Below are 57671 nucleotides of genomic sequence, written 5' to 3' on the forward strand. Positions count from 1 at the left end.
GGCATGGCGTCTCGATTACAACCGCTCCCGGCCACATAGTGCGCTGGGATATTTAACGCCGGAAGAATTCCGGCAGAAGTACCACCAACAGAGGATCCAGGTTGCTAATTAAAGACTGGGATACCTAACGGGGAAAGGTCATTTGGATACGACGAGTAAGTCGACCAAATCTGCGAGCAATAATAAGCGATGGGTCGCGATCATAGGATTGAATGTTTGAACTCGCGGAATGCTTGGTAACCAGCGATCAATGTGTTCTAAAACAGAGTGGAAGTCGTCATCCGTCAACTCATATGCCGGTGTTTCCCCGACTACGCACAATCCTTGATTGCGTTCCACTCTGGTGAGTGGGCCGAGTTTCAAGAAGGATCGTTCCAAGGTGTGTGTCTCTTGGACAACAACAAGTAGAGATTTAACTAGGGAATTGTCTACGGCCAGCGCGCCTAGCTCAGCCAATGAGCCAGGAGACTCGGCGAACAGCACGGTTGCACGTGCGAGGTGACAGGCATCGCGTTCAAATTCAAGCAGGTCACTATAGCCAGAGAATGCCCACCATTCTGGATAGTCTTCCGGTCGAATAAGATCAGCTAACCACTCAAAGTGAGGGCAACTCGCATCTATCGATTTGTCCCAAAAGGATCTTCGCAAAGATGGATGCGGGTTGCCTTGATCATCAAGCATCCGGCCACCAAACACCCAAATTCGATTGGGTCGATTAATAACCAGACACTCCTGAGCATCTAATTTTTTTTGACAAAATCTATTAATTGCTCAGATGGCAAATTCAATTACCTTTAATTAGGCACGAAGCACTGGGGTGGCTCGCCGGCCCAGTGCTTCGTGCCGTTGATGCCATCCACTACAACTCAGTCCTGCGAAGCGCCGGACATTGATAGCAGAAGCTACCGATTCGCGTAATTGATGCCATAAGTATAGCCCACTATGAGGCATTAGTGGAATCATCGCGGCCACACATCGATGATGTGAGCGCCCATTCTGATTACTGCCAGTCTACTGGGAGCATGAGAAAGGCCCTGCTTCTGCAGGGCCTTTTCTTGGGTGCCATGCAAGATTTCATACTTTGGCTATCGGAAATTTCAAATTTTGACTACAAAATTTCAACCTTTCCGACTTCTGACAGCAAATGATCAATCCCAGCTCAGCGCCCCACCTGATTGGTACTCAATCACGCGGGTTTCGAAGAAGTTTTTCTCTTTTTTCAGGTCGATCATTTCGCTCATCCACGGGAAGGGGTTGGTGGCGCCGGGGAAGAGGGGGTCGAGGCCGATCTGTTGCATGCGGCGGTTGGCGATGAAGCGCAGGTAGTCTTTGAACATGGCGGAGTTCAGGCCCAGTACGCCACGGGGCATGGTGTCTTCGGCATAGGCGTATTCCAGATCCACCGCGCGTTTGAACAGGTCGATGATTTCGGCTTTGAAGCTGTCTGTCCACAGCTGGGGGTTTTCCAGCTTGATGGTGTTGATCAGGTCGATACCGAAGTTGCAATGCATGGATTCATCACGCAGGATGTATTGGTATTGCTCGGCAGCGCCGGTCATCTTGTTCTGCCGGCCCAGCGCCAGGATCTGGACGAAGCCGACGTAGAAGAACAGGCCTTCCATGATGCAGGCGAAGACGATGATGGATTTCAGTAGAGCCTGATCGGCTTCGAGCGTGCCGGTTTTGAAGTTCGGATCGGTGAGGGTGTCGATGAAGGGGATCAGGAATTCATCTTTGTCCCGAATCGATTTCACTTCATGGTAGGCGTTGAAGACTTCGCCTTCATCCAGCCCGAGGCTTTCCACGATGTATTGATAGGCGTGGGTGTGGATGGCCTCCTCAAAGGCTTGGCGCAGCAGGAACTGGCGGCATTCAGGGGCGGTGATCTGGCGATAGGTGCCCAGGACGATGTTGTTGGCTGCCAGGCTGTCGGCGGTGACGAAGAAGCCCAGGTTGCGCTTGACGATGCGGCGCTCGTCGTCGGTCAGGCCGTTGGGGTTCTTCCACAGCTCGATGTCGCGTTGCATATTGATTTCTTGCGGCATCCAGTGGTTGGCACAAGTGGCGAGGTATTTTTCCCACGCCCATTTATATTTGAACGGTACGAGTTGGTTGACGTCGGTGGTGCCGTTGATGATGCGTTTATCGACTGCTGCGACGCGGTTGTTGCTGTGCGCGACCATGCTGCCTGCATGGTGGGGCTGGCTGGGTGCTGCGGGACGCGGGGCGGCTTGATTGGTGGTATCGTCAAAGCTGAGCATGTATGCCACTCCTTAGGCTGATTATTGATTTTGATTCCCTGAGCGGGTGTTGGTTTCGTGTCAGGCTGGTATGGCCCGGCCTGATTCAGGCTCTGTTGATCAGGTGTCGGCGTGGGCGGCGAGACTTTGTCAACAGGGCCTAGGGGCAATGCTGCGCGGGCGGCATTGCGGGCGTTCGTTTCAGGCTGTGGAATGGGCTGCAGCCATCATGCGAGGTTTGTTCATGGTTACTCGTCGTCAATTCATACTTCACTATGTGCCGGCCATGGGGCTGGGTTGTTATTTGCAGCCTTCGGCGGCGTCTGAGGCCACGCCTTTGGATGTCAACGACCCCAAGGCAAAGGCGTTGGCTTACACCGAGGATGCCAACCAGGTTGATGCGGCCAAGCATCCGCGCTTCAAAGCAGGCCAGGATTGCGAGGCCTGTCAGCTGTATATGCCCACGGGGGACAGCTGGGGTACCTGTTCGCTGTTCGAGGGCAAGCTGGTGGCGGCCAAGGGGTGGTGCACGGCGTATCAGTGACGCGCTCAAGACCCAGCAAGGCCGGTGGCTGGATGTTGAGATGATTCGCCAATCCTTAAACAGGCTGTCAGCAGTCTGCTTAAGGATTGAGCCCCGCCGGGCGGCGGGGCGGTCTTGCTTATTGGCAGGCTTCACATTCCGGGTTGTCGATGGAGCAGAATTTCGCACCCTCTGCTGCGCCATCCCCGGCGGTGTAGTTGCCGGTTGCGGTGGTAGCCGATAGGCCGCCATCTACCGGTACTGCATTCAATTCACCGCCACGGCCCGTTGATTTTTCCGCACTGGTGGCGGCCAGGGTGCGTAGGTAATAGGTGGTCTTGAGGCCCTTGATCCAGGCGTGTTTATACAGCTCGTCCAGCTTTTTGCCGCTGGCGTTGGACATGTACAGGTTCAATGATTGGGCCTGGTCGATCCATTTCTGGCGGCGGGAGCCGCATTCCACCAGCCATTTCGGGTCGATCTCAAATGCGGTGGCGTAGAGGTCGCGCAGGTCTTGCGGGACACGGTCGATGCGGCCCAGGCTGCCATCGAAATACTTGAGGTCGGAGATCATGACTTCGTCCCATAGACCACGTTCTTTCAGGTCTTTCACCAGGTATTCGTTGACCACCGTGAATTCGCCCGACAGGTTCGACTTGACGAACAGGTTCTGATAGGTCGGCTCGATCGAGGCGGAGACCCCCACGATGTTGGCGATGGTGGCGGTCGGCGCAATCGCCAGGCAGTTTGAGTTACGCATACCGAATTGCTTGATGCGGGTACGCAGGGCGTCCCAATCCAGCGTGACGGAGCGATCCATGTCCAGATAGCCACCACGTTGCATGCCAAGCAGGTCGATGGAGTCGTGAGGCAACACGCCGCGATCCCACAGGCTGCCGGCATAGCTTGGGTACTTGCCACGCTCTTCGGCCAGCTCGGTGGAGGCCCAGTAGGCGTGGTAGGCGATCAGCTCCATTGAGCGATCTGCAAATTCCACGGCAGCGGCAGAGCCGTAAGGAATGCGCTGGATCTGCAGGCAGTCCTGAAAGCCCATCAGTCCCATGCCAACCGGGCGATGACGCAGGTTGGAGTTACGTGCTTTTTTGACCGGGTAGAAGTTGATGTCGATCACGTTGTCGAGCATGCGCATCGCGATCTGGATGGTGTGCTTGAGCTTTTCGCTGTCGAGCTGGCCATCTTTCATGTGGTTCACCAGGTTGATCGAGCCCAGGTTGCACACGGCGATTTCGCTGTCATTGGTATTGAGCGTGATCTCGGTGCAGAGGTTCGAGCTATGCACCACGCCCATATGCTGTTGTGGGCTGCGGATATTGCACGGATCTTTGAATGTGATCCATGGGTGACCGGTTTCAAACAGCATGGTCAGAATCTTGCGCCACAGTTGCAACGCGGGAACCCGCTTGTGGACGCGCATTTCGCCACGTGCGGCCTTCTCTTCATAACGCAGATAAGCGTCCTCAAAGGTTTGGCCGTACAGGTCATGTAGATCGGGCACCTCGGAAGGGGAGAACAGCGACCAGTCACCATTTTCCATCACGCGCTTCATGAACAGGTCGGGAATCCAGTTCGCGGTGTTCATGTCGTGGGTGCGGCGGCGGTCGTCACCGGTGTTCTTACGCAGCTCCAGGAATTCCTCGACGTCGGCATGCCAAGTTTCCAGGTAGGCGCACACAGCACCCTTGCGCTTGCCGCCTTGATTGACGGCCACGGCTGTGTCATTCACCACTTTCAGAAAGGGGACGATGCCTTGTGACTTGCCGTTGGTACCTTTGATGTGGCTGCCCAGTGCGCGGACGGGGGTCCAGTCGTTGCCCAGGCCGCCAGCGAATTTCGACAGCAGCGCGTTTTCCTTGAGTGCTTCGTAGATGCCGTCCAGATCATCTGCGACGGTGGTCAGGTAGCAGCTCGACAATTGGCTGCGCAACGAGCCTGAGTTGAACAGCGTGGGCGTGGACGACATGAAGTCGAAGGTGGACAGCACATTGTAGAACTCAATGGCGCGTGCTTCGCGGTCGATCTCATTGATGGCAAGGCCCATTGCCACACGCATGAAAAACGCCTGCGGCAGCTCGATGCGGGTGCCGTGGATGTGCAGGAAATAACGGTCGTACAGTGTCTGCAAGCCCAGATAGCCAAACTGATAGTCGCGATCATGCACCAGCGCGGCACTCAGGCGCACCAGGTCGAATTGCTGCAGGGTCGGGTCGAGCAGCTCGGCTTCGATCCCTTTGCGGATGAATTCCGGGAAATACTCGGCATAGCGGGTGGCCATGTCCTCATGGGCAATCTCTTCACCCAGCACTTCGCGGCGCAGACGGTTCAGCAGCAGGCGGGCGGTGACATAGCTATAGGCTGGGTCTTTTTCGATCAGCTGCCGGGCGGAAAGCTCGGCGGACTTGCGGACTTCTTCAGCAGGCACACCGTCGTACAGGTTTTTCTGGGTCTCGGACAGGATGTGGTCCGGGTCGGTGAATTGTTCCAAGCCCTTGCATGCAGAGCGGATCAGGGCCTTCAGCTTGTTGAGGTCAAGTGGCTGGGTGATACCGTTGTCGATCACATTGATGTCGGTGGCGACATCGGTTTCGCCGCGCTCGGCCCGTTCGCGCGAGCGCATTTCCCGATACAGTACATAGGCACGCGCCACATCATGCTCGCCAGAGCGCATCAGCGCCAGTTCGACCTGGTCCTGGATTTCTTCGATATGGATGGCACCGCCCTCAGGTTTGCGACGCATCAGCTGACGGATCACGATATCAGTCAGCTGCGCCACCAACTCGCGTACACGAGCTGAGGCCGCGCCCTGACCACCATGCACCGCCAGGAATGCCTTGGTCATCGCAACCGAAATCTTCATCGGTTCGAAAGGGACAACGCTGCCATTGCGGCGGATGCATTTGTAGGCGTTGTATTCCTGTTGCGAGGCGGATTCCTGTGGATACCCGCCAGCCGTTGGTGGAACGGCGGCGCTGTATGCCGTGTCGGTGGTGGAGTTGAGCATGCCAGATTCTCCGGTTATTAAGTTGTTGATAGGCTGTGGATAGGCTGTTAACAACACAATATGTAGTGGTTGTGTGTGTTATTTAGGACGAATTCTAGTGTGCTGGCGGAAAAATGCAACAAGAAAAAATAACGCTCGACGTATTGATCTTGAGCCATTTTTTTGCATCACCAGCCTGGTGAATGGGTGGTTGATCCACCTTGTTTCGTTGACGTTCCGGCCTGGGTTTCGCCGGGTGGGCTGGTCCGTCTTCAAGGTGGTTCTCCGGCGTTATGAGGGGCGGCTCATGCCTTGCTGGATGGCGCCGGTGGAGTCCATCCTGCCCGCATCCGACTCGTCGCGGGCTATGAATTCACATCAACAGAACCTAGAATCGAGATGATGCCAAAATCCCGAGACAGACAATGAAGAATACCGCGACGTTGTTGATATCCTGCCCCGATCAACGCGGATTGGTGGCTGCGATTGCCAATTTTCTCTATACCTATGATGCCAATATTATTCATGCGGATCAGCATCAGGATATTGATCAAGGGTTATTCCTGATGCGGGTGGAGTGGGATCTGTCCGATTTCAAACTACCTATCGACGCTTTTCCAGCGGCTTTCCAGCCGATTGCCGATCGATTCACCATGTATTGGCGGCTGAAGCTGTCACAGAACCGCTCCCGCATGGCGATTTTCGTATCCAAATATGATCATTGCCTGGAAGATCTGCTGTATCGCTTCAAAAGCGGCGAGTTGCAATGCGAGATTCCGCTGATCATCAGCAACCACGAAGATACCCGGCGCATGGTGGAGTTCCATGGCATTCCATTTCACCATATCGAAATGACGCGGGAGAACAAAGTGGATGCGGAGGCGCGGCAGTTGGCGTTGCTGACCGAGCACGGGGTGGACTTGATCGTGCTGGCCCGTTACATGCAGGTGCTGTCTGCGGATTTTGTCCGACGTTTTCCGCAGCAGATCATCAATATCCATCATTCTTTCCTGCCGGCCTTTGATGGTGCGAAGCCGTATCACCGTGCACATACCAGAGGGGTGAAGCTGATCGGCGCCACTGGTCATTATGTAACCGAGGTGCTTGACGATGGCCCGATCATCGAGCAAGGTGTGATCCGCATTTCGCACCGGGACTCGGTGGATGATTTGATCCAGAAAGGTCGTGATCTGGAGAAGGCTGTATTGGCGCGCTCCGTGCGTTGGCATTTGGAGCATCGTATTTTGGAGTACGGTAATAAAACCGTCATTTTTGATTGAGCGACTTCATTCGGATGATCTATCAACTCGTTCAGGACATGATCGACTTGGCCCGTTTCCGGGTCAGGCCCTTGACGGAATACCATTACCCCGGCTGGCAGATCATGTCTGTCGTCACCTTGATCGGCTTGTTTGCCGCAGCTTCCGCTAGTGACATTCAAGCCAGTGTGCCGGCCAGGATCGTCTTTTTTGTGATGTTGAAATGGCTGGAGTTATCTTTGATGAGCTGGTTTTTCAACTGGTGGATGCGCCAGGGGGAAAACTGGGATGGGGAAGGGGAGATCCTGCCATTGTTGGTGGCGTCCAGCGGAATCAACCTGCTGGCTCCTCTGCTGAGCTGGTTTCCTGACGGCGTCGCCCAGTTGCTGGCCATTGGCATGTCGGCCTATGGTGTGCTCGTTCTGGTGCAGGCGCTGAGCCTGGCGACTGGCGCCAGGCGGGGGCACGTCATCGGTGGAGTGCTGTTGTTCCTGCCGATGGCAGTGGCATGCTATCTGGTTGCGATTACTTTTGCAGTGCAGGTGGATTGGATCGCATTGGCGGATAAGTGAACGGGCGATGGCCTTGCCATCACGGAGCTTCTTCTGCGGGTTTGCCCAGGCACTTGCGCAGGGCATCATCAAATGCCGCAGCGGTCAGGCTGCAATGTAGTGCGGCGTGAAACTGCCCATGCTGGTAGATGAACAGGGCGGGCAGGTGGAACAACCCGAATTCCTGCCCAATGGCCGGGTCTTGCTGGACATCCACCTTGAACAGCTGATCGACGCTGCCTGCCGCCAAGGTGGGAATCAGCGCTTCCGCCCGCCGGCATGCGCCGCACCCAGGTTGGCCGAACAAGACCAGACTGATGCCGGGCTGCCGGGCAAGATGTTGATGAAATTGGCCTCCATGCAAGGATTGCCAGCCAAGTATTTGGCTGGAGTGGGGTGGCTTACTCATATAGGACTGGTGGATGGCTTTTACCTGGCCAATGTGGCCAACAAGGCCGGTTTTCAGGTGGCACGGGTCACCGCTTTTGTATCATGTGACGTAAGCCATACCATCCCATGCCGATCCACTCATGTAGCGCATAATAGCTGTCCATCAGGGCGGGGGCGCTTGGCACAAAGTCTGTTGCCAGGAGTTGCTTGGGGGGCTTGGTAAAGGCGGTCGGGGCAGGGTGGGCGATCAGCCCAGTGGGCTGAAAGCTGGCCATGGCGCGGGGCATATGCCATGCAGTCGTCACCAGCAGGATTTCGCGCACCTTGGCTTGGTGCAGCAAGGCAGCGCTTTGGCTGGCATTCTCGGCGGTGTTGTAGGCTTGATCCTCCACCCAGCGAACCGGCGTGGCGAATTCATGCTGTAAGACCTTGGCCATGACAGCCGCTTCGCTGATTTTCCCTGGGCGCCCCGGTGATCCACCGGTGACGAGGACGGGCAGGTGCGAGGCGCGATGCAGATAGGCTGCATAGCGGGCGCGTTCCAGCGAGAATCGATTGGTCGTGGTGCCGCCGTATTCTTCCCCGTACTCATTCACGCCGCCGCACAGGACGACAATGGCCTGGGCTGGCGGAAGCCGTTGGATGTCCAAGGCTGGGTAGGGTTGCAAGCAAATGATCAACCTGCTGGATACCATCGGCAGTGACAGCAGCGTGAGTGCAATCGGGCTGCCCACCAGCAGGCAGCGGGCCAGGCGGGGGGCGCGTGGCAGCATGCGCCAGCCAATCAGCATCAGGATCAGCAGACTGGCTGGCGGGAGCAGAAGGCTGCCAAGCAGCTTGAACAGCTGCTCGATCAATCATTCCCCCAGATAGGCTTGACGCACCTTGTCATTGTTCAGCAAGGACTGTGCGTTGTCGGTGAGGGTGATGCGACCGGACTCCATCACATAACCACGATCACTGATCTGCAATGCCAGCTTGGCGTTTTGCTCGACCAGTAGAATGGTCACCCCTTGCTTGGACACCTGCTTGATGACTTCGAAGATCTTTTGCACGATGATCGGTGCCAAACCCATGGATGGCTCGTCCAACAGCAACAGCTTCGGGCGCCCCATCAATGCACGGGCAATTGCGACCATCTGCTGCTCACCGCCTGATAGCGTGCCTGCCAATTGCTTATGGCGTTCTTTCAGGCGTGGGAAGATGGTGAACATCTTTTCCATATCAGTCGCGATGTCTGCATTGTCATTGCGATAGTAGGCCCCCATCTGCAGGTTTTCGGTGACGGTCAGTCGCCCGAAAATACCGCGACCTTCCGGAACCAGGGCCAGCCCACGCGACACCAGCGTGTGGTTGGACACGGTATTGATGTCCAGGCCACGATAGACCACTTTGCCGCCCGCCGGCTGCAGCATGCCAGACAGCGTCTTCAATGTAGTGGTCTTGCCAGCGCCATTGGCACCGATCAGCGAGACCAGCTCGCCCTCTTCGATGTTCAAATTGATGTTTCTGACTGCCTGGATGCCGCCATAGGCCACAGACAAGTTATTTACTTCGAGCAGGCTCATGTTGGCGAGGCTCCCAGATAAGCTTCAATCACGCGGGGGTCTTTTTGTACGACGGCGGGGATGCCCTCGGCAATCTTCTTGCCATAGTCGAGAACAGCGATCCGGTCGCATAGCCCCATCACCAATTTGACATCGTGCTCAATCAGCAGGATGGTCACGCCATCTCCACGGATCTTCTCCATCAGATCCCGCAGATCTTCAGTCTCCTTCGGGTTCATCCCGGCAGCGGGCTCGTCCAGCGCAATCAGCTGCGGGTCAGTCGCCAGCGCGCGAGCGATCTCCAGGCGGCGTTGGTCGCCATAGGACAGGTTGCGTGAAACGGCATTGGCGTGCCCGGCAATTCCTACGTAGTCGAGCAGCTCCATCGCGCGCTTACGGGTTTCTGCTTCTTCACGGCGTGTGCCCGGCAGTTTGAGCATGGCACCCCAGACGCCGGATCGGGTGCGGGCATGGCGCCCGACCATGACGTTTTCCAGCGCGGTCATGTTGGCAAACAGGCGGATGTTCTGGAATGTCCGCGCCAAGCCGTTTTCGACCATGGTGTAGGGCTTGTGGCCAATCAGTTGCTTGCCATTGAAAAACAGCGTGCCAGTGTCAGCGATGTACAGACCAGTCAGCACATTGAACAGTGTGGTCTTGCCGGCCCCGTTCGGGCCGATCAAGCCATAGATCTCTTTTTTGTTGATGGTCAACGAGACATCGGAGAGCGCTTGCAGGCCGCCGAATCGCTTATTGATGCCGTCGATTTTCAGCAGGACTTCACTCATGTTTTTTCTCCGCGTCTTGCAGGTTGGAATCTTCCTGTAGCTTGATCTTCTCGGTAGCCGGTTTCAGCTCGGCACGGCGACGCGAGCTGGGCCACAGGCCCGCCGGACGGAACAACATGATGACCACCATGGCCAGACCGAACAGCAGCATGCGCAGGTTTTCCGGGTCGATCAGTGGGCGGCCATCCTGGCTGTGCATCATATTGGCGACATCGCGCAGCAGCTCCGGAGTGACGGACAGCATCAATGCCCCCAGGATGACGCCAGGAATGTGGCCCATGCCCCCTAATACCACCATGGCCAGCACCATGATCGATTCCATCAGCGTGAAGCTCTCGGGGCTGACAAAGCCCTGGAAGCCGGCAAACAGGCCCCCGGCAATCCCGCCGAAGCTGGCACCCATGGCAAAGGCGGTCAGCTTGACGTTGCGGGTGTTGATGCCCATGGCCGTGGCTGCGATTTCATCTTCGCGAATCGCCACCCAGGCACGGCCAATCCGTGAATCCTGTAGGCGGATCGAGATGATGATGATCAGGATCGCCAGCGCCAGGAACAGATAGTAGTAAAGATAGGTGCTCTGCAGCGTGATGAAGCCCAGGTCGATCGGCTTGTGCAGATTCACCCCAGCGATTTCGATTGGGCCGACATTGTTGATGCCTTGTGGGCCGTTGGTGATGTTGATCGGACGATCCAGGTTGTTCATGAACAGCCGGATGATTTCACCAAAGCCAAGTGTGACGATGGCCAGATAGTCCCCTCGCAGCTTCAAGGTCGGAGCGCCCAGCAGCACACCGAACACGCAGGCCACCAGCGCACCCAGCGGCAGTAGCAGATAGATCGGCAGGTTCAACCCAAAGTGCGGGCTGTTCAATAGTGAGTACAGATAGGCACCAACTGCATAGAAGGCGATATAGCCCAGATCCAGCAGGCCGGCATAGCCGACGACGATGTTCAGCCCCAATGCCAACATGGCATAGAGCAAGGCGAAATTCAGTGCGCGTACCCAGGAATTACCGAATGTCTGACCGATGAAGATGGGTAACAAGGCCAGAATGACGCCAATGACAATCATGGAGATCGTCGCGGCCACTGGCGATTGTTTCAACTTTTCGATCAGGTATGGAGATTGACTCATACCACGTCCCCTTATTTGTTGTTATGCACGTTCGGCAACGCGTTCGCCCAGCAGGCCGGACGGACGGAACACCAATACTGCGATCAGCATTAGGAAAGCAAAGATGTCTTGGTAGTTACTGCCCAGCACATCTCCGGTCAACGGGCCGATGTAACCTGCACCCAGGCTCTCGACGATGCCCAGCAAAATGCCGCCGACCACTGCGCCAGCCAAGTTGCCAATGCCACCGAGCACCGCTGCGGTAAAGGCTTTCAGACCAATCATGAACCCCATGTTGGCATGAGCCTGGTCATAGTTGGCTGCGACCATGACGCCCGCGATGGCGCCCAGCGCTGCACCCAGTACAAAGGTCATGGAGATGATGTGGTTGACATTCACGCCCATCAGCGTGGCGACTTCCGGGTTCTGCGAGGTGGCGCGCATGGCGCGGCCCAGTTTGGTCTTTTCGACGATCCCCACTAGAACGCCCATGAAGACAATGGCCAGCACGACAATGACAATCTGCAGGTTGGTGATGGTGGCACCCATGATATCGATGGTTTCGACTTTGATGACCGAGGGGAACACCACATAGCGCTTACCCCAGATGACCATCGCCACCTGTTGCAAAATGATGGAGATACCGATCGCCGTGATCAGCGGGGCCAGGCGGGGCGCCTTGCGCAGTGGTCGATAGGCGATCTTCTCGATGCTGAATGAGAGCAGCATGCACGCCGCCATGGCAGCGCAGGTGGCCAGTGTGATGGTCACCACCCCAGGTAGGCCCAGATTCATCTGCAGGAGGACATTGATCACGGTGATCGACACCATGGCGCCGATCATGACGACTTCACCATGTGCGAAGTTAATCAAGCCCAGAATGCCGTATACCATGGTGTAACCCAAGGCGATCAGGGCGTAGATACTGCCGACGACGAGGCCGTTCAGTATTTGTTGAAGAAAAATATCCATAGTGGACCCTGTGTTGATGTTGTCGTGTAGTCAGTGTAGAACCGTTTCTGTCAAAGGCGGTAACTATCGACAGCTCGGTTTTTCTTATTGCGACCGGAATGAGGATGGGGCCGATCGTGTGCTGACATGATTCCGGGTACGAGCCAAGTCAGGATGCATGACGACTGCGGAATTGCTTCCGGGTTTTCACCGATTGTAAATATCAGTCGTAAAAATAGCGGCATCATTGCTGATGCCGCTATTCATCGCCACTTGCGGATTTCCCGAATGGCTAAACTGCCGTTCCGACTTGTTGCAAAGTGCCGCCTATGCAGCTTGGGATGGCCCCCGGAGGCGGTTTGGGAAACCGTAGCCGGGGCCATGCTCAACCTGAATGTATACCTGTATGGGTATCCAGGAAATCAGGACTTGCTTTCAGCAGGCTTCTCTTCTTTTGCGGGTGCTGCGTCAGTAGCGCCTTCCTGCTTCATCTCGCCACCCACGAAAGAAGTGGTTTCCCACTTGCTACCCTTGACGGTGTAGATGGTGATCGAGCCGAACTTGATATCTCCCTTCTCGTCGAACGAGATCGGGCCGGTTACGCCGTTGTACTGGATTTTGGCCAGCTCGGGCAGGAACACTTTCGGATCAGCGGACTTGGCGTTCTGCATGGCTTTGGCCATCAGCTTGGTCGCGTCATAGCAATACGGCGCGTAGATCTGAACCGGGCCGTACTTGGCTTCGAATTTCTTGAGGAATTCGGTGCCGCCAGGCAGTTTTTCCTTGGGCAGACCAGGAGAGGACGCGATCACGCCATCTGCATCATTGCCAGCCATTTTGATGAATTCAGCAGTCTGGGTGCCATCGCCAGACATGTATTTGGCCTTGATGCCCAGTCGGCGCATTTGTTTGACCATCGGGCCAGCTTGTGCGTCCATGCCACCATAGAACACCAGATCAGGGGCCTTGCCCTTGATGGAGGTCAGGATGGCCTGGAAGTCGGTGGCGTTGTTGCTGGTGAATTCGCGTTTGACGACTTCGCCGCCAGCGGCCTTGGCTGCTTTTTCAAATTCATCTGCCAAGCCTTGGCCGTATGCAGTGCGGTCATCGATGATGGCGATTTTCTTGGCGCCAGCCCCTTTGACAGCATACTCGCCCAGTGCCTTGCCCTGCTGTGCGTCGTTGGACATTACGCGGAAGGCGGTCTTGTAGCCTTGTGCTGTATAGGCCACGGCGGTAGCCGATGCGGAGATCTGCGGAATGCCAGCATCGTTGTACAGCTTGGAGGCAGGAATGGTGGTGCCGGAATTCAGGTGGCCGATCACACCGTTGACCTTGGCATCGACCAGGCGCTGTGCGACGGTCGTTGCGGTTTTGGGGTCTGCCTGATCGTCTTCTGCGATCAGTTCGAACTTGACTGGTTTGCCGTCGATCTGGAAGTTCTCGGCATTCAACTCATCAATGGCCAAGCGCACGCCGTTTTCGTTGTCTTTACCCAAGTGGGCGATCGGGCCGGTCAATGGGCCGACGTGGCCGATCTTGACGACGGTGGCTTCGGCTGGCTTGGCGGGTGCCGCCGCCTCTTGTTGAGCGGGCTGTGAAGCGGGCGCTGCAGTTTCTTCTGGCTTCTTGCCACATGCTGCGAGTGTGGCAATCGCTGCTGCAATCATACTGAGTCGAGCGATAGTCATTTGGTAGTCCCCTTTACCGTTTTTTAAAAAAGGCGAACTGATTATGCGTAGCGCCTCCCTCCGCTGTCAACGAGGCGTACAGATTGTTGCTCGCCAGTAAAGTCTAGATGGTCAGATCGACTTGTTGGATCGTTCCTGCTTTCCCTTTGTCAGACAGATAGAAACCTGTACTTTTGAGCTGGCCGAGGTTTTGGTTCTGCTGGCCATTCAGTGCATATGCACTGTCCACTTTGCCTAGAAAGATCGCGCCGATTCCTGTCTCTTTCAGATTCAGCAACGCGCTTTTTCCGTCCGCACCGATCAGCCAGACCCGCAATTTGTTGAAAATGGTGTCGCCTTCATCAATCCATTGGTTGTGGTCATTGTCGTAGTCACGCAATTCGCTGAATCCATCGCCTGTTGCGGCGCCAAACAGCTCCTTGCCGTTGTTGATCTTGCCATCACCGTTTTTGTCGAGTGCAAGATAGCCGCTGCCTGGCGCCAATGTGGCAACCTTCTCCGATCTGCCGTCGCTATCCAAGTCCAGCGGCATCTTCTGGTCTGTCAGTTTGGCGGCGGGCACATCCAGATTGATCACGAGCGGGTCCTTCCGCTGTGCGGCATTGCCCAATTGCAGACGGATGCTGCTCTCGTAATAGAACTCTCGTTCCATTTCAAATGAAAAGCCGACGTTGAGGGTTTTGCCATCTTCGGTTTTTACCGTGGCATTCATGCTGAATGACAGCGATTCCCGCTCGTAATAGGTTTCCCGGTATGCGTACTCTGCCCCCCAGTTGGGTTGCGGCTGCACATTACCCTCGCTGCCACTGCCACTGTTACCGGTGGCGGGCTGTTCCTGGTTTGGCACACGGAACATCTGGATTTTCTTGCCGGTCATGGATTCGATGGCCAGTTTCAGCAGATAGAGCTTGGGGTCCGTCTCTCGCAGCTCATCATCGTCTATCAGTCTGCCGCGTGTTCGTTGTGCCGGGTCGGGTGGGGGGGCGGATTCGATCCGGGGCCTTTGGGGTGGGATGTTAGGACGCTGTGGTTCAGGTCTGGGCCCAGTCCAGCTACGAAGGCTTTCTTGGGTGGTATGACGTGTCTGCAACTGGGATTGGGCAACCAGTGCGACATTGGCGTTGGCAATGCGCATGGAGAACCTCCTGCTGGAGTCGATGGCAATCGATGGGGAATGTCCGTCACCGTGTAGGCAAGGGCTTGGCAGGCAGGGAGGTAGATGTTCCAGCGCCATCTTGCTTGGATATCAAGCAAAAGCGACGAACCACTCGCTTGGAAAGCCATGCGACCGATACAGAAAACCGACACTCAGGGAAAGGCGTCTTCCTTGCGGTCAAGGGTATGCCTTGATCCTGATATCGGATTGATTGGTATGAACTTTATCTGATCCGGTCTTTTGGCTGACGAACGGCGGGTCAGCCAAAAGGTGGGTCGGCATGCCTACTGATGTGCGCCGTGGCTGAGAGCACGCTGGCGTGAGGCCTGGCGCTCGTTGTCGGTCGAGGTCTGCAGCCAGCCGCTGAGGTGGCTTTGAATGATGGTGGTCAGAGATGTGACCCAGTCGGTGTTGTCGTTCAGGCATGGTATGTAGTGGAAATCCTTGCCGCCTGCGGACAGGAAAGTCGCTTTGCCCTCCATGGCAACCTCTTCAAGGGTTTCCAGGCAATCTGCTACAAAACCGGGACAGATCACGTCAACTCGCTCCGTCCTGGCTTTGCCCAGCTGTTCCAATCGCGCCGACAAGTAGGGCTGTAACCATTCTGCACGGCCAAAGCGTGATTGAAAGCAGATTTCATATTGATCTTTGGTCAGGCCCAAGGCTTCGGCCAATAATCTGCCCGTTTTCAGGCACTCGCAGTGATAGGGGTCGCCGCGCTCCAGGGCGAACTTGGGGATGCCGTGAAAGCTCATCACCAGTTTGCTGGGTTGCCCGTGTTCTGCCCAATACCGCCGGACGCTGTTGGCCAGTGACTCAATGTAGCCGGGTGCGTCATGGAAATGCTTGATGGTGCGGATCTCGGGTTGGTTGCGGGTGGCCAGGAGTGTTCTGAAACAGGCGTCGAGGGCTGATCCGGTGCTGCTGGCAGCATATTGCGGGTAGAGCGGTACCAGCAGTATCCGCTCACATCCTTTTTCCTTCAGTTTGGCCAGCTCGGTTGCGATGGCGGGCTGACCGTAACGCATCGCATAGCTTACTAGAATCTGTTTGTGCCCACCTTCGCCCAAGAGGCCTTGGGTCAGCTTGGCCAGGCGCTCGGTGTAGACCTTCAGCGGAGAGCCATCCTTGGTCCAGATTGCGGCATATTTCTCAGCAGAGTGCTTGGGGCGGGTGTTGAGAATGATGCCTCGCAAAATGGGCTGCCATAGCCAACCGGGTAGCTCGACAATGCGTTGATCACTCAGGAACTCCCGTAGATAGGGTTTCAATGCCTGCTTGGTCGGCGCGGCAGGTGAGCCCAGGTTGATCAGCAACACGCCGATGCGTTGAGCTTGCCCATGGGTGTAGGCGGGCTCTTTCAGGAAAGGGTCTTTCATCGTGATGGAATCCTCACGGGGTAAAGGATACAAAGATAATGTTGCAAGTTTGCAACAAAATGCAATCATTTTGGCATTGCTGACAGCGGCTAGGTTGACCCATGGCGGGCTCGTCACTAATCATACAGTCAGCAAGCGCCGCCGGAACGGCTTTTCGATTCAAGGCGGATGCGGCGCACTTCATGTTTTTTTACCTATGGATAGGGAGTTCTTATGAACAAGAAACTCGTAGCAGCACTGGTTGCTGGTGCATTTGTTGCTCCGCTGGCCCAAGCCGCGGAGAGCAGCAACGTTACGCTGTACGGTATTGCACAAGTTGCAGTCAGCCACTGGGATAATGGAGAGCAAAAAAAGCACGGTGTTGAAGATACTGGTTCCCGCATCGGTTTCAAAGGTGAAGAGGCTTTGGGTGGTGGAATGAAGGCATTCTTCCAGATCGAGAGTTCCGCAAATCTGGATCAGGGCGGCGGTACATTTGCCAGCCGTGAAGGTTGGGTTGGTCTGAAGGGCGGCTTCGGTGGTGTGCAGCTGGGCCGTGGCAAGAGCCTGTTCGACCTAGCTCAAGAGTCTTTCGACATTTTCAACTCCAATTCCACACTGATCAACACGCTGCAAGTTGATGGCAGCTACTACCGTGTTAGCAATACCATTCGCTACACGATGCCTAGCGTTGCGGGTTTCAGTGGTGGTGTCGAGTATGGCGATATGGAAGGCAAAGGCAGCAACGCTGCTGGCAAAGGCGTGAAGCCTGCTTTCTACAGCGCGTCGCTACGCTATGAAAATGGCCCGCTGTTCGTTCAAGGTGGCTATGAACATTTGAAAGAAGTTAAAAAGGGTCCTTTGACTTTGACTTCTTCATCCAATTCTAATGACTTGGTAGCTATCCCTGGCTTCAAGAGTGATGCCTACATTCTGGGTGCCGGTTATACTCTGCCGTTCGGGCTGGGTCTTCAAGGTGCTTATCGCCATATTGAGCACAAGGATGGTGGCGAGAAGAAGAAGCGTGACACATTCCTGATCAATGCTCAACAGCCTTTCGGTCCTGTAACCCTGAAAGCAGGCTACGTTCAGGCTGGCAATCTGAAGGGTTGCTCTGGTGGTGATTGTGCCAAGGGTGCACGCTGGTATACCGCTGCGGCTGAGTATGCGTTCTCCAAGCGTACTTGGGTGTACCTGGAACATGCAATGGCTGACAATAAAGATAACAGCGGTTTATTCAATACATCCGCTGTTGATAATGTTGGTTCTTCGGCCAATCCCGCTGGCAAGGACAACAAAACCACATCGCTGGGTATCATCCACCTGTTCTAATCGAATCTTCTCGGTTGAATATGGTCAAAAGCGCCTCTCAGGAGGCGCTTTTTTCATGGGCCATACAGCCAGTCCATTCTGATCAGTTTTTGGTGTTTGCTTGCACTATCGTGGTTTTACGCACGGGATAATTGATCCAGTGGACAGACATGGTACGCCGCTTGGCGTAGTCTTCAACCAGTTGGATCTTCTCATGATCGATTTGATCGGTGTCGGAGCTGAGGCCATTGGAATGCGTCGACATTGCGCTGCAACCGCAGAGCAAAAATCCGGCGCCCAAGGCAAGGTATAACGGGCGCATGGTAGTCTCCTGAGTTGGGGGTGATGAGGTCATCACCCTTTCAGGATAGCAAACCTGCTATGCTTTGTGGATTCGTTCCGTCAGGGTTGATCGAACGAATCGCTGTCCTGATACTCGATGGAAAGAATCTCAAGCTCCTGCGGGCCTGCAGGGGTCATTAGGCTGACGATGTCGCCTTCGCGTGCTTTGATCAGTGCCCGAGCGACGGGCGATATCCAGCTGATGTGGCCTTTGGCCATGTCGATTTCGTCCATGCCGACAATGGTGACACGACGCTCTTCACCTTCTTCGTTGCAGTAGGTGACGGTTGCCCCGAAAAACACCTGATCCTTGGCCTGACGAGCTGGATCGACAACTTCTGCGATTTCCAGCCGTTTGGTCAGAAAACGGATACGACGGTCGATTTCCCTGAGCCGTCGCTTGCCGTAGATATAGTCGCCATTTTCCGACCGATCTCCATTGGATGCAGCCCAGGACACGACATTGACGATCTCCGGGCGCTCCACCTTGACCAGATGATTCAGCTCCTTGAAGAGGCGGGCATGGCCTGCTGGTGTGATGTAGTTCTTGCTGCCTTTGGGTATTTTCAGCTCGGCAGGAATGTCATCATCGTCATCATCGGATTCTTTGACAAAAGCTTTATTCATGGCGGTGGGCGGGTTCGGCTGACGTTCAACGCTTCATTTTACATCGGATCACGAGCGAGATCAGGCCGTGCTTGAAAAGGGATGATCGCAACCAGGCTGGGTATTGTGTGCTACCGTAGTGACAGGTTGCATATCAAAGTGGAAAACCATGAGTTATCGATTGAGCACGATCACCACCCGTGCTGGTGATGGTGGAGAAACGGGCCTGGCGGATGGCAGTCGGCTGAGCAAGTCGGATGCGCAAATCCATCTGCTGGGTGAGATAGATGAGCTGAACAGTGTATTGGGTCTGTTGCTGGCTGAGTTGGGGGTAGATGCCCGGCAGTCGCGGTTGCTGGCTGTTCAGCATGAATTGTTTGAATTGGGGGCGGATGTGGCGGTGCCATTGCGCCGTTACATTGGGGAGCAGCAATTACAGGCGCTGGAGCAGGATGTGGTGGCTTGGAACGCCACGTTGCCACCCTTGCGGGAGTTCATCTTGCCGGGCGGTTGCAAGGCGGCTGCATGGGCGCACTTGGCCAGAACGGTATGCCGTCGGGCAGAACGGTGGGTCGTGATGGCCTTGCCAGATCGGCCTGATCTGGATCATGCACTGCGTTATCTGAATCGATTATCGGACTGGCTGTTCGTGTTGGCGCGAATACTGAATGTGGCGGCGGCGACCTCGGACGTGCTATGGCAACCGGTGCCAAAGGCATCTGACCCGCATCGGGATTGAAAAGCATCAAGCCGGGCGAGCCCGGCTTGATGGGTGGTGGAGAGGAGTCAGCTCAGACGCCCAGCTCTTCTACCCAGGCCAGTGCAGCAATATGGTCACGGTTCAGCATTTCCGGTGAAATGTGCAGTTTTTCCGCAATCGGTTTGACATTGGCCATTTCCGGGTCCTCGCAGGCTTCTGCCAGCTCCAGGAATGGGCCATAGATGCCAGTTCGGGTGAGCAGTGCATCACAGACGGTTTCCGGCAGCAGCAGATTCTCCAGAATCTTCTCCATCGGCATCTCAAGCATCACGTCCAGCAATGAGAAGACGCCTACCACGAACAGATTGTCGCGATCGGTGCCTTCCAGAAAGTGGTGACCGAACAGCTCGACCAAGCGGCCACGCGTCACTGCCGTCTTCATCAGCGCGGGCGGCGTGGAGTTTTCCGCGCCGGCAGTGACCAGCAGCAGGGTCAGCCAGCGATACAGTTTCTGATAGCCCAGGATGGTCACCGCATGGCGGAACGAGTTGATCTCGCATGACAGCCCGAACCCGGCGGAGTTGATGTAGCGCAGCAGCTTGAATGACAGCGCGACATCCTTCTTGAGGGCATTCTCGATTTCCTTGATTTCCGCGTTGTTACGCAGCATGTTCAGTAGATTGAGAATATTGGCATAGGCTGGATTGATGACCTTGGCGGTCAGTGTCTCCGGGTGGGCGAAGTAATAACCTTGGAAGCAGTCAAAACCCATATCCCAGCAGGCTTTGAATTCCTCTTTGGTTTCCACCTTTTCCGCCACCTGCATGACCGGGAAGCGGCGAATGTCCTTGGACAGCTTGGCAACGTTGGCTATGCCCAGCTGCTGGATGTCCAATTTGATGTAATTGGCGATTTCCAGGAAGGGTGCACTCTGTGGGGTGAATTCAAAGTCGTCCAGCGCAATGCCGAAACCCTGCCCGCGCAGCTCTCTGGCGCGCTCCAGCAGCTCGGGTGTGGCCTGGACGGACTCCAGGATTTCCAGAACCACCCGCTGCGGGTGCAGCAGCTCAAGGAAGTTGCTTTCCAACATGGCGTGCGCCACGTTGATGAATGCCAACTTGTTACCTACGAGCCATTCGGTGCCCATATTGCTAAGGGTGTTGACCAGTACGTTGGTACCTGCTTGCAGGTCGCTGGAGAATTCAGCGCTGATGGCGTGTTGGTCGAGTCGGAACAGCAGCTCATAGCCAATGATTTGCTGCTGCCGATTGAGAACCGGTTGCCGGCCTATAAATGCATGATCTGGCATATCAATCCGTATCTAAACAGCTTAGAGTGTTAAGTTCTGCGGCATGATGCCGGTATAGGCTGTACTTTACCTCAACAGCAAGCCGTTTGCATCATGCCAACGCTCTGGAAAGCAGTGCCTGCGACGTTTCGCCGTTTTCGCTCTCCAGCAAATCTTCCATATCCAGCACGAGCACCACCGAGCCATCTCCTGACAAGGTCGCCCCGGCGATGCCTTTGGGGCGGATGTTCTGAAGTGGCTTGATGACGACATCGTCACGGCCAACAAAGCTGTCGATGGCCAGGACAAACGAGTGTTCCGCCGACTGCATCAGTACGCCGAATGAGGGTGGTTTGTCCTCCACCCAGCCGATCAGGCTGGCAAGCGAGCGTACCGACAGGATTTCGTCGCGCACCACGATGGTCGCCTTGCCGGAGACTTCCTGTATGGCGTCGGTGCGGATCGGGATGATTTCCCGCACCAGTGCCAGAGGAACCGCAAAGGGTTGCTCGCAGACACGCACCACCAGTACCGGCAGGATGGCCAGGGTCAGTGGTAATGAGATGCTGAAGCGGGTGCCTTCGCCAACGATGGAGGTGATGTCGATCCGGCCATTCAGTTTCTGGATATTGGTCTTCACCACATCCATGCCGACGCCACGCCCAGAAACGCTGGAGATCTGATCCTTGGTCGAAAAGCCAGGCAGGAAGATCAATTGCAGACTTTGCCGCTCATCCAGGCTATTTGCCGTTTCGGCATCGATCAGGCCCTTTTCGATGGCTTTGCGGCGGATGACATCGGGGCGCATGCCGCGACCATCATCCGAGATCTCGATCAGAATGTGATCACCGACCTGGGTCGCGCTCAGTTGAACCAGGCATTTCGGATTCTTGCCGCCAGCAGTGCGCTCTGCCGCAGGCTCGATGCCGTGGTCGATGGCATTGCGGACCAAATGCACCAGCGGGTCATTCAAGTCTTCCAGCATGGTCTTGTCGAGTTCGGTTTCCTCTCCGCTCAACACCAGTTCGACATCCTTGCCCAATTGCCGCGCCAAGTCGCGCGCCATGCGGGGGTATTTCTGGAACAGTCGCCCAATCGGCTGCATACGCGTTTTCATGACGGCGTTTTGCAGATCGCTGACCAGCAGATCCAACTGGCTGATCGCCTCATCCAGCGCACGTAGTGTGTTGGTGTCGGTCTTGCCTTGCAGGATGTCGGTGCGCAGGGTGGTCAGCCGGTTCTTGGTGAGCCCGATCTCGCCAGAGAGATTCAATACCTGATCCAGCCGAACCGTGTCGATACGGATGGTGGTTTCCTGCGTGGCCAGTGGTTGCTGTGGCGTGGCTGGAGCCTTGCTTGCGGCGGGGGCATTGGATCGTGGCGCTTGCATATCGGCTGCGGTGACCGGTGCTGGCGCCAAGGGGGCTGCCGATGCTGCCGGGGCCATAGGTGCCGGTGCCGACGCTGGGGCCGGTATTGGCGCTGCAGACGGGGCTGCAACAGGTGCTGCTGGTGCAGGTGCCGGGGCTGCGACAGGTGGGGCGGTTGGGGGGGCGGCGGCCCCCGCCGTGCCTAACAATGAATGATACAGGCCATGCCAATCGGGCTCATCGCTATTGGGCTGATGTGTGGCACTCGCGTTAGCCGCAGCAGGAGCCGGGGCCGAAGCGGGCGCTGCCACCGGCGCGGGGGCAGGAGCTGGTGGTGGGGCCGTTGCGCCGCTTTGGAAGGTGCCATTGATGACCGCATCCAGCTGATCGAGCAATGCCTGTTCTGCCGGGGCGGGCGGGCGGCCTTGTGCCAGTGAGCCGAACATGTCACGTACTACCCCCGTGGCCGCCATGATGACGTCCATGATCTCGGGGGTGAGGGTCATTTCACCATTACGTAACTTGTCAAACAGGTTTTCGGTGCGATGGCAAAGATTCACCAGAGCATCGACGTTCAAAAACCCAGCCCCACCTTTGATCGTATGGAAGCCTCGGAAGATGTCATTGAGCAGGCCTCGATCATTGGGGCGTTTCTCAAGGTCAACCAGCTTGTTGTCCACCTCGGACAGCAGCTCGGAAGCTTCGGTGAGGAAGTCCTGTAGCAGATCTTCCATTCCCGCAAAATCACTCATGGTCGAAATCCTCGATCAGGGTTGGCGACAAGCATGGCTTAGAAGCCCAGGCTTTCCAGCAGGTCATCCACCTGCTCTTGGCTGGTGACCACGTCTGCCCGGCCTTCTGAATTGACAACCGGCCCGTTGAGCAGGCTGTTGTCCGTTCGACGGTTCTGCGATGCGAATTCGACGAGGAAGCCCAACAGGTTTTGTTCCATGTCCTTGGCCATGGCGACGATCTTCTTGATCACCTGGCCGGTCAGATCCTGGAAATCCTGTGCCATCATGATTTCCAGCAGCTGAGAGTTGGTATCTTTGCTGTGTTGGTTGGTGTCATTCAGAAATTGGCGGGTTTCATGCACCAATGTCCGGAATTCCTCTACCGACAGCTGTTTGGCAAATAGTTTGTCCCATTTTTCCGACAGCTCGCCCGAGCGGTCTTGGATCTTTTCCTGCAGCGGCATGGCAGCATCGACTGCATTCAATGCGCGCTCGGCGGCTTGTTCGGTCATGGTGGCGACATAATTCAGCCGGTCGCGGGCGTCGGGTATGGCTGAGGCCGCTTCCTCAAGCGACTTGTCATAGCCCAGCTCTCGGAGGGTATCGTGCAGGTGGCGTGTCAGCTGCCCGATCTTCGAGAACATGCTCGATGCCGGTTCGTTCAGATCGCCGCCAGCAAAGCCTGCAGCTTTGGACAATGGGTCACCCGCTCCCGTGCTATCGGGCGCATTGGCAACAGCGGCTGTGGGCGCGGCAGCAGGGGCGGCGCTGCCGCTGCTGGGTTTGTTTGATTCGACAATACTGTCAAACAGGGCTTGCAATTCGTCGGAGTCACCACTATCCATGGCTGCGTTATTCACTTTCTAGGCCTCCTACTTTCCGTGCTTCTCGAAAATCTTGTTGAGTTTTTCGTCCAGAGTCGCTGCTGTGAAAGGCTTGACGATGTATCCGCTGGCGCCGGCGCCGGCAGCCTCGATGATGTTCTCCTTCTTGGCTTCTGCGGTAATCATCAGAAAGGGAAGATCTTTCAACCCTGGGTCTGCCCGGACGGCCTTGAGCAGTTCAATCCCTGTCATGTTGGGCATGTTCCAGTCCGATACGACAAAATCGAACTGTGAGTTTTTGAGCTTGTGCAATGCCACTTGGCCGTCTTCGGCCTCGTCAACATTGCCGAAACCCAGCTCTTTGAGCAGGTTGCGGACGATTCTTCGCATCGTAGAGAAGTCATCGACAACCAAGAACCGCATATTTTTGTCAGCCATTGCTTATATCTCCGCTTTACTCGCGATCCGGTCGATGTTGACCGGACAATTATCTGAATTGGGGGTAGGTGTCTCGTCTGGCAACTCAGCCTATCAACAAGGGGCCAATGGTTTCCGCCAGCACAACCGGATCAAATTTTGCCACATACGCATCGACCCCAACACTGCTTCCCATGGCGCGGTTGGCAGCGGAGGAAAGCGAGGAGTGCATGACAACCGGAATCCCTCTGAATCGGGTGTCGGATTTGATGTGTTTGGTCAACACATAACCATCCATTTCCGGCATTTCAGCATCCACCAGAATGACCTTCAGATAATCCCTGAGCGCTTCGCCATCCTGCAACACGCGGTTGGCGATGTTCTGCAGCTTGTCCCAGGCCTCTTTACCGTTGTTGGCCTGGTAGTATTTGATGCCCAGTTTGTCGAGTACCGAGACGATTTCCTTGCGGGCGATGGCAGAGTCATCCACAAAGAACATGAATGTCTCCTGCGCGGCCTGGACGGCCTGGATGTCCGGAATCGCCTGTTCGCCAATGACACCCGCCAGTATCTGCTCGACGTCGAGGATCGATACCAGCTTGCCATCCGGCAGCTCGGTCAGGGCCGTGATCAGATTCTGGTTCCCCGCCAGCATGATCTCGGGTGCCCGCACCTTGTCCCAGTCAACCCGGATGATCCGATCGACATCGGCCACCAGAAAAGCCTGGGTGTGCTTGCTGAATTCGGTCACGATCATGGTGTCCGAAAATTTATTGTCCGGGTCGCCATTGCCCATGAATTTGGCCAGGGAGATCACCGGAATGATGTTGCCACGCAAGGAGATCACGCCCTCCACGCCAAGTGGCATATTGGGGGTCTTGGTGATTTTTGGGGTCTGGGAAACCTCCCGGACTTTGAAGACATTGATCCCAAAGATCTCTTTGGTGCCCAGGGAGAACAGCAGGATTTCCATCTTGTTGGAGCCCGCGAGCTTGGTGCGCCCGTCAATGTTCTCCATCAGCGATTCGTTGGCACTAAAGTTCATGGTCATCGGCAGTTCCTTGTCTGTCGGCGTGTGTGCTGTGGTTTGCTCATTCCTTGATCAGCATTTTGGTGACTGCTTCCGACAGCTTTTGAGGTTCGAACTTGGTGACATAGCCGTCGACACCGACAGACTGACCCAGTTTTTGGTTGGATTGCCCTGACAGTGATGAGTGCATCAAGATGGGGATGCCCTGGAAGCGGGTGTCCGACTTGATCATCTTAGTCAACATATAGCCATCCATCTCTGGCATTTCAATATCCGTCAGGATCAGGTCGATCTTGTGGGAAACCAGCTCACCCAGGGATTCGCATTTGTTGGCGATGCGTTGCAATTCCTCCCATGCCTTGCGCCCATTGATGGCGGACATGTGGTTGATGCCCATGACATCCAGTGTTTTGGCGATCTGTTTGCGCGCAATCATCGAATCATCAGCAAAGAAGATGGTCTTGCCGCGCACTGCCTGGGATTTGATGGTGTTGAGATGGATGTCCTCCTCGCCGCGAGGGGAGGTTTCTGCGAGCACCCGTTCCACGTCCATCATCATGATGAGCTTGCCACCCTCCAGCTCGGTGACGGCGGTCACCAAGCCGCCCATTTCCTTTTGCAGCATTTCGGGCGGGACGCGCATGGAAGACCAGTCCAGCCGCAGGATGGTATCTACGGCCTCGACCAGAAAGCCTTGTGTGTGGCCATTGTATTCGGTCACGATCATGATCTCCGGCTTGGCAGTGGTCTGCACACCAGAGTATTTGGCCAGGTCCACCACAGGCACCAGCGCACCTCGTAGGCTGACCATGCCTTCAACCGATGGTGGCATGTCTGGCGCACGGGTGATCTCGGGGGTGCGCATGACTTCGCGGACTTTGAATACATTGATGCCAAAGTTTTCGCGACGATTGGTCCGCTCATCCAGGCCCAAGGTGAACAGCAGGATTTCCAGCTTGTTGGTGCCAGCCAGTTTGGTACGGGCGTCAATGCTTTTCAGCAGATCTGACACGATTGTCACTCCAAGATTAACGTCAGCATTGTTGCGGTTTTTTGATTGCGTTGGCGACAGCATGATCTGTGCACCGCGCAGTTGCTATATCTAGTGTAGATCAAGTTCTGTGGCCGTGCCGAGAATTATATTAGAGATTCATTAAATACTATTGGTCTTTTCGTATTTGGCCATCACTTCTTTATATGTCATGGTTGCCGATCTCACCATCTGGCACATCGAACCCGCATGGCGCGTGTCTAGAGTGTGTATAGTCCGTGTTGACTGTAATGTCACGCCCGATTGTGGTTTTTCCCATATCTGACTTGCCCTGAATCCGCATCGGCGGGGTGTCGATTCCGATTGCCTGTTTGAGCGTGTTGTTTTTTCAAATGTTTTTCATGTAAATGTGAATTTTGATCGAATACGACGATAATCCTGTGCCAATTGGACACGGGCCGGCATGGACTTGCAAGGGTTACGGAATGGGGTAATCATGCCAGAGCACGAGAAATGCACAGTATCTGAAATGTCAGATACTGTTTCTGCGGTAAATCAAGGTCAATGAACCTGGGGTGGATATGCCGATCACGACACAGCCAATGGATCAGGGAAGAAGCGAGCTGGAGCAGGCCTTTGCCATGTTCACCGAGGCTTCCCGCCAGTTGACCGATTCCTATGCCGAATTACAGGCGCAGGCACAACAATTGACAGAAGAGCTGGCCGTGGCCAACGGCGAGCTCAAACGCCAATATGCTGAAAAGGCTGGGCTGTCGGAGCGGCTGGTCGCTTTGCTGCAAGCCTTGCCGGCGGGCGTGGTGGAATTGGATGTCTCCAGGCAGGTGGTGGCGTTGAATGCCGCTGCCGTGCGGATATTAGGCGAGCAGGTCATTGGCCAGGACTGGTCTGTTGTGTTGTCCGAGCGGTTTGAATCATTCGAGAGCCCAGGTGAGTGGCGCTTGGCTGGCAGGCCGGATTGTGTCTTGACGCTGGTGGAAAACAGCCTGGCGGCCTCCGGTGGGTTCATCGTGCTGCTGCATGATGTGTCCGAGCCTTATCACATGCGTCAGCAACTGGCCAAACAGCAGCGCCTGGTGGAAATGGGGCAGATGTCGGCAGCCCTGGCGCACCAGTTGCGCACGCCTTTATCCACCGCGATGTTGTATAGCGCCAATCTGACCCGGGAGGGGCTGGCGGACGCAGATCGACAACGCTTTGCCGGTAAAGCGCTGGAGCGTATGCGTGTGTTGGAGCACTTGATCCAGGATATGTTGCGCTTTGTGAAAGGGGCTGCGGTGGCGGGTTTGGCGCCCATTGCCGTCAACGAGGTGTTGGATGAGGTGGAGCAGGTGATCGCACCGCAGGCTGCGATGGCGGGTGTGGTCTGTGAAATCGGACATCTGGCGGCAGATGTGATGGTGTCATGTGATAAGCAGGCATTGTCCGGGGCATTGTTGAATATGCTCGACAATGCCATCCGGGCGTGTTCACCCGGTCAGCAGGTCATGCTGCGGCCCAGCCTGGATCATCACGTCCGGATCTGCATCGAGGACAATGGATGCGGCATGCCAGAGACGGTGCGCCAGCGCCTGTTCGAGCCTTTTTTCACCACCCGTGGCGACGGGACGGGACTGGGTCTGGCGATCGTCAAGCAGGTAATTGACGCACATGATGGGCACATCACGGTAGAATCGCGCCCTGGCTTAGGCACGAGTTTTGTGATTGAGTTGCCACTCGTTGACTCGGTGGCTATTGTTAATAGAAATCAGGCGCGACCGATCGATCAGTCGAACTGATTGGATCAGGGCAACCCGAAGTGCAAGATGGGTGATGATGCATTGAGCAGGTACGTGGGCGTATCCTGCAATCTGTCCGTTTGACATCTTTCAAGTCGTACTTAAATTGCAGTTGAGCGTCTCGCTGGTCTGCACCACCCCTTTGGATCTGCGGTGCAGTTCGTTTGCAATTTTGAGGTACCCCAAAGGTTACGCTTCTGATTGATACTAAGGTGGAGTGAATGAGCCCTAAAGTGGAATATGAAGGCAAGGTAGCGAAAGTGATCCTGGCTGGTCAGTTTGACTTCAATTCGCATCGGGATTTCCGACAATGCTGTGAGATGGTCATTGCCAACCCGGATGTGAATGAAGTGCAGATCGACTTCCAGCGCGTCACCTATCTGGATTCGTCAGCATTGGGCATGCTGCTGTTGGTCAAGGAGAAGGTGAATGCCGCCAACAAGAGTCTGGCACTGGTCAATTGCAAGGATACGGTGCGGCAGGTGCTTGAGATAGCCTGCTTTGGAAAGATCTTTACGATCAGATAACAGCCCGGTGACCTGTCGGCCATGAAGATACTCATTGTAGATGACGCTGAAATCATGCTCTTGCTGATGCAGAAGTTTGTCACTGCATTGGGGCATCAAACTGTGTTGGCACGTGATGGCCAACAGGCAATCGATACGTTTGAAGTTGAACTGCCAGACCTCGTGCTGATGGACATGATGATGCCAGTCATGGACGGCCCGGAAGCAGCAGCCCGGATCAAGGCGCTGGCCAAGGATCGTTGGGTGCCGATCGTCTTTGTGACGGCAATCGGTGAGGAGAACCGGCTTGCAGACGCCATTGAGCAAGGGGCTGATGACTACCTGCTCAAGCCGATCAACTTCCGGATTCTCGAAGCCAAGATCAAGGCGATCGAGCGCTCCATCGAGCTGCATCAGAAAGTCAGGGAGCAGTCATCCAAGCTGGCGGACTATTACGAGCGGGCGGAGGAGGAAAAACGGGTTGCCCGCCATCTGATGGAGCAGATGGTCAATGCCGACCGGCTCTCCGACCCGGCTTTGACCTACTCCATCACACCCGCTGAGAGCTTGTCTGGCGACCTGATCGCGGCAGCGCGCACGCCGGGGCATCGTTTGTACATCATGTTGGCGGACGGTATCGGCCACGGCTTGACTGCTGCACTGAATGTGCTGCCGTTGACTCAGCCGTTTTATACCATGACCGAAAAGGGCTTTTCGGTGCCGGAGATCCTGGCCGAGATCAATAGCAAGATCCGCCAGGTGTTGCCGATCGGGCGCTTCGTGGCGGTGTCCATCGCATCGATCGATCCGGTCAACCGTCAAATCGAGGTGTGGAATGGCGGCATGCCGGACATCCTGTTCTTTGATGCCAACGGAAATGAACGCGCTCGCTGGAAATCCCACCATCTGCCCCTGGGCATTCTGCCTTCGAAGGATTTCAACGCCACGACCGCTCACATCAGTTATGAGGAAGAGGGCTGGCTGTTCTTCTGTTCGGATGGGTTGATCGAGGCTCGTCGTGGTGATGGAACGCTATTTGGCATCGAGCCCATCTACGAGGCATTCCGCCAGGGGCCGGGCAAAGATGCGTTTGCAAGATTGCAGACGGATGTGACGCAGTTCATGCAAGGCTTGCCCTTTCATGATGATGTCTCCTTGGCCATGGTTCGTTGCACCCCTGGTGAGGTGAATACGCCGGTTCCGCAATCCATTCGTAACGATATCATCTCCAGCGAAGCGGTTGACTTGCACTGGCGGATCGCGTTGACCCTTGGGCCCAATGAGCTACGTCGTTGTAGCGTGGTGCCGCTGTTGATGGAGTTCGTCAAACAGATCGACTACCTCAAGGCCTCGTTGTCCGACATCTTCCTGATTCTTTCCGAATTGTTCAACAATGCGCTGGATCATGGTCTGCTTGAAGTACCCTCTGCCTTGAAGACGGCGGAGGCCGGGATGGATGAGTACCTGAGAATACGTTCGGAGCGCCTCGAAGCGCTGATACGAGGCGAGATCGACCTGGAGCTGTCACAGGTTGATATCCAGGGTAAGCGGGGGTTGCGCATCTTCATCCGCGACAGCGGCAGCGGGTTCGACTTCACCAAGATCGAAGAACCTGCCACCACCAGTCGGCTCACGCATGGCCGTGGCATCCGCCTGGTGAAATCGCTTGCGTCATATATGGAGTACGCCGGTAACGGCAATGAGGTGGTGCTTTACTTCATTCCACGCGCTGAAGGAGCGTAGTGGTCGCTGTGGTTTTGTGCTGTCAAGGGTCAGGTTGAAATCAAGGGGGTCGTCATCGAAGTTCTACCATCGCATAGCGCGGATATGATTTTACCGCGCCGCCAGATCATCCCCCCACGCAATGAACCCTTGATTATTGTTGGCGCATCGACAGGCGGCACCGAGGCGATCAAGGAGTTTCTACTGCCCATGCCGCCCGACGCGCCACCTATCTTGATTGCACAGCATATGCCGCAGATGTTCACCCGCTCTTTTGCCGAGCGGCTCGACGGCCTGTGCCGCATCTCCGTGCGTGAGGCCGAGCACCATCAAGTGCTCCGCCCTGGGTTTGCCTATATTGCACCGGGGCATTCCCACCTGCTGCTGGGCTGGCTCAATGGCAAGTATGTATGCGAGTTGAATCAAGGTGTGCCGGTGAATCGGCATCGCCCATCTGTGGATGTACTGTTTCGCTCTGCCGCCAATCTGGGGGGCAAGAACTGTATCGGCGTCATCCTGACGGGCATGGGTAAGGACGGCGCAGCCTGTATGGTGGAAATGCGCCAAGCGGGCGCCTACAATTTCGCACAGGACGAGGCCAGCTGCGTGGTATTTGGCATGCCCAAAGAGGCCATCGCATTGGGTGCCGCACACGAGGTCGTCGCCTTGAAGGACATGGCGGCCAAGGTGCTCAGTTGCGTTGCCACCCGTAACAGACCGCAAACCAGCTCTGCTGGCTGATTCCAACAATAGCCGGGCAGTCTGGCTTTGTGCGAGAATAAGCACATCCTGATGCGTTGATCTGTTGGGGTCGGAAGGGCCACTATTGGCTGGTCTGCAGTTTGTTCAGCACTCAAGCCGTTGGCCCGACTGCATGACCTCGACCGGCAACGCATATTTCCGCACAAGATACGGCCTTATCCTTCCGAGCAGGCGTTGATTGTGTATGACTTGATGTTGTCGATCTGGCAACGTGTCCGCCCCACACTGCAATGACCGCTATGAAACCCTTGCCTGTATTGGTTGTAGAAGATGACAAATCCCTGCGTGAGGCACTGCTGGATACATTGGAATTGTCTGGCTACACCGTGCGGGCCGCGGCGGATGGCAGCGAAGCGCTGGCGCTGTTGGCGCGGGAGCCGATCGGGCTGATCGTATCCGACGTGCAGATGCGCCCGATGGGCGGCTACGAACTGTTGTTGGCGGTGAAACAGCAGTGCCCGCATGTCCCATTCCTGTTGATGACTGCCTATGGTGACATCCAGCGTGCTGTGCAGGCGATGCGTGACGGTGCCGCACACTATCTGCTGAAGCCTTTCGAGCCGACCACATTGCTGGCGGAAGTTGCCCGTTTCATGCTACCCGCCCGCCAGGACGACGATGCCGGCCTGGTCGCGGAGGACCCCAAATCCGTCGAGCTACTGGCCTTGGCGAAACGGGTGGCGGCATCAGATGCGACTGTGCTGTTGACCGGGGAAAGCGGCGTGGGTAAAGAGGTGTATGCCCGCTACCTGCACGCGCAGTCTCCCCGCGCCAAGGGGCCATTCGTGGCCATCAACTGCGCTGCCATCCCAGAGCAGCTGTTGGAATCGACCTTGTTCGGCCATGAGAAGGGTGCCTTTACCGGTGCCAACCAAGCTCATGCAGGCAAATTCGAGCAGGCAGAGGGGGGCACGTTGTTGCTGGATGAGATCTCCGAAATGCCGCTCGGCTTACAAGCCAAATTGCTGCGTGTGCTGCAAGAGCGGCAGCTGGAGCGTGTCGGCGGGACGCGCTCGGTGAAGCTCGATATCCGGGTGCTGGCCACCAGCAACCGTGATATGCAAGCCGAGGTAGCGGCCCATCGTTTCCGGGAAGACCTGTATTACCGCTTGAATGTATTTCCGTTGGCCATTCCGCCTTTGCGTGAGCGACCGCAAGACATTGTACTGCTGGCCCGGCATTTGCTGGATCGTTACGCCCAGCGAGATCAACGACCAGGGGCGGGCTTCGATCAAGGCGCGGAGCGGGCATTGCGAGCCCACCCGTGGCCGGGCAACATCCGAGAGCTGGAAAACGTCGTGCAACGTGCGCTGATCCTGTCCCCGACAGGGTTGATCCAAGCCTCGCATCTGCTGCTGCCAGCTCCCCAGCCCTCAGCGCCAGTGGTGGATGCGCCAGAACGTAGCCTGGATGATGGCCCGGCTGAGTCGGCAGACATCCGAGCCAATCAGAAACGGCTGATTCTGGAGACGCTGGCAGCGACCAATGGCGTGCGCAAACTAGCTGCGGAACGGCTGGGAATCAGCGAGCGGACCTTGCGCTACAAGCTGCAACAGTTCCGTGAAGAGGGTGAGGATGTATGAGGCCGATGCACGAAGCCACGCGGTGGACTTACATTTGCAGTCAATTTGGCTATAATCGCCGAAAGAGGCGAGGAAGATGAGTATCAACGGAATCGACACCATGCTGGGTGAATTGCGTGCCATGTCCGCCAAAGCGGCGGGTGGGGTTGCGCACGCGGATCAGGAACAGGCCCAGCCCGTTGAGTTCGCAGCACTGCTGAAATCCAGTCTGGATCAGGTCAATCAAGCGCAGCAGACATCGCGGGAATTGCAAAAACAATTCGAGCTTGGCAACCCTGATACCAACCTGCAGGACGTGATGATTGCCATGCAAAAGGCCAGCCTCTCGTTCGAAACCATGGTTCAGGTTCGCAATAAACTGGTATCCGCCTACCAGGAAGTCATGAATATCCAAGTATAACGACCCTGTAACCAGCAGGTTAACCAATGCCAGAAGCCCTGCGGCAAATCCTAGAAAATATCCGGCAACGTTTCAGTAGCCTACCCAACAATCAAAAAATCGCTGTGATCGTCGGTTTGGCGACGGTGGTGGCGATGATTGTCGCCACTTTGCTGTGGACACAATCCACTCCTTACAAGGTGTTGTTCAGTAACGTGTCCGATCGTGATGGTGGTGCCATCACGCAAAGCCTGCAACAGCTGAATATCCCCTATAAGATCGAGGCGGGTGGCACCATCAGTGTGCCTGCTGAGGCTGTCTACGACACCCGGTTGAAATTGGCCGCCCAAGGTTTGCCCAAAGGCGGGACGGTTGGCTTCGAGCTGATGGACAACCAGAAACTGGGGGTCAGCCAGTTTGCCGAGCAAATCAACTACCAACGATCCATCGAAGGTGAGTTGGCCCGCTCGATTGAAACCCTGTCCTCTGTTCAAACAGCGCGGGTGCACTTGGCCATTCCGCGACAGACGGTTTTCCTGCGTGAGCAGCAGAAGCCGTCGGCATCGGTCTTGGTGACATTGCACCCCGGCAGGGTGCTGGATGGTGCGCAGGTGGCGGCGATTGTGCATTTGATCGCCAGCAGCGTGCCGGATATGCCGGTCAAGAGTGTGACGGTGGTTGATCAGAATGGTGATCTGTTGAGCAAGAGCCTGGATGGCATCAGCTCGACTGGGCTGGACCCACGTCAATTGAATTTTGTGCGTCAGGTCGAGCGCGATTACGTCAAGCGCATCGAAACGATTCTGGAACAGATTGTCGGCAAAGGCAATGTCAAGGCTGAGGTGACAGCGGATCTCGATTTCGCGGAAACCGAGCAGACCTCGGAGACATTCCGCCCCAATTCCCCTCCCGAAAAATCAGCAATCCGTAGCCAGCAGTCAGTCGAGACGGTCAATGGCGCGGCGGCCAACCCCTCAGGCATACCCGGCGCATTTTCGAATCAGCCGCCCGGCAATGCCACCGCCCCCATCACTACCCAGCCGGGGCAGGGTACCGGCGGCGCTGGGGCTGCCACCGGGCAGGGCACCACGCATCGTGAGTCCACCATCAATTACGAGGTGGATAAGACCGTGCAGCATGTCAAACAGTCGCTGGGGAATATCAAACGCCTGTCCGCCGCCGTGGTGGTCAATTACAAGGGTGAAAAGGACAAAGAAGGCAAGCTGTTGTTTAAGGCTCGTCCCGCCAACGAGATGACCCAGATCACCAATCTGGTGCGCGAGGCGATGGGCTATAGTCAACAGCGTGGTGATTCGGTGAATGTGGTGAACGCACCATTTGCTGATGCCAACGTTGAACCGCCTTCCATGGTCGAGCGTCTAACCCAAGAGGCGCGGGCGAACTGGCAGCAGATCTTCAAGAATGCGTTGATCGCGTTGGTTGTGTTGTACCTGATCTTCGGGGTGATCCGTCCTGCCATCAAGTACATGACCCGCGAGCCGGAGCCTGAGAAGAGCGAGCCACAGTATGCGCCTGGCTCGCCTGAGGAAGCCGCAGCGCAAGAGGCGCAGGCTTTGGCCGAGCAGGGTGATGTGGAGCAGGCCGAGCGGCTGGCAACCTATGCAGACAACCTGCAAATGGCCAAGGATCTGTCCAAAAATGATCCACGTATGGTGGCGAGCGTGGTGCGAACATGGGTGATGGCAGAAGATGAGTGAGATGGGGCTGCGTAAGAGTGCGATTCTGCTGCTTTGCCTGGGCGAAGAGGCTGCGGTGGAGGTGTTCAAGTTCCTAGGCCCGAAAGAGGTGCAGAAGCTGGGTGCCACCATGGCTGCCTTGGAGAACGTGAATCGAGCGGAAATCGAAGAAGTATTGGCGGATTTCCGTACCGAGGTCGAAAACCGCGCCAGTCTGGGCGCTGCGGATGAATATCTGCGCAGTGTCTTGACCAAGGCGCTGGGTGTGGATCGTGCCAACAACCTGTTGGACCGCATCTTGCAGGGCAATGAGGCAAATACCGGCATCGAGGGCCTGAAGTGGATGGATTCGGCGGCGGTGGCCGAGCTGATCAAGAACGAGCACCCGCAGATCATTGCCACGGTGTTGGTGCATCTGGAGCAGGATCAGGCATCGGAGGTGTTGTCCTATTTCGTCGAGCGGCTTCGCAATGATGTGCTGCTGCGGATCGCCACACTGGAAGGCGTACAGCCACAGGCCTTGCGTGAATTGAATGAAGTGCTGACTCAGCTGCTGTCGGGCACGGACAAGATCAAGAAGAGCGCCATGGGCGGCGTACAGATGACGGCGGAGATCCTGAATTTGATGGGCGGCCAGGTCGAAACCTCTGCCTTGGCATCTATCCGTGAATATGATCCCGAGCTTGCGCAGCGGATTCAGGACAAGATGTTTGTATTCGACAACCTGCTGGCCTTGGACGATCGATCCATCCAGGTGCTGTTGCGCGAGGTGCAGTCCGAGTCGCTGATCATCGCGCTCAAAGGCACCAGCCAGGAACTCAAGGAAAAGATCTTCCGCAACATGTCGCAACGCGCGGCGGAAATGCTGCGGGACGATCTGGAGGCCAAAGGCCCGGTGAAACTGTCGGAAGTGGAAGCGGAACAGCGGGAAATCCTCAAGATCGTGCGCCGCCTGGCCGACGAAGGTCAGATTGTGATTGCCTCAGGCGGAGACGAGGGCCTTGTCGAATAACATCATCCCTAAAGAACAACTCACCGCCTATCAACGGTGGGAGATGGCTGCCTTTGACGAGGCCCAGCGCGAGGCGCCAGTCACTACAATAGCACCGGCACCAGTGGTGCCCACCGACGAGGCGGTGCCGATCGAGGGCGATACCGATGCCATCCCACCTCTGCAGGAAAATCTGCCTTACCCCACAGCGGAGGAAATCGAGGCAATACACCAGCAAGCCTACCAGGAGGCTTTTGGCGAAGGCCAGAAGGCTGGCTTTGAACAAGGCTTCGAGCAAGGGTTGAATGAGGGACGGCTGGCTGGGGCGGGTGAAGTGGAGCGATGCCGACAGGTGTTTGAGACGTTTGCACAGTTGCGCGATCATTTCGAACAGGAGGTCGCCCAGGATGTATTGAAGATTGCACTGGAGGTGGCTCGGCAGGTGTTGCGTCAATCAATCGCCGTCAAGCCGGAGATGCTGTCACAGGTGATCCGTGAGGCGATTGCCAGCCTGCCTGCGGTGGCGCAGCAGCCCCGTGTCCTGCTCAACCCAGCGGATCTCGCGGCGGTGGAGGTCGTGATGGGGAGCGAGACCCAGCCAGGCTGCGTTTTGGTTGCCGATGAGAGCATCCAGCCTGGTGGCTGCCGAATCGTCGCGGGCAACAGCGAGGCAGACGCGGAGATCGCCACGCGCTGGCGGCGTGTTGTGGCGACTTTGGGTCAGCAGTCCGACTGGTTGGAATGATCAGCTGGTTCTGTATGGAAATGGCGAAGCAGGATGATTGATACAACGTTGCGCTGGTCGCAATTCGTCGAGCAATGCCAACTGGCGCTGGCAGACGCTCGGCCCTGGCAGACGGCAGGTCGGTTGACGCGTGCTGCTGGCCTGGTGCTGGAGGCAGCTGGCCTGCGCCTGCCGGTGGGGAGTTGTTGCTACATTCTGATGCCCAACGGGTTTTCGGTCGAGGCCGAAGTGGTGGGTTTCTCTGGCGAAAAGCTGTTTCTGATGCCGGTATCCGATACCTATGGCCTGGAACCTGGGGCGCCGGTGGTGCCTGCCGATACGATCAGTGCAAGGGTCCCCAGGTATGGTGAGATGGCTCACCCTGCCCGGCGGATCGAGGACAAGGGCCGTCAAGTGGCAGTCGGTGAAGGGATGCTCGGGCGGGTGGTGGATGGCGTAGGGCGGCCATTGGATCGCCTGGGAGCGTTGGATGTACGCGAGTTCGTGCCTCTGACATCCAGGCCATTCAATCCTATGGATCGTGCGCCGGTGCGGGAGCCATTGGATGTTGGCGTGCGGGCGATCAACGCGCTGCTGACTGTTGGGCGGGGGCAGCGTCTGGGGCTGTTTGCGGGCTCCGGCGTCGGCAAGAGCGTGCTACTTGGCATGATGGCCCGCTATACCACTGCAGATGTGGTGGTGGTGGGGCTGATTGGTGAGCGTGGGCGTGAGGTCAAGGACTTCATCGAGAACATCCTGGGTGAGGAAGGGCTCAGGCGTTCAGTCGTCGTAGCCGCCCCGGCGGATTCACCGCCTCTCCTGCGCCTGCATGGCGCCGCCTACGCCACGTCGATTGCCGAATACTTCCGTAACAAAGGGCGTAATGTGCTGTTGATCATGGATTCGCTGACCCGCTATGCCATGGCGCAGCGAGAGATTGCCCTGGCCGTGGGTGAGCCACCGGCCACCAAAGGCTATCCGCCATCTGTGTTCGCCAAGCTGCCACAGCTGGTGGAGCGTGCTGGCAATGGCCCCGAGGGCGGCGGTTCGATCACCGCTTTCTACACCGTGTTGACTGAGGGTGATGATCAGCAAGACCCTATTGCGGATAGCGCCCGCGCCATTCTGGATGGCCACTTTGTGCTGTCTCGGGCCTTGGCTGAGCAGGGTCATTATCCAGCCATCGATGTCGAGGCCTCCATCAGCCGGGTGATGACCGATATCCTGTCACCAGCAGAGGTGGAAATCGTCAGGCGTTTCAAATACCTCTATTCCCGCTTCCAGCGGAACCGCGATCTGATCAGCGTCGGCGCCTATGTCCGTGGTGCAGACCCGGTGCTCGACAAGGCCATCATGCTGCAGCCCAAGATGGAGGCGTTTCTCGTCCAGCTGTTGCATGACTGTGAAGACTATGCGACCAGCCGCCAGCTGTTGGCGCAGCTGGCGATCGAAATGATCTAGACTCTGTTGTGTTTGTCTGCCTCTGGTGGAAACACCCCCATCGCTTGAATTCATATCAACACAACCTAGACTCTAAAACAGGAAGATTGCCTGTTTTGAGGGACGATGACTGACCGTGGCCAAACCTTTCCAATTCCAATTGCTGCTAGAACAGGCTGCGCGTCAGAGCGAGGATGCATCACGTGTGATGGCGGCCTGCAAGGCACAGTGGCAAAGCGCAGAGCAGCAGCTGCAGCAGCTGGAAGGGTTTCGGCAGGAGTACCGCATCCGCTTGGCGGCTACTGAGCAGGCAGGTATGACGGTGAATCAGTGGCGGGACTACCAAGCGTTCATCGCCAAGATCGACACCGCGATCCGCCAACAGCATGATGCCCTTGACGTGGCCAAAGAGCGCTTCGAACAAGCGCGTGACCGCTGGCAGGCGCTCGAAAACCAGGTCGGGGCGTATCGCAAGCTGGAGACACGCCATCTGCAGCAAGAGCAAAAGCGCGAAGCCAAACGTGAGCAGAAGATGAGTGATGAGTTCTCCACTCGTCTGATCGGGCGGGCGGGTGCGGCAGAGTCGGATATCTGATTGTCATAACTCATTGTGGTTATGTCTAAAGGGTCGATCACGACCACCATTTCTCATGTAAGATCAGCTTTCTGATCAAAAGATACCCGCATCCCTCATTGGTGCAGTATTTAACGTGCGTATGTGTGTTTATTGCCTTACCATACTGTCAATCCCTGTACATGCAATTTTACGTATAAATATTCAAAATGAATAAGGATGGATTTTTTCATGATGCCGATGTTATCATGGCGCCACATCCCCACGGAGTGTCACATTTCGCATGCGACTCAGGGTTTGGCTGACATCGTGTCAAGCATGCCCAGGGTTGCCTGCGCTCATGACATGGCATCGATTTCATCGTCACTTTTCATTCCTTCAGTCATTTGCGACAGCCATACCTGCTATGGTGTGGTTGCGTGCGGTTTTCGGAGCATTGCATGATTCTAGTCACCGGCGGAGCGGGCTTCATCGGGTCTCATTCAGTGGATGCCCTGTTATCAGCAGGGTTTTCGGTAAGGGTGCTGGACAATCTCTCCAGCGGGAAATTGGACAATCTGCCCAAGCATCCCAGGCTGTCATTCGTTCAGGCAGACATTTCAGATGCAGCGGCAGTGGATGCTGCCATGGATGGTGTGGAAGCTGTTCTGCACCTGGCAGCGCAGGTTTCTGTGCAGGCATCGATCGAGTCCCCTGCATTTTCTGCGCAGAGCAATATCGCAGGCTTCATCAACGTGATCGAAGCGGCCAGAAAGCATGGGGTCAAGCGCTTGGTGTATGCCTCCAGCGCTGCGGTATATGGCACACCAGCACAGCTGCCGCTGGATGAAACCAGCCCCACCCGGCCATTGTCGCCGTATGGCCTGGAGAAGTTGATCAACGACCAATATGCGGCGCTGTATCGCGAGCTGCATGGCTTTTCCAGTCTGGGTATGCGTTATTTCAATGTCTACGGGCCACGGCAGGACCCCAGATCTCCCTACGCAGGTGTCATCAGCCGGTTTATCGATCGGTTGCAACAACAAGCACCGTTGACCGTGTTTGGTGATGGTGGCCAGACACGGGACTTCATTTTCGTCAAGGATGTCGCCAAAGCCAACTTGGCCGCACTCCAGTCTTCGCTGCAAGGTGTGTGCAATATTGGTACAGGCAGAAGCGTCACGCTATTGCAGATGATCGATTCCCTGGGTCAGGCGGCAAGCCGCGGCTTGCAAGTCGATCACCAGCCGGCAAGAGACGGTGATATCCGTGAATCAGCGACCCAAGTGACCCGGATGAATCAGTCGTTGGGTGTCGTTGCATCGGTTGGGTTGATCGATGGCCTGAAGGAACTGGTTGCCTCTTGCTGAAGCAATGGGCCGTGATTTGGTTAGCAATGGAAATTCACGTGAAAAAGAAAATTCATCTGGTTGGCGGGGCGCGCCCCAATTTCATGAAGCTTGCACCCATCGTGCGTGCGTTGGACAAACAGCAAGAGCGATTCGAGTATCGGATCGTCCACACCGGCCAGCACTATGACCGGGAAATGAGTGATGTATTCTTCGATGAGCTGGGTATTCCGAAGCCGGATTTCTATCTGGAAGCGGGTGGTGGCAGCCATGCCCAGCAGACAGCCAAGATCATGGTGGCTTACGAGACACTGTGCAATGAGCAAGACAAGCCGGACTTATGCCTGGTGGTAGGGGATGTGAATTCCACCATTGCCTGCTCGCTGGTGGCAAAGAAATTGGGGGTGGCTGTGGCGCACGTCGAGGCGGGCTTGCGGAGCGGTGATCGCGCCATGCCTGAGGAGATCAACCGTCTGGCGACGGATGCCATTTCCGACTACTTCTTCGTGACCGAGGAAAGCGGCGAGATCAACCTGCTCAAGGAGGGCCAGCCTCAAGAGAAGGTTTTCTTCGTCGGCCATGTCATGATCGACAACCTGTTCTATCAGCGTGATCAGCTCAGCTCAACCGAGTTGGCAGGCCAGGCCGCTGAATTGAAAGCCAAATACCCACGTTATGGTGTGGTGACGTTGCATCGCCCGTCGAATGTGGATGATCAGGCAGCGCTGACCAAGCTGATTGGTGCGTTGCGTGAAGTCGCCGCTGAGTTGCCGCTCATTTTCCCGGTGCATCCGCGTACACGGGGCAATATCGAGAAATTCGGCATCGAATTGGGCGACCGGATCATCACAACCCCGCCTTTGTCCTATATGGAGTTTTTGAGCCTCTGGAAGGATGCCGCCATTGTCATGACGGATTCCGGGGGGTTGCAGGAAGAAACGACCGGGCTGGGCGTGCCGTGTTTGACGCTGCGGGAGAATACCGAGCGACCGGTGACGATCAGCGATGGCACCAACACCTTGGTGGGTACATCGCCGGACATGATTGTACGAGAGGCGCGCAAAGTGCTGGCGGGGCAGGGCAAGCAGGGCCGCCAGCCCAAGTTCTGGGATGGAAAAGCCGCTGAACGTATCGTGGACATCCTCTATCGTGAATTGGATCGGGCAACATCAAGCCAACCTTGATGGTGCTGCATGCATTACATTGTCTGACATATTGAATCTTGAAACAGGTGAGGAAAAAATGAGTGTGATTGCGGTTGTCGGTCTAGGCTATGTGGGCCTGCCGTTGGCTGTTGAATTCGGCAAGAAATTTCGCACAATCGGCTTTGATCTGTCTGAAGAAAAGGTTGTAGCCTATAAACGCTTCGTCGATCCGACTGGCGAGGTATCAACCGAAGATCTGCAGGCTTCCACCGGGCTGGAGCCCACGACAGATGCCAGCATGCTGCGCGAGGCCGATTTCGTGATCGTAGCGGTGCCGACCCCGGTCGATGAAGCCCATCAGCCGGATTTCTCGCCCTTGATTTCCGCCAGCCGCAGCGTGGGCGCCAATCTGAAGCGGGGCGCAATCGTGGTGTATGAGTCCACCGTCTACCCAGGCGCCACGGAAGAAGAGTGCGTGCCCGTCCTGGAAAAACACTCGGGTATGAAGTGGGGTGTGGACTTCAATGTGGGCTATTCCCCTGAGCGGATCAACCCGGGCGACAAAGAGCATACCCTGACCCGGATCGTCAAAGTGGTGTCCGGTGATACACCGGAAACACTGGAAAAAGTGGCCAGCGTATATGGGGCGGTGATTACTGCAGGTGTCTACAAGGCCTCGTCGATCAAGGTTGCCGAAGCGGCCAAAGTCATCGAGAACACACAGCGGGATCTGAACATTGCGCTGATGAACGAGCTGGCGCTAATCTTCGACCGTATCGGCATCGATACCTTGGAAGTGTTGCAGGCTGCCGGCACCAAATGGAACTTCCTACCCTTCCGGCCTGGGCTGGTAGGGGGGCACTGCATCGGCGTGGACCCTTATTATCTGACCTATAAAGCAGACAAACTCGGCTATCACCCACAAGTGATCTTGGCAGGGCGGCGTATCAATGACGGCATGGGTAAATTCGTTGCCGAGCAGACCGTCAAGCACATGATCCGCAATGGCTCCAGCGTAAAGGGCGCCAAGGTGATCGTCTATGGTTTGACCTTCAAGGAAAACTGCCCGGATCTGCGCAATTCGAAAGTGGTCGATATCATTGCCGAGCTCAAGAGCTACGGCGTGGACGTGATCGTGCATGACCCCGTGCCCGTGCCCGAGGAGGCGCAGCATGAATACGGTCTGACACTGACACCTTGGGACGCGCTGCCACAAGCCGAAGCCATGGTGATGGCGGTTGCCCATCAGGACTTCATGTCCCGCCCACTCTCTGATTTCCAGAGCAAGCTCAGGCCCAACGGTGTATTCATCGATGTGAAGAGCCAATTTGATCCAGCCAGATTGCGTGAGGCTGGGTTGACGGTCTGGCGCCTGTGACCGACGCTGGTGGAGGATAGGTATGGCCTTGCATCCGGTCATCTTGTGTGGTGGTAGCGGCACACGCCTGTGGCCTATGTCCAGGGCAGCGCTGCCCAAGCAGTTCTTGTCCTTGGTATCTGACCGCACCATGCTGCAGGAAACAGTGACGCGGCTGTCTGGTCTGCCCGATCTGGCGCCGTCCGTGTTGATCTGTAACGAGGAGCACCGTTTTCTCGTTGCCGAGCAGTTGCGTGAAATCAAGCAGACGCCTGCGGCCATCCTGCTGGAGCCGGTCGGTCGTAATACCGCGCCAGCCGTGACCTTGGCCGCCTTGGCCTTGGTAGCGCGCGACCCGGATGCCTTGATGCTGGTGCTGCCGGCTGATCATGTGATCCGCGATGTTGCGGCCTTCCACGCTGCAACGGCGGTGGCAGTGCAGGCGGCCAAGTCAGATCGGCTGGTCACGTTTGGCATTCGCCCAGACCGGCCCCACACCGGCTATGGCTATATCAAGCTTGGGACGGCACTGGAGCTGGAGGGCTGTCACCAAGTGGATCGCTTTGTCGAGAAGCCGGACTCAGCTACGGCAGAGGCATTCCTGGCAGCTGGTGATCATCTATGGAACAGTGGCATGTTCGTATTCAAGGCAAGCCGTTATCTTGAGGAGATCGCCAGATTCCAGCCTGCCATGCTGCAGATCTGTCGGCAGGCCATTGCCGCTGCCGTTCAGGATCTGGATTTCTGCCGGATACCTGCAGAGACATTCACGACCTGCCCATCTGATTCAATCGATTACGCCGTCATGGAAAAGACCGATGCCGCAGTGGTCGTGCCCGTGAATCTCGGCTGGAGCGATGTCGGGTCGTGGCAGGCTCTGTGGGAAGTGGCCGGCAAGGATGGCGCGGGGAATGTGACCCGGGGTGATGTCTACCTGGAAGCTGTTCAAAACAGCTATGTGCGCGCCGATAGCAAAATGGTTGCCGTGATTGGCTTGGATGATGTGGTGGTGGTCGAAACTGCTGATGCCGTGCTGGTATCGCACAAAGACTGCGCGCAGAACGTGAAGAACGTGGTGTCACGACTGAATGCTCAGTCCCGCACCGAATCCACCTTCCACCGGCGGGTGTATCGCCCTTGGGGTAGCTATGAGGGCATCGACGCCGGGCCCCGTTATCAAGTCAAGCGGATCACCGTTCAACCAGGCCAGAAGCTCTCGCTGCAAATGCACCATCATCGCGCCGAGCATTGGGTGGTCGTGAGCGGTACGGCGAGGGTGACTTGTGACAGTGAAAGCAAGCTGCTGGCCGAAAACCAATCAACCTACATTCCCTTGGGCGCCAGCCATCGGCTGGAAAACCCGGGCAAGCTGCCGCTGGAGATCATCGAAGTCCAATCCGGTGCCTATCTGGGGGAGGATGACATCGTGCGCTTCGAAGATGTCTATCACCGCGATCAGCCCTGAATCATCCATCCTGCTGAGGGTGAACCAAGCCTGGTGAAAGCCAGGCTTTGTTTTGTCTGGCACAGCGATCTGGCACGAAATCGGTTAAAATGAAGCTTTGCGACACCAATCAAATGAGGAGTGCATTATGTCGATGGCTGATCGTGACGGCCTGATCTGGTACGACGGTAAGATGGTGCCGTGGCGCGACGCGACCACGCATGTGCTGACCCACACATTGCATTACGGCATGGGTGTGTTTGAGGGCGTGCGTGCTTATAAGACAGCCGAAGGTCCGGCAATTTTCCGCCTGCAGGATCATACCGATCGCCTGTTCCGTTCGGCGCACATTCTGGGCATGAAGCTACCTTATACCAAAGCACAGCTGAATCAGGCACAGCTTGATGCCATCAAGCTAAATGGCCTGGAGTCCGGTTACATCCGCCCGATGGCTTTTTATGGTGCCGAGGCGATGGGTATCTCTGCCAGAACCCTGTCTACACATGTCATCGTCGCAGCATGGCCATGGGGGGCCTATCTGGGCGCAGAGGCGCTGGAGAAAGGCATCCGGGTCAAGACGTCTTCATTCACTCGCCATCACGTCAACATCACCATGTGCAAGGCCAAGGCCAATGGCAACTACATGAACTCGATCCTGGCCAATCGCGAGGCTGAACAGGACGGGTACGATGAGGCCTTGTTGCTGGATGTGGATGGTTTTGTGGCCGAGGGTTCTGGTGAAAACATCTTCATCGTCCGCAAGGGCAAGCTGTATACGCCAGATCTGACCTCCGCCCTGGAAGGCATCACCCGCGACACGATCGTTCAGCTGGCAGGTGAATTGGGTATCGAAGTCGTCGAAAAACGGATCACCCGTGACGAAGTCTATACTGCTGATGAAGCATTCTTCACCGGCACGGCGGCTGAAGTGACGCCTATCCGCGAGCTGGATAATCGCATGATTGGCGAAGGGGTACGCGGCCCGGTGACTACCCGCCTGCAGCAACTCTATTTTGACTGTGTGACCGGCAAGTCCGAGCAGCATCGAGACTGGCTGACCTTTGTGAAGTGAGTGATCCATGGCTGAAACAAAAGAGCTGAGTCAGCGCATCATCGAAGTATCTGATCAGGATCTGCCCTTGCATTGTCCAATGCCTGACATGTTGAAATGGAATGCCCATCCACGTGTCTTCCTGGCCATTGAAAAGACTGGCGAGGCCAAGTGCCCATACTGTGGCACTGACTACAAACTGAAGGGTGGCCCTCGACAGGGCGGCCATCACTGATCCGCCATGCCGGCGCCTTGGGCGCCGGTTTCATTTTGCATTCTTATGACTCGAATTCTCGTCGTTGCGCCGTCTTGGGTCGGTGATTGTGTCATGGCCGAGCCCCTGTACCGTCAGCTGGCGGCGCGCCATCCCGATCTGCAGTTGGATGTATTGGCACCTGCCTGGACGCTGCCCTTGCACAGCCGGATGGCAACCGTCACACAAACACTCGACAACCCCTTTGCCCATGGTCAACTACGACTAACGGATCGATACCGTCTAGGGCGGCAGTTGCGTGCGGGCCACTATCAGCAAGCCATCATCTTGCCGAATTCACTGAAATCGGCCCTGATTCCCTGGTTTGCTGGGATTCCTCAACGAACAGGCTACCTTGGCGAACAGCGTTATGGCCTGCTCAATGACTGGCGGAAACTGAACGAACAGGCTGTGCCCAGAATGGTGGATCGCTTTGTCCAACTGGCAGTGCCTGAGCATGAGTCAGCGGCTGTGATGGCTGCCAACCCCAAGCTGGTGGTCAGCGAGCAGAGCGTGCTGCAGGCGTTGCGGGACAAGGGGTTGACCACCTCCCGCCCGGTCTTGGCATTTTGTCCAGGCGCTGAATATGGGCCTGCCAAGCGTTGGCCGGCTCGGCATTTTGCTGCCTTGGGTCGCTTGGCCGTGGCGCGAGGGGCGCAGATCTGGGTATTGGGCTCTCATAAAGAGCAATCGATAGGCCAGGAAATCGTGGCTGCAATCGGTCAGTCGGCTGTGAACCTATGCGGTGAAACATCATTGGCGCAGGCCATTGATCTATTATCCTTGGCAAAAGCAGTTGTGACCAATGACTCTGGGTTGATGCATGTTGCTGCGGCATTGGAGCGTCCGGTATTTGCAGTATATGGTTCATCCAGTCCGATATTCACGCCACCATTGAGCGATCAGGCTGAAATCATCACCTTGAATCTGCAATGCAGCCCCTGTTTCAAGCGGGCTTGCCCGTTGGGCCATATGAATTGCCTGAACCAGCTTGATGCTGATCTCGTGTGGAAGAGCATGCAAGGTATCTTTGCATCCTTGACTGAATCTGCCGATTGAGTGGCTTCCAATATCTGAATGCTATTTATTTATCCGTAGATTAAGTTTAAGATCATTAGAGAACCTACCTAAATAATAATATTCATTTTCCTGCATTTATCGAAATGGGCGCTTTTACGTGGCTGTCATTTCGGGCTTGAGTCCGAAATCAGGCAGGCGCGAGCCGTGAGCCTCGTCAGCGGAGCATGGCAACGAGCAGCTTGTGACAATTTGGCAGCGATGTGCAGATGGGTTGGGTGGTACATAGCGTTTTGGTAAGTGTTTTTATGATTGGTGAGGCACACGTTGGTAGCAGCGCTCAAAAGTCGATGGTTTCGGATCTGTGCAGGTCAGACAGGCTGGACGATTCTCTTTGCGGCGGGGTTGTTGGCGGGGGCTCTGCTCGGGTTCCGGTTGGGGTGCGGTAACCAGCCCATACCACTGCTTTGGCCACCGTCTGGCATTGCATTGGCCGGTTTGTTGTTGACCGGCATGCGTGTGCTGTGGGTGATCCCGATGGTGACGCTGATACTGGGCTGGGCGCTTGGTCAGCCTCTGATCGGCACCTTGGCAATCGCCATAGGCTCGACGCTTGGTTCTGCGCTGAGCGCCAAACTGCTGAATGTCTACAGTCAGCGCGACAGGATGCTGTCATCTTTACGCAATGTCGGTCTGCTGATCCTGATTGGTGCCATGTTCAATGGCGCCATTTCTGCAAGCTTCAGTGCATTGGCGCTGTACTCCCCCAGCACGCTCAGCACGCACTCACTGAATGAAACCTGGCTGATGCGCTGGCTGGCAGAGGTTGCCGGGGTACTGCTGATCACCCCCTTGATACTGGCGATTGCTGAAAAGGTGCGGGAATTCTGGCACCGCCGGGCTGTGGAGCTGCTGACCCTGTCCGGTCTGACCATTCTAATTAGCTACATCGTGTTCGGTGGGTATGCTCTGCCCGCCACGCCCCATCTGACATTGCAATTTGTGATTTTCCCGCTGATCGTGTGGGGTGCAGTCCGCTTCGGTCATGTCGGCTCTGGTGTGGTGGCCTTGCTGGCGTCCATCATTGCCGCCTGGTCGATGTTGAGCGGTGATCTGAGTGGCGCGTCGGGTTTCGAAAAGACCTTCTTCCTGTTTGCGTTCATGTCCGTCATGGCCAGTGCGGGCTTGATTCTGGCGGCCACCATCGAAGAGCGCAGGTTGACGGTGGACATGCTGCATGAGCACCGATTACAAGCGCAGTCGGTGCTCAACAACATGCAGACGCTGTTCTACACCAAAGACCTCAAAGGCTGTTATTCCCTGGTCAACCGTGAATTTGCCGAGCTGTTCGGCTTGGCTGGTCGAGATGTCATCGGTTGCACGGCGTTCGACCTGCTCCGGCCTGATGAGGCGCGCAGCCAGCAGGCCAATGATACCCTGGTACTGAGCGCCGAGAAGAATATCCAGTTTGAGGAAAGTTTCGAGCTGGAAGGGGTGGCCCATACCTATCTGGTCAATAAATTTCCTCTCTACGACCGCAATGGGCGATTGATCGGGCTGTGCGCGAATGGGATCGACATCACCGAGCGCAAGCGGGCAGAAGCTGAGTCGGCAGCCGCGCAGGCGCGGTTTCGCGCATTGGTCGAATCCCCACTGGCGGGCATTGCCATCATCCAAAACGATCATGTTGCCTATGCCAACCCTGAGTTGGCCAATATACTTGGATTCCCAGTCGATGAGCTGACTGGTCGGGCATTTTCGTCCGTCATCTGGCCCGATGATCGCATCATGCTGCATAAGCAGCTGGCGGCTGATGCCCACCATCGAGGGCCCGGTCGTCGCATTGCGGTCAAGATCCGTCACCGTGACGGCTCCCCGATAGACGTGGAATTGCACACCCGGCGTTTTGATTACAACGGCAAGGTGGCAACCTTCGGCCTGTTTCTCGATATGCGCCAACGTCTGGAGACCGAACGCCAGTTGGAGCTGTTTGGCCGAGTGTTTCAGCACTCCACCGATGCGATCTGTGTGGCGGACAAAGACGAATGCATCCAATCGGTGAATGATGCATTTCTGCGAATCACCGGCTATGAAGAGTCGGACATACTCGGTAAGCCCATGTCGATGCTGACCCGAGCCGTACCCCAGGCGCAATGTGATCAGGTGCGGCACCAGTTGCAGGATCAAGGCTATTGGCATGGTGAATACTTGGTGTGCAGCCGACATGATGAGGTATTCCCGGTCTGGTTGAGCGTATTCGTTTTGCGTCAGACAGAGGGCTTGATCACCAATGTGGTGTCGATATTCAGTGATATCTCTGAGCTGAAGCAGGCGGAAGTCGCCAAGCAGCAGGCGGAAGGGAAGTTCCGTGCGCTGGTCGAGTTATCGCTGGTCGGTTTCTACATCGTTCAGGACGACATCCTTCACTATGCCAATCCCACCTTGGCGGAAATGGTTGGTCACGATCAGCAGGCCATGGCGGGGCGTGAGGTGAATGATTTCATTGCACCGGACGACTGGATGTTGGTGCAGCAAAACCACCGGCTGCGGCTGACCGGTGAAATTGACCACCTGCGCTATACCTTCCGCATCCGGCACCGCGATGGTCATCTGGTGGATGTCGAGGCGCATGGTCGGCGCTTTGAGTTCAACGGGCGGCCTGCCATCATCGGCATGTTGATCGATATCAGCGAACGGGTGAAGCAGGAGCGTCAGTTGCGCTTGGCGGCGAAGGTCTTCGACAATGCGCAGGAGGGCATCCTGATCACCGATGCCAATGCCGAAATCATTGCCACCAACCCTGCATTCAGTCGTATCACCGGTTTCGAAGGAGGGGGGACGATCGGCAAGGTTTCCCGGATGTTCCGTGATGGGCGGGATTATGGCGAAATCAATCAGGATATGCTGATGAGCCTGGAGATGTCTGGCCATTGGCAAGGAGAGCTGGTTGATCGGCGTAGCAATGGCGATGCCTATCCTGCCTGGCTGAGCATCAGTGCAGTCCGGGATGACCAAGGGCGGATCTCGAACTATGTAGGCGTCTTCTCCGATATCACCAGTCGTAAAGAGGCGGAAGAGCGCCTGCATTTCCTCGCCAATCATGATGCCTTGACCAGGCTGCCCAATCGCGCACGTCTGCACGAGCGGCTTGAGCAGTCCTTGTTCAGATTGCATGGCCACGCCCATCAGCTGGCAGTGCTGTTCATTGATCTCGATCGATTCAAGACCATCAACGATACCCTGGGGCACCATGCTGGCGACCAGCTGCTGAAGGAGGTGGCGGTACGCCTCAAGCGCTGTGTCAAAGAGTGGGATCTGATCGCCCGCCTGGGAGGGGATGAATTCACGGTTGTCATGGAGAACATCACGGACGTTCAGCACGTGGCAGGCGTGGCCGAGCGTTTGTTGCACACCTTGGGCCAGCCATTCATGCTGGAGCAGCAGGAGCTGTTCATTACCGCCAGCATCGGCATCGCCATGGCACCGATCGATGGCTCGGATGCGGCATCCTTGCTGAAGAACGCCGACATCGCCATGTATCGCGCAAAAGAGCTGGGCAAGAATACCTATCAGTTCTTCGCATCTGAGATGAATGCCTTGGCCATGGAACATCTGGTCATGGAAAGCAGCTTGCGCTACGCCTTGGAGCGTAGGGAATTCGAGCTCCATTACCAGGTTCAGGTGGAGTTGCTGCAACATCGGATCATCGGGATGGAGGCGCTGGTGCGTTGGCGGCATCCGGAGCTGGGCTTGGTTGCGCCGGCACGGTTCATCCCATTGGCGGAGGAAAATGGCTTCATCGTGCCGATCGGAGAGTGGGTGCTGTTGACCGCCTGTCAGCAGGCGAAACGATGGCAGGAGGCAGGGTATCCGCCAGTCAGGATGGCGGTCAATCTGTCACCTCGCCAATTCCGTCCGTTCAGCTTGGTGCAGTCTGTGCGCAATGCCTTGGCACTGTCCGGCCTAGCTCCCGAATGGCTGGAGCTGGAAATCACCGAGAGCATGATCATGCGGGATGCCGAAGAGGCGATCGAAATCATGTCAGAGTTGAAGGCCATGGGTGTGCAGTTGTCGATCGACGATTTTGGCACTGGCTACTCATCCTTGAATAATCTGAAGCATTTCCCCATCCACAATCTGAAGATCGATGGTTCCTTCATCGCAGGTGTACCTGGCGATGGAGAGGATACCGCCATCACCGAGGTGATCATCACCATGGCCAAGCGCCTGGGCCTGAGTGTGGTGGCAGAAGGCGTGGAGCGTATGGAACAATTGCTTTTCCTGCGTGAGAATGGCTGTGATCTGGTGCAAGGGTTCATGTTCAGCGAACCCAGACCCGCCGAGGAAATCGAGCTTCTGTTCACGGCGCTTGGCATTTATCAAGTACATCGTCACAATGTGCACCCTCCTGATTTGAAGCCCACATCGTTGGAACACGTTTGAACTCAAAAATCATCTTCGGCTTTCATGCCGTCAATGCGCGTTTGCGCCACTTTCCTGGCAGCGTTCAGGAGCTCTATTTACTCAACCAGCGGCAGGACCCCCGCGCCAAGGATGTGGAGCACACGGCCAATCAAGCTGGTGTCCGCATCATTCCGGTGGATATGCAACGACTGGATGGCTTGGTCGGAGCCGGGCGTCATCAAGGCGTAGCGGCCTTGATCGATCTTGGCAAAAGCCATGTCACTTTGGATGACGTACTGGATCAGCTGACCGAGCCTCCTATGCTATTGATTCTGGATGGCGTGACAGACCCCCATAATCTGGGCGCATGCCTGCGGGTGGCTGATGCCATGGGTGCACACGCAGTGGTGGCCCCCAAGGATAAATCGGTCGGCCTGAATGCAACCGTCTCGAAAGTCGCCTGTGGCGCTGCTGAGGTCATGCCTTATGTCACGGTCACCAATCTGGCGCGGACCTTGCGCGACCTGAAAGATCGCGGAGTGTGGATAGCGGGCACCGCAGCCGATGGCGACACAGACCTGTTTCATTTCGAACAGACCGGCCCGCTTGCCTGGGTGCTGGGTGCGGAAGGCTCAGGCCTGCGCAGGTTGACCCGAGAGCACTGCGATGTCATGGTCAGCATCCCTATGTTTGGCACTGTCGAAAGCCTGAATGTATCTGTGGCATCCGGCCTGTGCTTGGCTGAAAGCCGTCGGCAACGCGTCTTGGCTGGTGTGAAGTGATTTACCGCTGGTCATTGGTCGAGTAGTCGTTTATACTGCTTCGTTTCCCCAACCCTTGCCTTACCGGAACGCATACGGGAGGCTTTTTCCAAAAGGAGTGATTAATGCGTCATTACGAGATCGTATTCATCGTCCATCCTGATCAAAGCGAGCAGGTGCCGGCGATGGTCGAGCGTTACAAGAATATGGTCGTGAACGGTGGTGGTGCAATCCATCGCCTCGAAGACTGGGGTCGTCGTCAACTGGCCTATCCGATTCAGAAAGTTCACAAGGCCCATTACGTGCTGATGAACATCGAATGCAGCCAGGAAATCCTGGATGAGCTGGAACATGCATTCAAGTTCAACGACGCAGTTCTGCGCCACCTGACCCTGAAGAAAACTGGTCCGGTGACCGAGCCTTCTCCGATGATGAAAGAAGAGAAGTCGAAGTCCCTGATGAGTCAGGAAGGTAAAGGCGACGCTGCTGCGGCGTAAGCTGAGTGAGTTGCAATCAGGTTGAGCTGGAAGGTGTCATCATCGAGCGCGAGTCGCTTCGGTATACGCCAGCAGGTATCCCAATCATCGGGTTTGGCCTTTCCCATCAATCCCAGCAAAATGAAGCGGGCATGGCCCGTACAGTCAAGTGCGTCTTGGCCGCTATTGCATTGGGTGATATTGCCGTTCAGGTGGATCGCCTACGGGATGACAGGGTAGTCCATTTGTCAGGTTTTCTGGCAATGAAAAACCTGAAAAGCTCACAACTGGTATTGCACGTAACCCGAATCGAATACAGTCAAACGAGGTAATCATGTCCCGTAATTTGTTCAAGCGTCGGAAGTTCTGCCGCTTCACCGCCGAAGGCGTCAAAGAGATCGACTACAAAGATATCGATACGCTGAAGGATTTCGTCACCGAAACAGGCAAGATCATTCCTGCCCGTATCACTGGTACCAAGGCTCGCTACCAGCGTCAGCTGTCAGATGCCATCAAGCGTGCGCGCTTCCTGGCCCTGATGCCTTACACTGATCTGCACTAAGCGCTAGGAGATATCGACATGCAAATCATTCTCCTGGAAAAAGTAGCCAATCTGGGTCAACTGGGCGACGTGGTCAAGGTCAAGGATGGTTACGCTCGTAACTTCCTGATCCCGACTGGTAAAGCAAAGCGTGCAACAGATGCCAATCTGAAAGAGTTTGAAGCACGTCGTGCAGAGCTCGAAAAGGTACAGGCTGCCAAATTGGTTGAGGCGCAAGCTCGTGGTGAGAAACTCGCCGGTGCGCGTTTCGAAGTCAGCCAAAAAGCAGGTGTGGATGGCCGCTTGTTCGGCTCTGTCACCAACGCGGACATTGCTGACGCGATCAGCAAGACCGGCGTTCAGGTTGCCAAGGCTGAAGTTCGCCTGCCTGAGGGCCCGTTCAAGATGATCGGTGAATACAACGTTGATATCGCACTGCACCACGACGTAGTAGTTGAGGTGGCTGTTGTGGTCGTGCCAGAGGCGTAATCTGCTTCAAGCTGGATGTTGTTTCAAGAAAAGGGCTGCTTTGCAGCCCTTTTTGTTTGTGGGATGCATTTGACTGCTGGTTGGGATTCATGGGGTGTCATGTATCCAGTAGCGGTGTGAGCAGGTAATAAATTCAGGTCAATCATGGCAAAGCAGGCTGGATGAAACTGGCAATGAGCCGTGTGGGGCTTGGGGTTGCAATGTGATCATTGGATTCTCCGACGAGCCATCTGTTCTGCTGTAAAATGGCATCATGTAGCCCCCGCCTTGAGGGGGTTTTGTTTTTCATTATGTCGTGATGCGCTATGTCCACTTTCGATTTGGTTTCAGAAGACCGTGAATTGCAGATGATCAAGCTGCCGCCTCATTCGGTTGAGGCTGAGCAGTCCGTGTTGGGCGGTTTATTGCTGGACAACAAAGCTTGGGACAATGTCGCCGGCCAGATATCCGAGGTTGATTTTTATCGCCACGATCATCGATTGATCTTCAAGCATGTGTTCAAATTGCTTGAGCTGGGGCAGCCTGCCGATGTGGTGACCGTGGCCGAGTCATTGGAAAAATCCAATGAGCTGCAGGAGGTAGGTGGGCTGGCGTATTTGGCCAGCTTGGCTCAGAACACGCCTAGCGCCGCAAATATCGGTCGATACGCCCATATTGTGCGAGAGCGTTCGATCATGCGCAAATTGGTTGAAGTCGGCACCGAGATTGCCGATTCGGCCTATAACCCAAATGGCCGCGATGCGGCGGATCTGCTTGACCAGGCGGAGGCCAAGGTCTTTGAGATTGCAGAAAGCAGCGCCAAAGGGCGGCAGGACTTTCTGACCATGCCGCAATTGGTGTCGGAGGTGGTCGAGCGGATTGATACGCTCTATAACCGTGACAATCCAAATGACATCACCGGCATCCCATCTGGTTTTGTCGATCTGGACAATATGACTTCAGGGTTGCAGCGTGGTGATCTGATCATTGTTGCGGGTCGGCCTTCTATGGGGAAGACGGCATTTTCCATCAATGTTGCTGAGAATGTTGCGATCAGCACTGGTTTTCCTGTGGCGATTTTCAGTATGGAAATGGGTGGTGCGCAGCTGGTCATGCGGATGATCGGCTCTGTTGGTAAGCTTGATCAGCATAAAATCAAGACTGGCCGATTGGAGGATGAAGACTGGCAGAAGCTGACCTATGCCGTCGGTAAACTGTCCGAGGCGCCTATCTATATTGATGAATCGGCGGGCCTGTCCGCATTGGAGGTTCGGGCACGGTGCCGTCGCTTGGCACGCCAGCATGGCCAGCTTGGCTTGATCGTGATTGACTATATCCAACTGATGGCAGGTAACAGCAGTGGTGGGCGTGATCAGAACCGTGCAACAGAGGTGGGCGAGATATCACGATCGTTGAAAAGCTTGGCCAAAGAGCTGAAAGTGCCGGTGGTCGCGCTGTCTCAGCTGTCACGAAATGTGGAAAGCCGCCCGGACAAGCGTCCGATGATGTCCGATTTGCGTGAATCTGGCGCAATCGAACAAGATGCAGACATCATCATCTTCATGTTCCGTGAAGAGTACTACTTCCGAGATAAGGAAGAATTGAAAGGCAAGGCTGAGGCAATCATCAGCAAGCACCGTAATGGCCCGACCGGGAGCGTGCCATTGACCTTCCTCGGCCAATTCTCTCGTTTCGAAAATGCCGCCTTTACCAAAACGGGTTGGGAGGGCGAGTAGTAATCGTGTGGGTGGGCTGGGTGGTGTTGCTCACATGCCCAGCTTTGCCGCAGGCACTTCTGCTGAGTGCTGATCCCATATCCGTCTACCACGGCAAGTGGTCGGGGCTGCATGCCGGCCCTGCCCGGCTCATCTAGCCTAAACATTCCTTCCATTTTTTCGCACAACCCGTCCTGGTGATCGACAGTGGTACGCCTCTTTGAGGTGCCTGGCTGATAGGTGATATTCCGTGAGTGAGTGATCCGCAGCCCGCGCCAGATCTCGTCGAGCGCTGATCTTTCCTTTTAGATCAGAGATGTGTCGCCCATTGATGTTGATGCCTGAAATAAAATACAGTATACTGTTGATATTGACAGCTTAATGCCGAAGGGGGAAGTGATGACCTATCGTATCCAGTCTGATCAGCAATCTGTCTTGCCACTTAATGATGGGAGGTATGCCAGGTTGGATGGTGTGATTCACGGATTGATTGGTGGCTTCCTGTTGATGGTTGTCCATGACCTGAGCCCGGCTTGGCTGGAAGTCATGCAACACCCAAAGGCCGATGGGTTGCTGATGGGGTTGATCTGCGTCAGCGCATTGGTCTTGACGGTCGGAGCAGTCTATTGCGGGGTGCGAGTTGGTTATCTTGCCTGGCGATGGTTGAGGGAGGTATCACAACGGCGGCAACGAATTGTTCAATCTGATCAGGTGGGTCAGGCCATAGTTTGGTCATACACCAAGCTGCTACATAGGCTGTTGCCTGTTTACTGGCAGCGCGTGGCCGGTAGCAAGCGCCCTCATTTGCGGTGTGTGGTTGTTGGCGGAGGTAGCCATGTTGCGGCTTGTTCTGGGTGATGCCTTGAAACGGCCTAGTCTGGTCGGGGTGGTTGTCAGTGCTTAAGAGGCGGTAATGGCATTGGTAATCAGGCGTACGGCCACTCAAGGTGTATTGAGCTGATTACGTGGTGGGCGCAGCAATAAAGATGGATTGGATAGTGCGGGCGTTGGTGATGTGCTCAAAGGCGGATGGTGTTCATGTCTGCCAAATCATTGGCAAAGCGGCGAGCACTGATGAGGTGATCAGCTTGGTGATGCGTGGGATGTAAGCAGAGTGTGGCCATCCGCAAGTGAACAAGCCAGCTGTCCGCTGGCTTGTTCTGGCTTGGCTCTGGTCAATCGATCAGTGCCCGCCCTGTGCAACTGCCTGCTGGATAGCCTTGTCCCGTTTGGCTTGGGCGGAAACCATCAGCCGGTTGGAAATCACCACAAAGACCGTGACGAATACGATGATGATGGTTGCCAGGGCATTGATCTCAGGTGTCAACCCAAGCCGGATGGAGGAGAAAATCCACTGGGGTAGGGTGGTGGAGCCGGGGCCGGACAGGAATGCAGTCAGTACATAATCATCCAAGGACAGCGTGAACGATAATAGCCAGCCTGACACCAATGCCTGGGAAATCAATGGGATGGTGATGACAAAGAATACCTTCCAGGGACGGCAACCCAGGTCCATGGCGGCATCTTCCAGTGAGCGATCCATCTCGCGCAGCCGAGATTGCACCAGCACTGCAACATAGGCCATGCAAAGCGTGGTATGGCCGATCCAGATGGTGACCATGCCGCGTTCACCAAAGGCGTAGCAGCCCGCTGTTTTCAGCAGGCCGGCTGCTTCGCCATCGCAGCCGATCGCGGTTTGCAGGGCGACAAACAACAGCAGCATCGATAGCCCTACAATCACCTCTGGCATCACCATGGGCGCGGTGACCATGCCTGCAAACAGGCTGCTGCCCCGGAAACGACCAAAACGGGCCAGTACGAAGCCCGCTATGGTGCCGAGCACAACAGCCAAGCTGGCGGTCATGAATGCGATCTTGAAACTGAGTTTGGCTGCGGCAATGACTGCCTCGTCATTGAACAGTACTTGATACCACTTCAATGAAAAGCCGCCCCATACGGTCACCAGGCGGGACTCGTTGAAGGAGTAGATCACCAAGCTGATGATTGGCGCATACAGGAAGAAAAAGCCGAGCAACATATAGAGTTTATTGCTCAGCGGCATCTTTTTGCCATTCATGATTTGCCGGCCTCCATTTGCTTGGCTTCAAATCGATGGAACCAGATGATCGGCGCGATCAACAGAATCATCATGATGACGGTCACAGCGGAGGCTTGTGGCCAGTCCATGTTGGCGCCAAAGTCATCCATCAGCCGTTTACCGATCATCAATACTTCGCCACCGCCCAGCAGCTCTGGAATCACGTATTCACCGACAGCTGGGATGAATACCATCATCGAGCCAGCAATCATGCCGCCTTTGGAAAGCGGCAAGGTGATCTTGAAAAATGCGTCCCATGGCTTGGCGCCCAGATCCGCAGCGGCCTCCAGCAGGCGACCATCCAGCTTTACCAGGTGTGAGAACAGCGGCAGGATCATGAAGGGCAGGTAGCTGTATACCATGCCGACAATGACGGAGAATTGGTTGTATAGCAATGGAATCGGTTCGTTGATGATGCCCAAGGTCATCAGGATGTTGTTCAGGACCCCGTTGTCCTTGAGGATGCCGATCCATGCATAGACCCGTAGCAGGAATGAGGTCCAGAATGGCAACATCACCAGCATCAGCAGGGTGTTACGGGTTGCTTCATCACTGCGGGCGATGTTGTAGGCAATCGGGTAGCCGATGATCAGACACAAGACGGTGGTGATCAGCGCCAGCTTCAGCGAGTTCCAGTAGGAGATGATGTACTGGCTGTTGCTGGCGGCTTCACTCCAGCTGGTCTCGGCAAAGGCCTTGGCTTCATCCAGGATGGTGTGATATTTGCCCGTATTCAGTGTGATGATGGTTTTGTTTTCTTCCTGCTGAACGATCTGTGTGTAAGGTGGCTGCGCAATGTCAGGCTCAGTGAAGCTGATCTTCAGTACAAAAAAGAATGGCAATAGGAAAAACAGCAGTAACCAGCCATAGGGTACTGCTGTCACCAATGTTCTGCCTTTGGGCAGGCAGCGCATCAGAAGTCCCTTGATCATGATGTCAGCACCACGCCAGCGTTGTCGGCCCACTTGACGAATACCTTGTCGCCCCAGGTGGGGGGCTCGGCTTCGCCCCAGTGGGTGGAGGGAACATGGGCCATGAGAACGCGGCCACTGGGCAGGCGGATGTGATAGATCGAGTAGCTGCCCAGGTAGGCGATTTCCGCCACTTCTCCAGCACACCAGTTGAATTCGGCGGTTGGTTGTTCCCTGCAAACCGTAATGCGCTCGGGTCTGACGGTGAACCAGAGGGTCTGACCTAATGCGCCGGTGATGCCATGATCGACATAAATCCGGTTGTGCAGCTCGGGTGCCTCGATCACGA

Annotated in this window: 54 protein-coding genes and 1 pseudogene (1 of these 55 running past the window's edge); 32 read left to right on the plus strand and 23 right to left on the minus strand. The window is 56.0% G+C overall.

The window, feature by feature from the left end; translation table 11 throughout:
• Positions 1-112, plus strand: a 112-nt coding sequence (locus HNQ59_RS20015; RefSeq protein WP_184041267.1) for an integrase core domain-containing protein, incomplete at its 5' end; no start/stop codon positions are given.
• Positions 113-138: 26 nt separating this feature from the next.
• On the opposite strand, the gene HNQ59_RS15300 is transcribed toward HNQ59_RS20015, so the two are convergent.
• Both HNQ59_RS15300 and HNQ59_RS15305 read right to left on the minus strand, forming a co-directional pair.
• Positions 139-768: a retron St85 family effector protein gene (locus tag HNQ59_RS15300; protein ID WP_343074301.1), complete on the minus strand. Its 630-nt coding sequence runs from the start codon at positions 766-768 to the stop codon at positions 139-141.
• Positions 769-1148: 380 nt separating this feature from the next.
• A complete protein-coding gene (locus tag HNQ59_RS15305; RefSeq protein ID WP_184041269.1) occupies positions 1149-2261 on the minus strand; it encodes a ribonucleotide-diphosphate reductase subunit beta in 1113 nt (370 codons plus the stop codon).
• Between the two features lie 208 nt (positions 2262-2469).
• Between HNQ59_RS15305 and HNQ59_RS15310 the strand changes: the two genes are divergently transcribed.
• Entirely contained in the window at positions 2470-2784 is a 315-nt protein-coding gene (locus HNQ59_RS15310) for a high-potential iron-sulfur protein (RefSeq protein ID WP_184041270.1), read from the plus strand.
• A 118-nt stretch (positions 2785-2902) separates the two neighbouring features.
• Here the strand turns inward: HNQ59_RS15310 and HNQ59_RS15315 are convergent, their stop codons facing one another.
• The gene (locus HNQ59_RS15315; protein ID WP_184041271.1) at positions 2903-5782 is read right to left on the minus strand and encodes a ribonucleoside-diphosphate reductase subunit alpha; all 2880 of its coding nucleotides are present in this window, start codon (positions 5780-5782) and stop codon (positions 2903-2905) included.
• Between the two features lie 404 nt (positions 5783-6186).
• Here HNQ59_RS15315 and purU point away from each other — a divergent pair, with 404 nt between their 5' ends.
• Complete coding sequence (purU, locus tag HNQ59_RS15320; protein WP_184041272.1) at positions 6187-7041, plus strand: formyltetrahydrofolate deformylase; 855 nt, start codon at positions 6187-6189, stop codon at positions 7039-7041.
• Entirely contained in the window at positions 7038-7592 is a 555-nt protein-coding gene (locus HNQ59_RS15325; RefSeq protein WP_184041273.1) for a hypothetical protein, read from the plus strand. The genes purU and HNQ59_RS15325 overlap by 4 nt, the downstream gene beginning before the upstream one ends.
• A 19-nt stretch (positions 7593-7611) precedes the next feature.
• Here HNQ59_RS15325 and HNQ59_RS15330 read toward each other — a convergent pair whose 3' ends face one another.
• From HNQ59_RS15330 to hemH, 9 genes are all read right to left on the minus strand, one after another.
• Positions 7612-7980, minus strand: a complete 369-nt coding sequence (locus HNQ59_RS15330; RefSeq protein ID WP_184041274.1) for a thioredoxin family protein — start codon at positions 7978-7980, stop codon at positions 7612-7614.
• Between the two features lie 67 nt (positions 7981-8047).
• On the minus strand, positions 8048-8818 hold the full coding sequence (locus tag HNQ59_RS15335; protein WP_184041275.1) for a YdcF family protein: 771 nt from the start codon (positions 8816-8818) through the stop codon (positions 8048-8050).
• The gene (locus tag HNQ59_RS15340; protein WP_184041276.1) at positions 8819-9529 is read right to left on the minus strand and encodes an ABC transporter ATP-binding protein; all 711 of its coding nucleotides are present in this window, start codon (positions 9527-9529) and stop codon (positions 8819-8821) included.
• Positions 9526-10296 carry an ABC transporter ATP-binding protein gene (locus tag HNQ59_RS15345; RefSeq protein ID WP_184041277.1) on the minus strand — a complete coding sequence of 257 codons (771 nt, stop codon included), beginning with the start codon at positions 10294-10296 and terminating at the stop codon, positions 9526-9528. Before HNQ59_RS15345 ends, HNQ59_RS15340 begins: the two co-directional genes overlap by 4 nt.
• Positions 10289-11368, minus strand: a complete 1080-nt coding sequence (locus HNQ59_RS15350) for a branched-chain amino acid ABC transporter permease (protein WP_246491032.1) — start codon at positions 11366-11368, stop codon at positions 10289-10291. The genes HNQ59_RS15345 and HNQ59_RS15350 overlap by 8 nt, the downstream gene beginning before the upstream one ends.
• 84 nt (positions 11369-11452) lie before the next feature.
• Complete coding sequence (locus HNQ59_RS15355; RefSeq protein ID WP_184041279.1) at positions 11453-12382, minus strand: branched-chain amino acid ABC transporter permease; 930 nt, start codon at positions 12380-12382, stop codon at positions 11453-11455.
• A 401-nt stretch (positions 12383-12783) separates the two neighbouring features.
• Complete coding sequence (locus HNQ59_RS15360) at positions 12784-14052, minus strand: branched-chain amino acid ABC transporter substrate-binding protein (protein WP_184041280.1); 1269 nt, start codon at positions 14050-14052, stop codon at positions 12784-12786.
• Positions 14053-14155: 103 nt separating this feature from the next.
• The gene (locus HNQ59_RS15365) at positions 14156-15187 is read right to left on the minus strand and encodes a hypothetical protein (protein WP_184041281.1); all 1032 of its coding nucleotides are present in this window, start codon (positions 15185-15187) and stop codon (positions 14156-14158) included.
• Positions 15188-15492: 305 nt separating this feature from the next.
• Positions 15493-16587, minus strand: coding sequence for a ferrochelatase (gene hemH, locus HNQ59_RS15370; protein ID WP_184041282.1), 1095 nt, complete (start codon positions 16585-16587; stop codon positions 15493-15495).
• 213 nt (positions 16588-16800) lie between these two features.
• On the opposite strand from hemH, the gene HNQ59_RS15375 reads away from it, so the two are divergent.
• Complete coding sequence (locus HNQ59_RS15375; RefSeq protein ID WP_184041283.1) at positions 16801-17898, plus strand: porin; 1098 nt, start codon at positions 16801-16803, stop codon at positions 17896-17898.
• Positions 17899-17980: 82 nt separating this feature from the next.
• On the opposite strand, the gene HNQ59_RS15380 is transcribed toward HNQ59_RS15375, so the two are convergent.
• Together HNQ59_RS15380 and greB are read right to left on the minus strand one after the other, a co-directional pair.
• Positions 17981-18199: a hypothetical protein gene (locus HNQ59_RS15380; protein WP_184041284.1), complete on the minus strand. Its 219-nt coding sequence runs from the start codon at positions 18197-18199 to the stop codon at positions 17981-17983.
• A gap of 80 nt (positions 18200-18279) precedes the next feature.
• Positions 18280-18846, minus strand: a complete 567-nt coding sequence (gene greB / locus HNQ59_RS15385; protein WP_184041285.1) for a transcription elongation factor GreB — start codon at positions 18844-18846, stop codon at positions 18280-18282.
• A gap of 148 nt (positions 18847-18994) precedes the next feature.
• On the opposite strand from greB, the gene HNQ59_RS15390 reads away from it, so the two are divergent.
• Positions 18995-19564 carry a cob(I)yrinic acid a,c-diamide adenosyltransferase gene (locus HNQ59_RS15390; RefSeq protein WP_184041286.1) on the plus strand — a complete coding sequence of 190 codons (570 nt, stop codon included), beginning with the start codon at positions 18995-18997 and terminating at the stop codon, positions 19562-19564.
• Positions 19565-19616: 52 nt separating this feature from the next.
• On the opposite strand, the gene HNQ59_RS15395 is transcribed toward HNQ59_RS15390, so the two are convergent.
• From HNQ59_RS15395 to HNQ59_RS15420, 6 genes are all read right to left on the minus strand, one after another.
• Positions 19617-20834, minus strand: coding sequence for an EAL and HDOD domain-containing protein (locus tag HNQ59_RS15395; RefSeq protein ID WP_184041287.1), 1218 nt, complete (start codon positions 20832-20834; stop codon positions 19617-19619).
• Positions 20835-20925: 91 nt separating this feature from the next.
• Positions 20926-22935, minus strand: a complete 2010-nt coding sequence (locus HNQ59_RS15400) for a chemotaxis protein CheA (RefSeq protein ID WP_184041288.1) — start codon at positions 22933-22935, stop codon at positions 20926-20928.
• 38 nt (positions 22936-22973) lie between these two features.
• Entirely contained in the window at positions 22974-23777 is an 804-nt protein-coding gene (cheZ, locus tag HNQ59_RS15405; protein ID WP_343074296.1) for a protein phosphatase CheZ, read from the minus strand.
• 12 nt (positions 23778-23789) lie between these two features.
• Positions 23790-24179 (minus strand): chemotaxis response regulator CheY, encoded by a 390-nt coding sequence (cheY, locus tag HNQ59_RS15410; protein ID WP_184041289.1) that lies wholly within the window; start codon positions 24177-24179, stop codon positions 23790-23792.
• Between the two features lie 85 nt (positions 24180-24264).
• Positions 24265-25203: a chemotaxis protein gene (locus HNQ59_RS15415; RefSeq protein WP_425491400.1), complete on the minus strand. Its 939-nt coding sequence runs from the start codon at positions 25201-25203 to the stop codon at positions 24265-24267.
• A 46-nt stretch (positions 25204-25249) separates the two neighbouring features.
• Entirely contained in the window at positions 25250-26200 is a 951-nt protein-coding gene (locus HNQ59_RS15420) for a chemotaxis protein CheW (protein ID WP_184041291.1), read from the minus strand.
• 560 nt (positions 26201-26760) lie between these two features.
• Here HNQ59_RS15420 and HNQ59_RS15425 point away from each other — a divergent pair.
• The 26 genes and pseudogenes from HNQ59_RS15425 to dnaB all read left to right on the plus strand — a co-directional run bounded on the left by HNQ59_RS15425 (position 26761) and on the right by dnaB (position 54334).
• Entirely contained in the window at positions 26761-27975 is a 1215-nt protein-coding gene (locus tag HNQ59_RS15425) for a sensor histidine kinase (protein ID WP_184041292.1), read from the plus strand.
• 221 nt (positions 27976-28196) lie between these two features.
• Positions 28197-28502 (plus strand): STAS domain-containing protein, encoded by a 306-nt coding sequence (locus tag HNQ59_RS15430; RefSeq protein WP_184041293.1) that lies wholly within the window; start codon positions 28197-28199, stop codon positions 28500-28502.
• Positions 28503-28523: 21 nt separating this feature from the next.
• Entirely contained in the window at positions 28524-30224 is a 1701-nt protein-coding gene (locus tag HNQ59_RS15435) for an ATP-binding SpoIIE family protein phosphatase (protein ID WP_184041294.1), read from the plus strand.
• A 54-nt stretch (positions 30225-30278) separates the two neighbouring features.
• Positions 30279-30944 (plus strand): annotated as a pseudogene (locus HNQ59_RS15440) (chemotaxis protein CheB); the annotation flags it as partial.
• 120 nt (positions 30945-31064) lie between these two features.
• Positions 31065-31199, plus strand: coding sequence for a hypothetical protein (locus tag HNQ59_RS19865; protein ID WP_281397228.1), 135 nt, complete (start codon positions 31065-31067; stop codon positions 31197-31199).
• 5 nt (positions 31200-31204) lie between these two features.
• Positions 31205-32548 (plus strand): sigma-54-dependent transcriptional regulator, encoded by a 1344-nt coding sequence (locus HNQ59_RS15445; protein WP_184041296.1) that lies wholly within the window; start codon positions 31205-31207, stop codon positions 32546-32548.
• A 76-nt stretch (positions 32549-32624) separates the two neighbouring features.
• A complete protein-coding gene (gene fliE / locus HNQ59_RS15450) occupies positions 32625-32948 on the plus strand; it encodes a flagellar hook-basal body complex protein FliE (RefSeq protein WP_184041297.1) in 324 nt (107 codons plus the stop codon).
• 26 nt (positions 32949-32974) lie between these two features.
• On the plus strand, positions 32975-34645 hold the full coding sequence (fliF, locus tag HNQ59_RS15455; RefSeq protein ID WP_184041298.1) for a flagellar basal-body MS-ring/collar protein FliF: 1671 nt from the start codon (positions 32975-32977) through the stop codon (positions 34643-34645).
• A complete protein-coding gene (gene fliG, locus HNQ59_RS15460; protein WP_184041299.1) occupies positions 34638-35636 on the plus strand; it encodes a flagellar motor switch protein FliG in 999 nt (332 codons plus the stop codon). Before fliF ends, fliG begins: the two co-directional genes overlap by 8 nt.
• Positions 35626-36360, plus strand: a complete 735-nt coding sequence (locus HNQ59_RS15465) for a flagellar assembly protein FliH (RefSeq protein ID WP_184041300.1) — start codon at positions 35626-35628, stop codon at positions 36358-36360. Before fliG ends, HNQ59_RS15465 begins: the two co-directional genes overlap by 11 nt.
• A gap of 33 nt (positions 36361-36393) precedes the next feature.
• Positions 36394-37800 carry a flagellar protein export ATPase FliI gene (fliI, locus tag HNQ59_RS15470; protein ID WP_184041301.1) on the plus strand — a complete coding sequence of 469 codons (1407 nt, stop codon included), beginning with the start codon at positions 36394-36396 and terminating at the stop codon, positions 37798-37800.
• A 115-nt stretch (positions 37801-37915) separates the two neighbouring features.
• Complete coding sequence (gene fliJ / locus HNQ59_RS15475) at positions 37916-38374, plus strand: flagellar export protein FliJ (protein WP_184041302.1); 459 nt, start codon at positions 37916-37918, stop codon at positions 38372-38374.
• 419 nt (positions 38375-38793) lie between these two features.
• Positions 38794-39702, plus strand: coding sequence for an NAD-dependent epimerase/dehydratase family protein (locus HNQ59_RS15480; protein ID WP_184041303.1), 909 nt, complete (start codon positions 38794-38796; stop codon positions 39700-39702).
• A 38-nt stretch (positions 39703-39740) separates the two neighbouring features.
• Positions 39741-40865 carry a non-hydrolyzing UDP-N-acetylglucosamine 2-epimerase gene (gene wecB, locus HNQ59_RS15485; protein WP_343074299.1) on the plus strand — a complete coding sequence of 375 codons (1125 nt, stop codon included), beginning with the start codon at positions 39741-39743 and terminating at the stop codon, positions 40863-40865.
• Between the two features lie 58 nt (positions 40866-40923).
• Positions 40924-42204: a nucleotide sugar dehydrogenase gene (locus HNQ59_RS15490; RefSeq protein WP_184041305.1), complete on the plus strand. Its 1281-nt coding sequence runs from the start codon at positions 40924-40926 to the stop codon at positions 42202-42204.
• Positions 42205-42226: 22 nt separating this feature from the next.
• The gene (locus tag HNQ59_RS15495) at positions 42227-43648 is read left to right on the plus strand and encodes a mannose-1-phosphate guanylyltransferase/mannose-6-phosphate isomerase (RefSeq protein ID WP_184041306.1); all 1422 of its coding nucleotides are present in this window, start codon (positions 42227-42229) and stop codon (positions 43646-43648) included.
• A gap of 127 nt (positions 43649-43775) precedes the next feature.
• The gene (locus HNQ59_RS15500; RefSeq protein WP_184041307.1) at positions 43776-44699 is read left to right on the plus strand and encodes a branched-chain amino acid transaminase; all 924 of its coding nucleotides are present in this window, start codon (positions 43776-43778) and stop codon (positions 44697-44699) included.
• Between the two features lie 7 nt (positions 44700-44706).
• Positions 44707-44913 (plus strand): zinc-finger domain-containing protein, encoded by a 207-nt coding sequence (locus HNQ59_RS15505; RefSeq protein ID WP_184041308.1) that lies wholly within the window; start codon positions 44707-44709, stop codon positions 44911-44913.
• Between the two features lie 45 nt (positions 44914-44958).
• Positions 44959-45990: a lipopolysaccharide heptosyltransferase II gene (waaF, locus tag HNQ59_RS15510; protein WP_184041309.1), complete on the plus strand. Its 1032-nt coding sequence runs from the start codon at positions 44959-44961 to the stop codon at positions 45988-45990.
• A 273-nt stretch (positions 45991-46263) separates the two neighbouring features.
• Positions 46264-50391 (plus strand): PAS domain S-box protein, encoded by a 4128-nt coding sequence (locus tag HNQ59_RS15515; protein WP_184041310.1) that lies wholly within the window; start codon positions 46264-46266, stop codon positions 50389-50391.
• Positions 50388-51134 carry a 23S rRNA (guanosine(2251)-2'-O)-methyltransferase RlmB gene (gene rlmB, locus HNQ59_RS15520; RefSeq protein ID WP_184041311.1) on the plus strand — a complete coding sequence of 249 codons (747 nt, stop codon included), beginning with the start codon at positions 50388-50390 and terminating at the stop codon, positions 51132-51134. The genes HNQ59_RS15515 and rlmB overlap by 4 nt, the downstream gene beginning before the upstream one ends.
• A gap of 104 nt (positions 51135-51238) precedes the next feature.
• A complete protein-coding gene (gene rpsF, locus HNQ59_RS15525) occupies positions 51239-51610 on the plus strand; it encodes a 30S ribosomal protein S6 (protein WP_184041312.1) in 372 nt (123 codons plus the stop codon).
• A 5-nt stretch (positions 51611-51615) separates the two neighbouring features.
• Positions 51616-51921, plus strand: coding sequence for a primosomal replication protein N (gene priB, locus HNQ59_RS15530; RefSeq protein WP_184041313.1), 306 nt, complete (start codon positions 51616-51618; stop codon positions 51919-51921).
• Positions 51922-51923: 2 nt separating this feature from the next.
• Positions 51924-52151 carry a 30S ribosomal protein S18 gene (gene rpsR, locus HNQ59_RS15535; protein ID WP_137936332.1) on the plus strand — a complete coding sequence of 76 codons (228 nt, stop codon included), beginning with the start codon at positions 51924-51926 and terminating at the stop codon, positions 52149-52151.
• Between the two features lie 18 nt (positions 52152-52169).
• The gene (gene rplI / locus HNQ59_RS15540) at positions 52170-52619 is read left to right on the plus strand and encodes a 50S ribosomal protein L9 (protein WP_184041314.1); all 450 of its coding nucleotides are present in this window, start codon (positions 52170-52172) and stop codon (positions 52617-52619) included.
• A gap of 305 nt (positions 52620-52924) precedes the next feature.
• Positions 52925-54334, plus strand: coding sequence for a replicative DNA helicase (dnaB, locus tag HNQ59_RS15545; RefSeq protein WP_184041315.1), 1410 nt, complete (start codon positions 52925-52927; stop codon positions 54332-54334).
• 1162 nt (positions 54335-55496) lie between these two features.
• On the opposite strand, the gene HNQ59_RS15550 is transcribed toward dnaB, so the two are convergent.
• The 3 genes in view from HNQ59_RS15550 to HNQ59_RS15560 are tightly spaced (each overlapping or abutting the next) and all read right to left on the minus strand, a layout consistent with a single transcriptional unit that may run on beyond the window.
• On the minus strand, positions 55497-56390 hold the full coding sequence (locus HNQ59_RS15550) for an ABC transporter permease subunit (RefSeq protein ID WP_184041316.1): 894 nt from the start codon (positions 56388-56390) through the stop codon (positions 55497-55499).
• Positions 56387-57343: an ABC transporter permease subunit gene (locus HNQ59_RS15555; RefSeq protein ID WP_184041317.1), complete on the minus strand. Its 957-nt coding sequence runs from the start codon at positions 57341-57343 to the stop codon at positions 56387-56389. Before HNQ59_RS15555 ends, HNQ59_RS15550 begins: the two co-directional genes overlap by 4 nt.
• Positions 57340-57671, minus strand: the 3' end of a protein-coding gene (locus tag HNQ59_RS15560; RefSeq protein ID WP_184041318.1) for a polyamine ABC transporter ATP-binding protein. It continues 796 nt past the right edge of the window; the window shows 332 of its 1128 coding nt (coding positions 797-1128); its start codon lies off the right edge, out of view; its stop codon occupies positions 57340-57342. The genes HNQ59_RS15555 and HNQ59_RS15560 overlap by 4 nt, the downstream gene beginning before the upstream one ends.

This window comes from Chitinivorax tropicus, from assembly GCF_014202905.1.
GTDB lineage: Bacteria > Pseudomonadota > Gammaproteobacteria > Burkholderiales > SCOH01 > Chitinivorax > Chitinivorax tropicus.

Excerpts from the sequence above, each read along its gene's own strand:
- HNQ59_RS15375 (WP_184041283.1), top strand. The coding sequence starts at position 16,801 with ATGAACAAGAAACTCGTAGCAGCACTGGTTGCTGGTGCATTTGTTGCT.
- cheY (WP_184041289.1), bottom strand. The coding sequence starts at position 24,179 with ATGGCTGACAAAAATATGCGGTTCTTGGTTGTCGATGACTTCTCTACG.
- fliG (WP_184041299.1), top strand. The coding sequence starts at position 34,638 with ATGAGTGAGATGGGGCTGCGTAAGAGTGCGATTCTGCTGCTTTGCCTG.
- HNQ59_RS15345 (WP_184041277.1), bottom strand. The coding sequence starts at position 10,296 with ATGAGTGAAGTCCTGCTGAAAATCGACGGCATCAATAAGCGATTCGGC.
- HNQ59_RS15490 (WP_184041305.1), top strand. The coding sequence starts at position 40,924 with ATGAGTGTGATTGCGGTTGTCGGTCTAGGCTATGTGGGCCTGCCGTTG.
- rpsR (WP_137936332.1), top strand. The coding sequence starts at position 51,924 with ATGTCCCGTAATTTGTTCAAGCGTCGGAAGTTCTGCCGCTTCACCGCC.
- HNQ59_RS15360 (WP_184041280.1), bottom strand. The coding sequence starts at position 14,052 with ATGACTATCGCTCGACTCAGTATGATTGCAGCAGCGATTGCCACACTC.
- HNQ59_RS15315 (WP_184041271.1), bottom strand. The coding sequence starts at position 5,782 with ATGCTCAACTCCACCACCGACACGGCATACAGCGCCGCCGTTCCACCA.
- fliI (WP_184041301.1), top strand. The coding sequence starts at position 36,394 with ATGATTGATACAACGTTGCGCTGGTCGCAATTCGTCGAGCAATGCCAA.
- dnaB (WP_184041315.1), top strand. The coding sequence starts at position 52,925 with ATGTCCACTTTCGATTTGGTTTCAGAAGACCGTGAATTGCAGATGATC.
- rpsF (WP_184041312.1), top strand. The coding sequence starts at position 51,239 with ATGCGTCATTACGAGATCGTATTCATCGTCCATCCTGATCAAAGCGAG.
- HNQ59_RS15505 (WP_184041308.1), top strand. The coding sequence starts at position 44,707 with ATGGCTGAAACAAAAGAGCTGAGTCAGCGCATCATCGAAGTATCTGAT.
- HNQ59_RS15550 (WP_184041316.1), bottom strand. The coding sequence starts at position 56,390 with ATGAATGGCAAAAAGATGCCGCTGAGCAATAAACTCTATATGTTGCTC.
- fliE (WP_184041297.1), top strand. The coding sequence starts at position 32,625 with ATGAGTATCAACGGAATCGACACCATGCTGGGTGAATTGCGTGCCATG.
- HNQ59_RS15500 (WP_184041307.1), top strand. The coding sequence starts at position 43,776 with ATGTCGATGGCTGATCGTGACGGCCTGATCTGGTACGACGGTAAGATG.
- hemH (WP_184041282.1), bottom strand. The coding sequence starts at position 16,587 with ATGAAAGACCCTTTCCTGAAAGAGCCCGCCTACACCCATGGGCAAGCT.
- purU (WP_184041272.1), top strand. The coding sequence starts at position 6,187 with ATGAAGAATACCGCGACGTTGTTGATATCCTGCCCCGATCAACGCGGA.
- greB (WP_184041285.1), bottom strand. The coding sequence starts at position 18,846 with ATGAATAAAGCTTTTGTCAAAGAATCCGATGATGACGATGATGACATT.
- HNQ59_RS15340 (WP_184041276.1), bottom strand. The coding sequence starts at position 9,529 with ATGAGCCTGCTCGAAGTAAATAACTTGTCTGTGGCCTATGGCGGCATC.
- HNQ59_RS15555 (WP_184041317.1), bottom strand. The coding sequence starts at position 57,343 with ATGATCAAGGGACTTCTGATGCGCTGCCTGCCCAAAGGCAGAACATTG.
- HNQ59_RS15390 (WP_184041286.1), top strand. The coding sequence starts at position 18,995 with ATGAGTTATCGATTGAGCACGATCACCACCCGTGCTGGTGATGGTGGA.
- HNQ59_RS15445 (WP_184041296.1), top strand. The coding sequence starts at position 31,205 with ATGAAACCCTTGCCTGTATTGGTTGTAGAAGATGACAAATCCCTGCGT.
- HNQ59_RS15350 (WP_246491032.1), bottom strand. The coding sequence starts at position 11,368 with ATGATTGTCATTGGCGTCATTCTGGCCTTGTTACCCATCTTCATCGGT.
- HNQ59_RS15480 (WP_184041303.1), top strand. The coding sequence starts at position 38,794 with ATGATTCTAGTCACCGGCGGAGCGGGCTTCATCGGGTCTCATTCAGTG.
- HNQ59_RS15430 (WP_184041293.1), top strand. The coding sequence starts at position 28,197 with ATGAGCCCTAAAGTGGAATATGAAGGCAAGGTAGCGAAAGTGATCCTG.
- HNQ59_RS15425 (WP_184041292.1), top strand. The coding sequence starts at position 26,761 with ATGCCGATCACGACACAGCCAATGGATCAGGGAAGAAGCGAGCTGGAG.
- HNQ59_RS15495 (WP_184041306.1), top strand. The coding sequence starts at position 42,227 with ATGGCCTTGCATCCGGTCATCTTGTGTGGTGGTAGCGGCACACGCCTG.
- HNQ59_RS15330 (WP_184041274.1), bottom strand. The coding sequence starts at position 7,980 with ATGAGTAAGCCACCCCACTCCAGCCAAATACTTGGCTGGCAATCCTTG.
- HNQ59_RS15365 (WP_184041281.1), bottom strand. The coding sequence starts at position 15,187 with ATGCGCATTGCCAACGCCAATGTCGCACTGGTTGCCCAATCCCAGTTG.
- HNQ59_RS15310 (WP_184041270.1), top strand. The coding sequence starts at position 2,470 with ATGCGAGGTTTGTTCATGGTTACTCGTCGTCAATTCATACTTCACTAT.
- waaF (WP_184041309.1), top strand. The coding sequence starts at position 44,959 with ATGACTCGAATTCTCGTCGTTGCGCCGTCTTGGGTCGGTGATTGTGTC.
- HNQ59_RS15355 (WP_184041279.1), bottom strand. The coding sequence starts at position 12,382 with ATGGATATTTTTCTTCAACAAATACTGAACGGCCTCGTCGTCGGCAGT.
- HNQ59_RS15400 (WP_184041288.1), bottom strand. The coding sequence starts at position 22,935 with ATGAGTGATTTTGCGGGAATGGAAGATCTGCTACAGGACTTCCTCACC.
- fliF (WP_184041298.1), top strand. The coding sequence starts at position 32,975 with ATGCCAGAAGCCCTGCGGCAAATCCTAGAAAATATCCGGCAACGTTTC.
- HNQ59_RS15415 (WP_425491400.1), bottom strand. The coding sequence starts at position 25,203 with ATGAACTTTAGTGCCAACGAATCGCTGATGGAGAACATTGACGGGCGC.
- HNQ59_RS15380 (WP_184041284.1), bottom strand. The coding sequence starts at position 18,199 with ATGCGCCCGTTATACCTTGCCTTGGGCGCCGGATTTTTGCTCTGCGGT.
- HNQ59_RS15395 (WP_184041287.1), bottom strand. The coding sequence starts at position 20,834 with ATGCCAGATCATGCATTTATAGGCCGGCAACCGGTTCTCAATCGGCAG.
- rplI (WP_184041314.1), top strand. The coding sequence starts at position 52,170 with ATGCAAATCATTCTCCTGGAAAAAGTAGCCAATCTGGGTCAACTGGGC.
- HNQ59_RS15435 (WP_184041294.1), top strand. The coding sequence starts at position 28,524 with ATGAAGATACTCATTGTAGATGACGCTGAAATCATGCTCTTGCTGATG.
- HNQ59_RS15305 (WP_184041269.1), bottom strand. The coding sequence starts at position 2,261 with ATGCTCAGCTTTGACGATACCACCAATCAAGCCGCCCCGCGTCCCGCA.